The organism is Catonella sp. (genome assembly GCF_052169795.1).
GTDB lineage: Bacteria > Bacillota > Clostridia > Lachnospirales > Lachnospiraceae > Catonella.
Genome location: NZ_JBQNBU010000005.1, coordinates 1 through 57,671, shown reverse-complemented (window position 1 = coordinate 57,671; position 57,671 = coordinate 1). Strand labels below are relative to the sequence as shown.

55 protein-coding genes and 1 pseudogene (1 of these 56 running past the window's edge) are annotated in these 57,671 nt (G+C 35.7%); 42 read left to right on the top strand and 14 right to left on the bottom strand.

The features are described from left to right. Positions 1–659, top strand: the 3' portion of a protein-coding gene (locus tag ACTTKP_RS01555) for a carbohydrate ABC transporter permease (protein ID WP_442552146.1). Its footprint begins 217 nt before the window's first position; the window shows 659 of its 876 coding nt (coding positions 218–876); its start codon lies beyond the left edge, outside the window; its stop codon occupies positions 657–659. Between the two features lie 58 nt (positions 660–717). Beyond that, positions 718–2,358, top strand: a complete 1,641-nt coding sequence (locus ACTTKP_RS01550; RefSeq protein ID WP_442552145.1) for an extracellular solute-binding protein — start codon at positions 718–720, stop codon at positions 2,356–2,358. 343 nt (positions 2,359–2,701) lie between these two features. Here the strand turns inward: ACTTKP_RS01550 and ACTTKP_RS01545 are convergent, their stop codons facing one another. Then, the gene (locus tag ACTTKP_RS01545; RefSeq protein ID WP_442552152.1) at positions 2,702–3,664 is read right to left on the bottom strand and encodes an IS30 family transposase; all 963 of its coding nucleotides are present in this window, start codon (positions 3,662–3,664) and stop codon (positions 2,702–2,704) included. A 241-nt stretch (positions 3,665–3,905) separates the two neighbouring features. Between ACTTKP_RS01545 and ACTTKP_RS01540 the strand changes: the two genes are divergently transcribed. The 5 genes from ACTTKP_RS01540 to ACTTKP_RS01520 all read left to right on the top strand — a co-directional run bounded on the left by ACTTKP_RS01540 (position 3,906) and on the right by ACTTKP_RS01520 (position 7,398). Then, positions 3,906–4,316 (top strand): hypothetical protein, encoded by a 411-nt coding sequence (locus ACTTKP_RS01540; RefSeq protein ID WP_442552144.1) that lies wholly within the window; start codon positions 3,906–3,908, stop codon positions 4,314–4,316. A gap of 156 nt (positions 4,317–4,472) precedes the next feature. Beyond that, positions 4,473–4,862, top strand: coding sequence for an MATE family efflux transporter (locus tag ACTTKP_RS01535; protein WP_442552143.1), 390 nt, complete (start codon positions 4,473–4,475; stop codon positions 4,860–4,862). Continuing rightward, positions 4,792–5,145: an MATE family efflux transporter gene (locus ACTTKP_RS01530; protein ID WP_442552153.1), complete on the top strand. Its 354-nt coding sequence runs from the start codon at positions 4,792–4,794 to the stop codon at positions 5,143–5,145. The genes ACTTKP_RS01535 and ACTTKP_RS01530 overlap by 71 nt, the downstream gene beginning before the upstream one ends. A 102-nt stretch (positions 5,146–5,247) precedes the next feature. Beyond that, positions 5,248–5,466 carry a cation transporter gene (locus ACTTKP_RS01525; RefSeq protein ID WP_023355346.1) on the top strand — a complete coding sequence of 73 codons (219 nt, stop codon included), beginning with the start codon at positions 5,248–5,250 and terminating at the stop codon, positions 5,464–5,466. 45 nt (positions 5,467–5,511) lie between these two features. After that, positions 5,512–7,398: a heavy metal translocating P-type ATPase gene (locus ACTTKP_RS01520; protein ID WP_442552142.1), complete on the top strand. Its 1,887-nt coding sequence runs from the start codon at positions 5,512–5,514 to the stop codon at positions 7,396–7,398. 167 nt (positions 7,399–7,565) lie between these two features. Here the strand turns inward: ACTTKP_RS01520 and ACTTKP_RS01515 are convergent, their stop codons facing one another. Both ACTTKP_RS01515 and ACTTKP_RS01510 read right to left on the bottom strand, forming a co-directional pair. Further along, positions 7,566–7,838, bottom strand: coding sequence for a type II toxin-antitoxin system RelB/DinJ family antitoxin (locus tag ACTTKP_RS01515; protein ID WP_442552141.1), 273 nt, complete (start codon positions 7,836–7,838; stop codon positions 7,566–7,568). A gap of 100 nt (positions 7,839–7,938) precedes the next feature. After that, complete coding sequence (locus ACTTKP_RS01510; protein ID WP_442552140.1) at positions 7,939–9,015, bottom strand: CdaR family transcriptional regulator; 1,077 nt, start codon at positions 9,013–9,015, stop codon at positions 7,939–7,941. A 211-nt stretch (positions 9,016–9,226) separates the two neighbouring features. Here ACTTKP_RS01510 and ACTTKP_RS01505 point away from each other — a divergent pair, with 211 nt between their 5' ends. From ACTTKP_RS01505 to ACTTKP_RS01475, 7 genes are all read left to right on the top strand, one after another. Next, positions 9,227–10,390: a glycerate kinase family protein gene (locus ACTTKP_RS01505; RefSeq protein WP_442552139.1), complete on the top strand. Its 1,164-nt coding sequence runs from the start codon at positions 9,227–9,229 to the stop codon at positions 10,388–10,390. Positions 10,391–10,394: 4 nt separating this feature from the next. After that, positions 10,395–11,648: a GntP family permease gene (locus ACTTKP_RS01500; RefSeq protein WP_442552138.1), complete on the top strand. Its 1,254-nt coding sequence runs from the start codon at positions 10,395–10,397 to the stop codon at positions 11,646–11,648. Between the two features lie 266 nt (positions 11,649–11,914). Continuing rightward, positions 11,915–12,142: a hypothetical protein gene (locus ACTTKP_RS01495; RefSeq protein WP_442552137.1), complete on the top strand. Its 228-nt coding sequence runs from the start codon at positions 11,915–11,917 to the stop codon at positions 12,140–12,142. After that, the gene (locus ACTTKP_RS01490; protein WP_442552136.1) at positions 12,129–12,524 is read left to right on the top strand and encodes an NUDIX hydrolase; all 396 of its coding nucleotides are present in this window, start codon (positions 12,129–12,131) and stop codon (positions 12,522–12,524) included. The genes ACTTKP_RS01495 and ACTTKP_RS01490 overlap by 14 nt, the downstream gene beginning before the upstream one ends. Then, the gene (locus tag ACTTKP_RS01485) at positions 12,515–12,751 is read left to right on the top strand and encodes a hypothetical protein (RefSeq protein ID WP_442552135.1); all 237 of its coding nucleotides are present in this window, start codon (positions 12,515–12,517) and stop codon (positions 12,749–12,751) included. The genes ACTTKP_RS01490 and ACTTKP_RS01485 overlap by 10 nt, the downstream gene beginning before the upstream one ends. Before the next feature lie 146 nt (positions 12,752–12,897). Next, positions 12,898–13,965, top strand: a complete 1,068-nt coding sequence (locus tag ACTTKP_RS01480) for an AAA family ATPase (RefSeq protein WP_442552134.1) — start codon at positions 12,898–12,900, stop codon at positions 13,963–13,965. Further along, complete coding sequence (locus ACTTKP_RS01475) at positions 13,958–16,180, top strand: S8 family peptidase (RefSeq protein WP_442552133.1); 2,223 nt, start codon at positions 13,958–13,960, stop codon at positions 16,178–16,180. Before ACTTKP_RS01480 ends, ACTTKP_RS01475 begins: the two co-directional genes overlap by 8 nt. Positions 16,181–16,350: 170 nt before the next feature. On the opposite strand, the gene ACTTKP_RS01470 is transcribed toward ACTTKP_RS01475, so the two are convergent. The 3 genes from ACTTKP_RS01470 to ACTTKP_RS01460 all read right to left on the bottom strand — a co-directional run bounded on the left by ACTTKP_RS01470 (position 16,351) and on the right by ACTTKP_RS01460 (position 21,301). Then, positions 16,351–17,898, bottom strand: a complete 1,548-nt coding sequence (locus tag ACTTKP_RS01470) for a response regulator transcription factor (RefSeq protein WP_442552132.1) — start codon at positions 17,896–17,898, stop codon at positions 16,351–16,353. Next, on the bottom strand, positions 17,876–19,693 hold the full coding sequence (locus ACTTKP_RS01465) for a sensor histidine kinase (RefSeq protein WP_442552131.1): 1,818 nt from the start codon (positions 19,691–19,693) through the stop codon (positions 17,876–17,878). The genes ACTTKP_RS01470 and ACTTKP_RS01465 overlap by 23 nt, the downstream gene beginning before the upstream one ends. Before the next feature lie 171 nt (positions 19,694–19,864). Beyond that, a complete protein-coding gene (locus ACTTKP_RS01460; RefSeq protein WP_442552130.1) occupies positions 19,865–21,301 on the bottom strand; it encodes a sulfatase-like hydrolase/transferase in 1,437 nt (478 codons plus the stop codon). A 410-nt stretch (positions 21,302–21,711) separates the two neighbouring features. Between ACTTKP_RS01460 and ACTTKP_RS01455 the strand changes: the two genes are divergently transcribed. The 24 genes and pseudogenes from ACTTKP_RS01455 (at position 21,712) to ACTTKP_RS01340 (ending at position 41,867) form a co-directional block, all read left to right on the top strand. Then, complete coding sequence (locus ACTTKP_RS01455) at positions 21,712–22,782, top strand: ABC transporter substrate-binding protein (RefSeq protein WP_442552129.1); 1,071 nt, start codon at positions 21,712–21,714, stop codon at positions 22,780–22,782. Between the two features lie 122 nt (positions 22,783–22,904). After that, positions 22,905–23,693, top strand: coding sequence for an ABC transporter permease (locus ACTTKP_RS01450; protein ID WP_442552128.1), 789 nt, complete (start codon positions 22,905–22,907; stop codon positions 23,691–23,693). Then, on the top strand, positions 23,693–24,490 hold the full coding sequence (locus ACTTKP_RS01445; RefSeq protein WP_442552127.1) for an ABC transporter permease: 798 nt from the start codon (positions 23,693–23,695) through the stop codon (positions 24,488–24,490). Before ACTTKP_RS01450 ends, ACTTKP_RS01445 begins: the two co-directional genes overlap by 1 nt. Beyond that, positions 24,466–25,248, top strand: a complete 783-nt coding sequence (locus ACTTKP_RS01440; protein ID WP_442552126.1) for an ABC transporter ATP-binding protein — start codon at positions 24,466–24,468, stop codon at positions 25,246–25,248. Before ACTTKP_RS01445 ends, ACTTKP_RS01440 begins: the two co-directional genes overlap by 25 nt. Positions 25,249–25,259: 11 nt before the next feature. Beyond that, the gene (locus tag ACTTKP_RS01435) at positions 25,260–26,009 is read left to right on the top strand and encodes an ABC transporter ATP-binding protein (protein WP_442552125.1); all 750 of its coding nucleotides are present in this window, start codon (positions 25,260–25,262) and stop codon (positions 26,007–26,009) included. A 202-nt stretch (positions 26,010–26,211) separates the two neighbouring features. Next, complete coding sequence (locus tag ACTTKP_RS01430) at positions 26,212–27,861, top strand: SulP family inorganic anion transporter (protein WP_442552124.1); 1,650 nt, start codon at positions 26,212–26,214, stop codon at positions 27,859–27,861. Between the two features lie 35 nt (positions 27,862–27,896). Further along, positions 27,897–28,280, top strand: a complete 384-nt coding sequence (locus ACTTKP_RS01425) for a DNA methyltransferase (protein WP_442552123.1) — start codon at positions 27,897–27,899, stop codon at positions 28,278–28,280. Positions 28,281–28,460: 180 nt separating this feature from the next. Continuing rightward, positions 28,461–28,706: a DUF6796 family protein gene (locus ACTTKP_RS01420; protein WP_442552122.1), complete on the top strand. Its 246-nt coding sequence runs from the start codon at positions 28,461–28,463 to the stop codon at positions 28,704–28,706. 62 nt (positions 28,707–28,768) lie between these two features. Next, on the top strand, positions 28,769–29,590 hold the full coding sequence (locus tag ACTTKP_RS01415; protein WP_442552121.1) for a hypothetical protein: 822 nt from the start codon (positions 28,769–28,771) through the stop codon (positions 29,588–29,590). A 27-nt stretch (positions 29,591–29,617) separates the two neighbouring features. Next, entirely contained in the window at positions 29,618–29,791 is a 174-nt protein-coding gene (locus ACTTKP_RS01410; protein ID WP_442552120.1) for a hypothetical protein, read from the top strand. Positions 29,792–30,094: 303 nt separating this feature from the next. Further along, the gene (locus tag ACTTKP_RS01405) at positions 30,095–30,316 is read left to right on the top strand and encodes a hypothetical protein (protein WP_442552119.1); all 222 of its coding nucleotides are present in this window, start codon (positions 30,095–30,097) and stop codon (positions 30,314–30,316) included. Positions 30,317–30,447: 131 nt separating this feature from the next. Continuing rightward, a complete protein-coding gene (locus ACTTKP_RS01400; RefSeq protein ID WP_442552118.1) occupies positions 30,448–30,891 on the top strand; it encodes a very short patch repair endonuclease in 444 nt (147 codons plus the stop codon). Positions 30,892–31,225: 334 nt separating this feature from the next. Beyond that, positions 31,226–31,576 carry a hypothetical protein gene (locus tag ACTTKP_RS01395; RefSeq protein WP_442552117.1) on the top strand — a complete coding sequence of 117 codons (351 nt, stop codon included), beginning with the start codon at positions 31,226–31,228 and terminating at the stop codon, positions 31,574–31,576. A gap of 651 nt (positions 31,577–32,227) precedes the next feature. After that, positions 32,228–33,523: an ATP-binding protein gene (locus tag ACTTKP_RS01390; RefSeq protein WP_442552116.1), complete on the top strand. Its 1,296-nt coding sequence runs from the start codon at positions 32,228–32,230 to the stop codon at positions 33,521–33,523. 73 nt (positions 33,524–33,596) lie between these two features. Then, a complete protein-coding gene (locus tag ACTTKP_RS01385) occupies positions 33,597–33,869 on the top strand; it encodes a hypothetical protein (protein WP_442552115.1) in 273 nt (90 codons plus the stop codon). Then, positions 33,860–34,234, top strand: a complete 375-nt coding sequence (locus tag ACTTKP_RS01380) for an imm68 putative immunity domain-containing protein (RefSeq protein ID WP_442552114.1) — start codon at positions 33,860–33,862, stop codon at positions 34,232–34,234. The genes ACTTKP_RS01385 and ACTTKP_RS01380 overlap by 10 nt, the downstream gene beginning before the upstream one ends. Continuing rightward, complete coding sequence (locus tag ACTTKP_RS01375; protein ID WP_442552113.1) at positions 34,227–35,114, top strand: metal ABC transporter permease; 888 nt, start codon at positions 34,227–34,229, stop codon at positions 35,112–35,114. Before ACTTKP_RS01380 ends, ACTTKP_RS01375 begins: the two co-directional genes overlap by 8 nt. After that, positions 35,107–36,234, top strand: a complete 1,128-nt coding sequence (locus ACTTKP_RS01370) for a metal ABC transporter permease (RefSeq protein ID WP_442552112.1) — start codon at positions 35,107–35,109, stop codon at positions 36,232–36,234. The genes ACTTKP_RS01375 and ACTTKP_RS01370 overlap by 8 nt, the downstream gene beginning before the upstream one ends. A gap of 208 nt (positions 36,235–36,442) precedes the next feature. Next, entirely contained in the window at positions 36,443–37,321 is an 879-nt protein-coding gene (locus ACTTKP_RS01365; RefSeq protein WP_442552111.1) for an Abi family protein, read from the top strand. Between the two features lie 92 nt (positions 37,322–37,413). Further along, positions 37,414–37,689, top strand: a complete 276-nt coding sequence (locus ACTTKP_RS01360; protein ID WP_442552110.1) for a hypothetical protein — start codon at positions 37,414–37,416, stop codon at positions 37,687–37,689. Next, a complete protein-coding gene (locus ACTTKP_RS01355; protein WP_442552109.1) occupies positions 37,670–37,801 on the top strand; it encodes a type II toxin-antitoxin system RelE family toxin in 132 nt (43 codons plus the stop codon). The genes ACTTKP_RS01360 and ACTTKP_RS01355 overlap by 20 nt, the downstream gene beginning before the upstream one ends. A gap of 165 nt (positions 37,802–37,966) precedes the next feature. Further along, positions 37,967–38,368, top strand: coding sequence for a YbaN family protein (locus tag ACTTKP_RS01350; RefSeq protein WP_442552108.1), 402 nt, complete (start codon positions 37,967–37,969; stop codon positions 38,366–38,368). Next, positions 38,361–39,839: pseudogene (locus ACTTKP_RS01345) on the top strand (ABC transporter ATP-binding protein/permease); the annotation flags it as partial. The gene ACTTKP_RS01350 and the pseudogene ACTTKP_RS01345, both read left to right, overlap by 8 nt. A 360-nt stretch (positions 39,840–40,199) precedes the next feature. After that, complete coding sequence (locus tag ACTTKP_RS01340; RefSeq protein WP_442552151.1) at positions 40,200–41,867, top strand: amino acid ABC transporter ATP-binding/permease protein; 1,668 nt, start codon at positions 40,200–40,202, stop codon at positions 41,865–41,867. 120 nt (positions 41,868–41,987) lie between these two features. Here ACTTKP_RS01340 and ACTTKP_RS01335 read toward each other — a convergent pair whose 3' ends face one another. From ACTTKP_RS01335 to ACTTKP_RS01325, 3 genes are all read right to left on the bottom strand, one after another. Continuing rightward, entirely contained in the window at positions 41,988–42,422 is a 435-nt protein-coding gene (locus tag ACTTKP_RS01335) for a hypothetical protein (RefSeq protein WP_442552107.1), read from the bottom strand. A gap of 1 nt (position 42,423) precedes the next feature. Further along, the gene (locus tag ACTTKP_RS01330; RefSeq protein ID WP_442552106.1) at positions 42,424–43,083 is read right to left on the bottom strand and encodes a DUF3990 domain-containing protein; all 660 of its coding nucleotides are present in this window, start codon (positions 43,081–43,083) and stop codon (positions 42,424–42,426) included. Between the two features lie 191 nt (positions 43,084–43,274). Then, a complete protein-coding gene (locus ACTTKP_RS01325; RefSeq protein WP_442552105.1) occupies positions 43,275–44,135 on the bottom strand; it encodes a hypothetical protein in 861 nt (286 codons plus the stop codon). A 293-nt stretch (positions 44,136–44,428) separates the two neighbouring features. Between ACTTKP_RS01325 and ACTTKP_RS01320 the strand changes: the two genes are divergently transcribed. From ACTTKP_RS01320 to ACTTKP_RS01305, 4 genes are all read left to right on the top strand, one after another. Beyond that, a complete protein-coding gene (locus tag ACTTKP_RS01320) occupies positions 44,429–45,937 on the top strand; it encodes a TIGR02677 family protein (RefSeq protein ID WP_442552104.1) in 1,509 nt (502 codons plus the stop codon). After that, positions 45,912–47,036, top strand: a complete 1,125-nt coding sequence (locus ACTTKP_RS01315; protein WP_442552103.1) for a TIGR02678 family protein — start codon at positions 45,912–45,914, stop codon at positions 47,034–47,036. Before ACTTKP_RS01320 ends, ACTTKP_RS01315 begins: the two co-directional genes overlap by 26 nt. Positions 47,037–47,154: 118 nt before the next feature. Beyond that, positions 47,155–51,240: a TIGR02680 family protein gene (locus tag ACTTKP_RS01310; RefSeq protein ID WP_442552102.1), complete on the top strand. Its 4,086-nt coding sequence runs from the start codon at positions 47,155–47,157 to the stop codon at positions 51,238–51,240. 3 nt (positions 51,241–51,243) lie between these two features. Then, a complete protein-coding gene (locus ACTTKP_RS01305; RefSeq protein WP_442552101.1) occupies positions 51,244–52,542 on the top strand; it encodes a TIGR02679 domain-containing protein in 1,299 nt (432 codons plus the stop codon). Between the two features lie 92 nt (positions 52,543–52,634). Here the strand turns inward: ACTTKP_RS01305 and ACTTKP_RS01300 are convergent, their stop codons facing one another. The 5 genes from ACTTKP_RS01300 to ACTTKP_RS01280 form a co-directional block, all read right to left on the bottom strand. Next, positions 52,635–53,393, bottom strand: coding sequence for a hypothetical protein (locus tag ACTTKP_RS01300; protein ID WP_442552100.1), 759 nt, complete (start codon positions 53,391–53,393; stop codon positions 52,635–52,637). Between the two features lie 126 nt (positions 53,394–53,519). Then, the gene (locus tag ACTTKP_RS01295; RefSeq protein ID WP_442552099.1) at positions 53,520–54,935 is read right to left on the bottom strand and encodes a sensor histidine kinase; all 1,416 of its coding nucleotides are present in this window, start codon (positions 54,933–54,935) and stop codon (positions 53,520–53,522) included. After that, positions 54,932–55,624, bottom strand: coding sequence for a response regulator transcription factor (locus ACTTKP_RS01290; protein WP_442552098.1), 693 nt, complete (start codon positions 55,622–55,624; stop codon positions 54,932–54,934). Before ACTTKP_RS01290 ends, ACTTKP_RS01295 begins: the two co-directional genes overlap by 4 nt. A gap of 159 nt (positions 55,625–55,783) precedes the next feature. After that, positions 55,784–56,896, bottom strand: coding sequence for a tetratricopeptide repeat protein (locus ACTTKP_RS01285; RefSeq protein WP_442552097.1), 1,113 nt, complete (start codon positions 56,894–56,896; stop codon positions 55,784–55,786). A gap of 430 nt (positions 56,897–57,326) precedes the next feature. After that, a complete protein-coding gene (locus ACTTKP_RS01280) occupies positions 57,327–57,482 on the bottom strand; it encodes a hypothetical protein (protein WP_442552096.1) in 156 nt (51 codons plus the stop codon). Positions 57,483–57,671: the final 189 nt, after the last annotated feature.

Genomic DNA, 57,671 nt, shown 5'->3' with positions numbered 1-57,671 from the left:
TTTTGGTAACTATCTTTGTTACTGTAGTGGGTGGAACACTTAATATGGTTTTTTCCATTATTGCAGCCTATGTACTTTCAAGAAGAGGACTTATTGGAAGAAAGTTTTTGTTAAGCCTTATTCTTTTTACAATGTTCTTTTCGGGAGGGATGATACCTACCTATCTTGTAATAAGTGATTTTAAGCTGGTAGATAATGTATTCTCAATGATACTGCCGACTATGTTAAATACTTATTATGTAATTATAATGAAGAATTATTTTGCAAGTCTGCCTATAGGGCTTTCGGAGGCGGCAAGTATAGACGGTGCCAATGCACTAACAATACTTCTTAGAATATATTTACCCATATCAAAACCGTTTATGGCAACTTTTGCCCTCTTTTATGCGGTTGAAAGATGGAATGGATGGTGGTCTGCCTTCCTTTATATAAGCAATAAGAATATAAAGCCTTTACAGATTTATTTAAGAGAAGTACTGGTAAATTTCAATACTCAGCTTGCAACGCAGGCACAGTCGATGCTTACACAGGAGAAGATTTTTATACAATCTGTTCAGATGGCGGCTATAGTTGTTACAATGTTACCTATACTTTGCCTGTATCCGTTTTTGCAAAAGTATTTTGTATCCGGTATTATGATTGGCTCAATTAAGGAATAGTACACTGAAAGCAGTGTTTCTATAAAGGGAATTAGTAAAGAAAAGGAGAAGAAAAGAGATGAGAAAACACAAAAGATTGTTGGCAGCTTTCTTAGGAATGACAATGGCAGCATCAATGCTTGCCGGTTGTGGGAATGGCGGAAACAATGATAAGCCGGCAGAAAAGTCAGGTAAAGCAGTAGAGAGTACTGCAAGTAGCTCAAAGGGCAGTACAGATACTGACAGTGCAAAGCCTGTAGATGTAACGGTGGCTATTTGGGGAGTTGATGATGGACTTTCAGATCCTAATGATCCTATATTAAAGACTCTTGAGGAGAAGACAGGAGTACATCTTGTTCCGCAGAACATAACCTGGGATGATGCTCAACAGAAAGTTCAGCTTTGGGCAACCAACGGACAGCTTCCTGATATCTTTGTAGGTGATTTTGTAGGAAAAGCCTTCTTTGGAAACTGGATTGAGCAGGGTACAATCAGAGCCTTGCCTGATGATTTATCAGCTTATCCAAATCTTACAGAGTACCTTAAGATGGAAAGGGCTCAGGCAGCAATGAGAGATGGAAAGTACTATATGATACCAAGAAGTACTTACAAGGATATTTCTTACAGTGTACTTGACAGAAACATAGCTTACAGATGGGATCTTGCAAAGAAGGCAGGAGTTACCAAAGAGCCTGAGACCTATGAAGAGTTTGCTGATATGATTAAAAAGATAATAGCGGCAGATCCTGAGAAAAAGAATATATCGGGTATGACTCAGGTGAATCCAAGTGTTTTGGCGGGCTTCATCCTTCCTTACGGCGGTATACTTGAGAAAAAATGGGTAGTAAATAAAGAAGGAAAATTTATGCCAAGTTATTTGGCAGATAAGGAAGGCCTTGTATCAGCCTTAGAGCTTGCAAGAAAGTACTATACAGAAGGAGTTGTAGAAAAGGATATAGCACTTGCTAAACTTGAGACAAGTAAAGAAAAGTTCTTAAAAGGTGAAAGTGCAGCAGTAGCATTTACCTGGGCAGGACCTACAGGACTTTACAACAATATGGTAAAAGATTATGAGCAGCTTTATCCTGATCGCAAGTTCATAGATGATGTTAAGATTGCTAAGCTTTATCCGGGACGTGACGGTAAGAAACATTACTTTGTAGATACAGAAGCTTGGAGTGAGAGTTATTTCTCATCTAAGGTAGATGATGAGAAGATGGCAGCTATATGCAGACTTTATGATTATCTTTACTCAGAAGAAGGCAGGAGACTGATGTTCTGTGGTATAGAAGGTGAGGATTATGATGTAAAAGATGGAAAGGTTGTGGCTAGAGAAGGAGTTAATATTGCAACTAAGTACAAATTTACAAATCCTAATACTGATATAAACAGTCTTGGTATGTGGAGACCATCTTCATGGGATATGAGTTATCCATCAGGTATCCCTATGGAATATAGGCAGCTCAGTGAAGACAGGCATATGGATGCTGTAAATAACGGAACACTTCCAAAATATTATGACAATGTACTCTTCTTATCCACACCGCTTAAGAGTGAGTTTGTGCTTAATGTCAATGATGACTTTATGCAGATTATGATGGATACACAGCCTGTTAGTGAAATGGTTGACAAATTGTATGAAAACTATGAGAATAACGGACTTTCAGCTATGATTGAAGAGGTAAATCAGGTAGCTGCAGAGAAGGGAATTACCAAATAAATTTTAGATAATAAATCTATCCTGCCATTTCTATGATGAGATGGCGGGGTATTTTTTTATAGGATACAAGTACCAAAAGCATTTGACATCCGTATCTTATAATAAGCTAGATTTTCAAGGTAAGTGCAACACTTTATAAAAATAGTAAATGCAACACTATTGCTAGATAAAATAATAAAATTATATCAATAAAATCAGACTGAATTTAATCAAATTTGGCCTGATTTTATTGTTTTTGGCGAAAAAATGGTATAGCAAACAGACCTGAAACCATATCTTTCAGGTTAAATGCAACGGTTTTTAGTGTTGCGTTTACTTTGAAAGGTATTTACTTTATCCCTGGTTAGTGTTTTAATAGTTTTGGAGTCAGATTTACATCACTTTCACTTATTATTTTAAGCTTTAGTTTTGTAAAAAACTCCTTAGGCAGTGTGGTTATGGCTATCTCATACGGGCTTTTACCAAACAAAGACTTCCGCACATAACTGTTTATGTGATTAGTGACCAGAAGTGCATCACTTACGGTAAGATTTTTGAAAGAAACACCCTTGGGCAGGATGGTTCTTATAAGCTTATGGTTATTTTCACACTGCCCTTTTTGGTCTGAGCGGTTTGGCTCACAGAAGAAAATCTTAGTACGCTTTCCTCCGAATAATGAGTTCTCTAAACCGTCTATGTCTGAGAATTCATGCCCGTTGTCGGTGAGGATTAGAGGGAAACATATGGCAAAAAGTTCTTTTCCAAGCTTTCTTTCGAGGCTGTCAAAAAGCTCTTTAACACATTTTGCAGTATGCTCTTTAAGTTTGAATACAAGCTGCATATGAAACTGCGTGAAGTAAAGCGTGAGCAAAACCTGAGAATCTTCTTTTTTACCTTCAACGCAGTCCATCTGTACTACAGGGATATCATTTTCGGAAATATACTTTCTAAAATCGGAGTATAGGTGTCCGGTTTTTCTAATGCTTTTCAGTTTTGGTGCTGTTCTAACCTTTCTTTTTCTCCGCTTAACAGCCTGAGGAAGGTCTATTATTCCTGCATCCATTTCCCCTGCCATAACAAGCCTTCTTAAGGTAGACTCGCTAATATTAAGTCCACTTTCATTATTCTTGGCTATATGGTAAAGTGACTGTCCTTTTTTTATGCGTGGCGAGACTATGCTGTTTATCCTTGTTATGTCATAAAGAGTAAGGTCAAAACCATTTCGTGACTGTACAAGGGTATCACAGTAAGCTAAATGAGCTTTTTTAGCATCGTAGAAATGTTTTTCAAGACGGCAGTATCCTCTTTTTGCACATCCGTTGCACAGCTTTATTGTGGAACCATTCCAGTGTTTACAGCTTTTTTTGTTATAATGTCCACAGTATTTTTTGGCAAGATGGCATGAGCGGCATTTTTTATTGCAGTCTTTGAGAGGTACCTGTCAGAGTAAGTGCAACACCATGTTGCATTTAAGTTGAAAAACTACAAACGGATTTAAATCGGACTATAACTGCTATTGTATTGAAGGTAAGACCTTCCCGGAAGATAAGGACAGACTTATAAATATAATGAAACCGCTTATTTTACAGGAAGATGCTAAAAAGGAAAACACCAATGACTTTAGCAGACTATTAACTGAGATAGAGAAAGTTTCCGGACAGAAATATACTGAAATTAAAAAGAGAATCGAATATTTCAGGTATTTTCATATAGTGCGTGAGGAGAGCCAGTATCTTTGGGAAACCCTGTTTTATTATGTGAGAAAATGCCTTAAAAGAACTAATTTTCTGTTACTGGACAATGAAGATTATAGGGCAGGAATAGCCAATCTTTTTCATAAAGAACTGATGGAAACTTTAAAAAGAGGGTATTTAAGTGAAAGTGACAAAGAAAAAATAAACAGGAGAAATCAAAAATATCCGCTTGCAGTTAAGGTGTGGGCTTTGCAACCACAAAGTTTAAGGATGGAGACAGAATAAGGGTAGACGGAGATAAGGGAGAGGTAAGTAAAATTTGAGGGACAGAGAATAATTAAAAACATGAGAGATAAGTAAAACCGGCAAGATAAGCAGGATGTGAAAGACAATTAATACAAGTAAAATAAGGAATACATAATAGGTAAAAGGAGCATTATCATGGACAACGGAACAAAAGAATACTTAAAAGTTATAGCTGTAAGCATCCCTTTTATGCTGTTCTCCCTTGTCACCTATAACCAGTTCAGACTTTGTGGTAATGTAAAAGATGGTATGAAGGGGCTGCTTTCGGGTATGCTCACCAATATAATTTTAGATCCGATACTTATGTTTGGATTTAAGCTAGGCTTTATAGGTGCTGCTTATGCGACTTTGATAGGGCAGATAATTGGAGCGGCAGTATTATTTGCACTTACCGGAAAGAATGGAAATATAGTCCTAAATTTGAAAAATGTGAGGTTTACAAGGGAAAATATTTATGAGTGTATCCGCAATGCTACTCTATGTATTTGCAACTTCTCTTACAATGGTTTTGTCAAGAAATACTGAAGTGATAAATATAGGTGCAGAGATACTTAGGTTTCAATGTTTTAGCCTTCCCTTTCTGGCTTATTTTGCCACAAGCAGCATGCTTATGCAGAATATCGGGAAATATTATTCTTCGCTTGTCATTTCCGTATCAAGACAGGGGATATTTTATATTCCTCTGTTGTTTGCACTTCCGTTTATTTTTTATTTTGGGGCAGAGAGGGCTGTATATGGCACAGCCTGCGGCAGATGTACCGGCATTTTTACTGGCAGTATGGTAGTTAGGAATAATAGACTCAGATAGTAAATTTCTTGACATCCGACAGCAAAGATGCTAATATTATATCAATAATTAAATAAATGCTTAATCGTTTAATAAAACTAATACAGAAAGGGAGTGCTTATTATGAAAAAAACTTATGAAATCGAAGTTGACTGTGCAAACTGTGCAAATCTTATGGAGGATGTAACAAGGAAAACAGCAGGCGTAAAGGATGCTGCGGTAAACTTTATGGCACAGAAAATGGTTGTGGAGTTTGAAGAAGGGCAGAATGAAAAGGCTGTTATGAAAGAGGTACTAAAAGCCTGTAAGAAGGTAGAGCCTGACTGCGAGATAGAGCTTTAATTCCGATTTTGGAATGATGCCCCATTTTGAAGAAAAGAGGCTGATATGAATAAAAAACAGAAAAAAATGCTCATAAGAATACTTATTACCATAGTATTGCTTGTGGCATTGAATCTTGTGCATTTAAAAGGGTTTGTAAACTTAGGGCTTTACCTTGTGGCATATCTGGTAATAGGCTATGATATTTTGAGAAAAGCTGGAAAAGGTATCTTAAACAGGCGTGTGTTTGATGAAAATTTCCTTATGGCTATAGCCACAGTCGGAGCATTTGCCCTTGCTATTTACGAAAAAAGCGGTGATTATAATGAGGCAATTGCAGTTATGCTTTTCTATCAGATAGGAGAGCTGTTCCAAAGCTATGCAGTAAGAAAAAGCCGTAAAAATATCAGCGAGCTTATGGATATCCGACCTGATTATGCCAATATAGAACGAGATGGAAAACTTGAAAAGGTGTCACCGGATGAAGTGGTTGTAGGAAGTATTATAATAGTACAGCCGGGAGAGAAGGTTCCTCTTGATGGAATTATTACAGAAGGAAATTCAACTCTTAATACCGGTGCACTTACAGGAGAGAGCCTGCCAAGAGATGCTAAAGAGGGTGATGAGATTGTCAGTGGCTGTATTAATATAAACGGAGTGCTAAAGGTAAGGACTACTAAGGAATTTGGAGAGTCCACAGTTTCAAAGATATTGGAGCTTGTGGAAAATTCCGGTGTAAGGAAGTCAAAATCAGAGAAATTCATTTCAAAATTTGCAAAGGTATATACTCCGTTTGTATGTTACAGTGCACTTGCTCTTGCATTTTTGCCGTCTTTGATAAGAATGTTATTATTACATCTTACTCCGGACTGGGATGTTTGGGTGTATAGAGCACTTACCTTCCTTGTAATCAGTTGTCCCTGTGCTTTGGTAATCAGTGTACCGCTAAGCTTCTTTGCAGGAATTGGAGGAGCAAGTAAAGAGGGCATACTTATAAAAGGTTCAAACTATCTTGAAACCCTTTCCCAGACAAAATTTGTTGTATTTGACAAGACAGGGACACTTACTAAGGGAGTATTTGAGGTAAGTGCGGTTCATCATAGTGAAATGGCTGAGGAGAAACTGATAGAGTATGCAGCCCTTGCGGAATGTGCATCTTCCCACCCTATCAGTAAAAGCCTGCGTGCGGCTTATGGCAAAGAGATTGACAGAAATCGTGTAAATGACATAGAAGAAATCAGTGGAGAAGGCGTTATAGCAAAGGTTGATGGAAGCACTGTGGCAGCAGGAAACGGCAAGCTGATGCAGAGATTAAACATTCCATATCATGAATGCCGTTTGGCAGGAAGTATAGTTCACATGGCACTTGACGGTGAATATGCCGGACATATTGTTATTTCTGATATAGTAAAACCAAACGCTGAAAAAGCGATAAAGGAATTAAAGAAGGCTGGAATTACCAAAACTATTATGCTTACAGGTGACAGGAAGAAGGCGGCTGAACAGGTTGCGGTTTCACTTAATGTGGATGAAGTGTATTGCGAGCTGCTTCCGGCTGATAAGGTAACCAAAGTTGAGGAATTATTAAATGCCAAATCAGAGAAAGTAAAGCTTGCTTTTGTGGGTGACGGAATAAATGATGCACCTGTGCTTACAAGAGCCGATATAGGAATTGCAATGGGAGCTATGGGTTCGGATGCAGCTATAGAGGCGGCAGACATTGTGCTTATGGATGACAATCCTCTGCAGATAGCAAAGGCAATTAAAATTTCTAGAAAATGCCTCGGAATTGTGTATCAGAATATAGTTTTTGCACTTGTTATCAAGTTTGGCTGCCTCTTCCTCGGAGCAGTCGGCTTAGCCAATATGTGGCTTGCAATTTTCGCAGATGTGGGAGTAATGATAATTGCGGTTCTAAATGCTATCAGGGCATTGAGGGTGAAGGATTTGTAGAATATAGGAAATAAACATAAAGGACTTCTATCCGGGTAAGTGGAGAAGTCCTGTTTTCCTTGACGTAATTTATCAACGACTTCATCAAGCAGGGCAATATTTAGTCCGCGTTTTTTCATTAATTTATAACTTTTCTTATAAGCGTTAGTGAATTTAATTGTATACATTTAATCTTCTAGCGCCTTTCTTAATTCGTCCATATCTGTATAACCTTTTATGTCTGGATTTCGGGAAATATTGCGTGCTTCATTCATAGCGTCTAAAGTATTTTGATTGTAATTTGGCATTTCTATATTAAATGGAATACCACCACGAAGAACACACTGATGAAGAAAAAGGTTTACGGCACTGGACATATCAAGCCCAAGACTATTAAACAGTTCTGCAGCCTGCTTTTTAACATTTGTATCAATACGAATTTGAGTAGGGATTGTAGCCATATAATCACCACCTTTCATAATTATAATAATCGTTTTGATATACATTGTCAATCATTTGTAAAAAATATAGATTGCATTAAAATGTGTTCTTTATACTTCTTTATAGCAAAATCGCCAGAAAAAGCCTTACCGCCCCACTAAACACGCGTGGATTATAGCCGGTCAGTTTCTCAATTCTGTTAAGCTTATACTGCAATGTGTTCTTATGCAGAAATAATTTCTCAGAAGTGTCCTTCAATGACATATCCGTAGAGAAATATACCTTTAACAAATCAATGTCTTCCTTCTCAAGCCCTGTGAGTATTTTACTGAGATACTCCTTCTTTGCCTGCTCGTTTACGCAACCCAAAAGAATTTCCAGGTCTAAATCATCAAAAACAGCTATATTTTTGCCTGCTGTAAGGCTGTGAATGGCAAGCTTTGCAGCAGAATAAGAATCATATTGCTTTAATAAAGAAGTTTGGTTGCCGATGCCGATATAAAGTATATTTTCAGAAGTTTTCGCAAAAGAGTGAAAAACATAGCTCCACTTCCGGTATTCATTTTCAGGCAGAATAAGTACATATTCATTTGGGAATATAAAAGTGTACAGTCCGGCTGATATCTGGTCAAAAAGCTTATAGATATGGCTTTCAATGAGTGAAAGATTGGATATATTATAGCGTGAATCAAGCTTGATTACTACAGTTCTGCAAACAGTATCAAACTGTAACTTGTATTCTCCTAAAAATTCATTGAGATAATCATGGTTAATTTCCGTATTGTTTACAAGGGAACGAATAATATAATTCAACTGATTTTTTCTGCCATAGTTCAGGGAATCAATTTCCTGCTCACGCAAAATAAGTGAAGTTATTTTCTGGGCAAGGATAGCAAACTGTCGGACTTCATTTGGTTCACCACTAATTCCGATTGCGGCAATAATTTCTTTATTATAACTAAAAGGGATATTTATACCTTTTTGAGTTCCGTAAAAACTGTCATCTGAGGTTATTTCAATCGTTTCAGCACTTTCGGTTACTTTTTTTCCTATTTCATGGAAATCGCCTATTCGTGAAGGGTTGGTGCTTGCAAAAATAATTCCGTTTGTATTGATATAGTTGATATCCTGTCCACATACATCTTTGATTGTATCAACTATTTTCTGAGCTGTCTTTCTAGATAAAGTAATAGCCATATATATTCTCCTTTGTGATAGCAGTATAACAACATAAAGTATTTAGGCATGGATAATAGTAAATTCTATGTTATGTATAACATAAATTATTTAAATATACAAATATTAATGTTATTTAGAACATATATATTAATATTTAAAGCTGATATTATATGGTCATAAAGAACAATTAAATCAAGCGACAGTAATTTATAAAAAGGAGAGGTTTGCTATGAAAGCTGTTATTGCGATTGATTCATTAAAAGGAAGCCTGACTTCACTTGAAGCAGGTGAAGCCATAAAAAAAGGTATCATGAAGGTCTATAAGAAGGCGGAGGTTGTAATCCGGCCGGTGGCTGACGGTGGTGAAGGCACAGCTGTGGCATTGACTCTCGGAATGAACGGAAAGCTTGAAAAAGTAAAGGTGACAGGTCCTTTGGGAAAAGAAGTTGAGGCTGAGTATGGAATATTAGAGCCTTCGGAAACACATAAGGTAAAAACCGCAATTATTGAAATGTCAGCAGCGGCAGGAATTACTCTGGTAGATGAAAAGGAAAGAAATCCTCTTAAGACCACAACCTATGGTGTGGGCGAAATGATAAAAGATGCAATAGCAAAAGGCTGCAGGCATTTCATTGTAGGCATAGGCGGAAGTGCTACCAATGATGGCGGAATAGGTATGTTACAGGCGCTTGGGTTTGGTATCTTGGATAAGAGCGGTAAACAGGTTTCATTTGGGGCACAGGGGCTTAGCGAGATTGAGACTATATCAGATGAATTTGTGCTTCCTGAAATGAAAGACTGTACTTTTAGAATAGCCTGCGATGTGACAAACACTCTTTGTGGAGAGCAGGGGGCGAGTGCCATTTACGGACCACAAAAGGGAGCAACACCTACTATGATAATGCAGATGGATAAATGGCTTGCCTACTATGCAGCTTTATCCAGAGAAAAATATCCACACGCAAATATGAATCAGGCAGGAACAGGGGCAGCAGGGGGACTGGGTTTTGCGTTTTTAACTTATACAAATGCTGTGCTTGAATCGGGTATTAAAATTGTATTGGAAGAAACTGAGCTTGAAAAATATGTAAAAGATGCAGACATAGTAGTTACAGGGGAAGGAAGGCTTGACGGACAGACTGTTATGGGCAAAACCCCTGTCGGAGTTGCGGACATTGCCAAAAAGTATGGTAAGAAGGTAATTGCATTTTCAGGTTGTGTTACAGAAGATGCCATAGCCTGCAATGAGCATGGAATAGATGCATTTTTCCCAATTCTAAGAGGAGTTGTTTCGCTTTCAGAAGCTATGGATACGAAAAATGCTGCTAAAAATATGGCAGCTACGGTAGAGCAGGCATTTCGCCTGATTCGTCTTATGGATAAGGAGGATTAAGAAAATGACATACGATTTTACAACAATAGGGGCTTTAATTGGACTCGTGGCAGCTATTATTCTAATTATTAAAAAGGCACATCCTGCCTATAGCTTGATACTGGGAGCCTTGGTTGGCGGAATTATCGGAGGCGGAGGTCTTGCTGCAACGGTGGCTGCCATGGTTTCGGGGGCACAGGGTATGATGAGTTCCGTCCTTCGTATAATGACCTCCGGTATACTTGCCGGTGCACTTATTAAGACAGGTTCGGCTGAAAAAATAGCAGATACCATAGTCACCAAGCTTGGGCAAAAGCGTGCAATAGCAGCTATTTCCATAGCTACAATGATAATCTGTGCAGTAGGTGTATTTATAGATATTTCAGTTATCACAGTTGCTCCAATCGCGATTGCAATCGGTAAAAAAGCGTGCCTTTCAAAATCAGGAGTGCTTCTTGCTATGATAGGCGGTGGAAAGGCGGGCAATATCATTTCTCCTAACCCAAATACAATAGCGGCATCGGAAGCATTTAATGTTGACCTCACAGCCTTGATGATGAAAAATATAATTCCTGCACTTGTGGCTTTGGTAGTATCTGTTTGCCTTGCAGGTCTGCTTGCGAAGAAAAAGAACGAAGGCTTTGACGATATAGGTGAAGAAGCAGATACTAAAGAACTTCCGAATATATTTCAGGCTGTATTGGGACCTTTAGTTGTAATTATCTTATTGTCACTTCGTCCTATCTGTGGAATAAGTGTTGATCCGCTGATTGCTCTGCCTCTTGGCGGAATTGTAAGTATACTTGTCACCGGTAAAGCAAGGCATATGGTAGAATATACTGAGTTTGGCCTAAGCAAGGTAATCGGTGTTTCTGTCCTTCTTATAGGAACGGGTACGATAGCAGGTATTATCAAGGCTTCTGCCCTGCAGTTTGATATGATTAATCTGCTTGAAGTAATGAATATGCCTGCCTTTGTACTTGCACCATTGTCGGGTATTTTGATGGCAGCAGCTACAGCTTCCACAACAGCAGGAGCAACTATTGCTTCACAGACCTTTGCGGGTACACTGACAACAGCAGGTGTTCCGGCTATATCGGCAGCAGCTATGATTCATGCAGGTGCCACAGTGGTGGATTCCCTTCCACATGGTTCATTTTTCCACGCAACAGGCGGTTCTGTATTTATGAATATTAAGGAACGTATGAAGCTGATACCTTTTGAAGCAGCAGTAGGACTTACAAGCACTGTTGTGTCAGTGATTGTGTATCTTATATAGTATTTTGCAAATTATTTGAAACTGAGAACTCCGGTAAAATGCCACTAGTGGCTGTACCGGAGTCTTTTTAGATGAAGGCAGTTTCATTAGAAGAGTATTTTATAAGTGACAAAAAATATAACCTATTGTATACTTATTTTACCTATGAAAATAAGTTAAATTCGACCAAAACAGTTTATTCTACTGCATTATGCAGGATAAGAGGCTTGTGAACTATGGTGTGAATAATCGGAGGTTACTAAATTTACTAAAGGAAAATAAAAGAAATGAACACAAATGAAGAAAATAAAGCTAAAGCCAATACCACAAACGAAGTCTGTAAGGGCTGCGGCTGGCAGTGTATGATTAATGCACTGTCCTGCAATAGAGGAAGGAGATTAAACGGTGTACCTGAGGTCATAACAGAAAATGTTAAAACTAAAAGACCGTCAGGAAACCCCAGGGCTGAGAGATTTTTACGCAGATTAAACAGAGGTGATAATGAAAAACTTTGATTGTGGATTTACAAGAGAAAATAACCGTTTTAGATATCGTGCAGCAGCAATCATTGTAGAAGACAACCATGTTTTGTTTGCCAGCAATGAACTTGATGACTATTATTATTCAATTGGTGGTGCAGTTCACATTGGGGAAACTGCTGAGGATGCTGTAAAAAGAGAGGTTTACGAAGAAACTGGAGTTTCGTATGAGATTGACCATCTGGCAGTAATCCATGAGAATTTTTTTAATGAAAATAATGGTACTTCTGCAGGATTAAAATGTCATGAAATTTGTCTGTATTTCTTGATGAAACCAAGAGATACTATGGAACTGCATAGCAATAGTACAACTCAGGGAGTAAAAGAAAATGTGGTTTTTGCAAGGAAATGGACTTAGAAGAATTGGACAAAAAAGATTTTTGGTTTTCTGTCAGGCCTTCTTTATGTAATGCACGAGAGCTGGCAAAAGATTATATTGCAGACTTAAATGAATTTGAAAGAAAATGTAAGGAGAAAGGCATTTTAGAGGGAAATGTAATCTGGGGTGTATCGGTGGAAGATTTCCCTGATTTAGAATCGGAAGCTTGTGGGAGTATGGCTTATGTAGGGAAAGTGGAATGTTAAAAATAGAGAAAATCCGAGAACTTGAATAATTTTTTGGTTCTTGGATTTTTTTATAGAAATAATTTTTTAAACGCATTTTGTCCCACAAATATAGATATTTGTCCCGATTTATGATAAAATGATTTTAGATTAGGAGGTATGGTAAAATGAAAAAGCAGAATGTTTTAAATTTAATAAAATATCATGTTGAGAGGAATGAGAATTCTTTTAGAAATGAAGTGGTAGCAATAGCAAGATACTTTGATAGCATCGGTGATTACCAATTAGCTGAATATATTATGGGACTGATATCAGAATCAAACCTGTATACACCACAGGGCAGTGACTTTGAAAGTGAATTTTTAAAGCAGATAGAAACGAGAGGGTTGGAGGCTTTGAACTTACCGCTGGAGATATCAGAAGATATCAAGGGAATTATAAATGCAGTAAATCATAATGTGGGAATAAACAAATTTTTATTTGAAGGATTGCCCGGAAGTGGGAAAACTGAGGCTGCAAAAAATGTTGCAAGATTACTTAACAGGTCACTTTTTGTCGTGGATTTTGAGAACCTGATAGACAGCAAGCTGGGGCAGACGAATAAAAATATTACTAATGTTTTTAAAGAAATAAATATGATTCCAAATGCAAACAAAATAGTAGTTTTATTTGATGAAATTGATGTAATTGCCTTAGATAGAATTAACTCAAATGATGTCAGAGAGATGGGAAGGGCAACATCAACTATTTTAAGAGAACTGGACAGGCTGACAGATTTGAATAAAGAGATAGTAATTATTGCAACTACGAATTTGTATTCAAACTTTGATAAGGCATTAGTAAGACGATTTGATGCAGTTATTAATTTTAACAGATACAGTGAGGAAGACTTGATAGAAGTAGCAGAATACTATTTTTCATCATTTATAAAAAACTTCAAGGGTACATCAAAAGATGTCAGATTGTTTAGAAAGATATTAAAAACAGCAAAAAAACTACCATATCCGGGAGAATTGAAAAATATCATAAAAACATCGCTTGCATTTAGCGACATTGGCTCTGAATATGATTATCTGAGAAGGTTATATAATAACCTGATAGGTAATTTGGAGCAGAAGGATTTGAGTAAACTTTATGAAGAAGGATTTACAATAAGAGAAATTGAAAAATTAAAGGGCGAATCTAAAAGTACAGTAGCAAGAAAATTAAATAAAGAAGGAGCTGACAATGAATAATGTGTTGGAATTAAGAGGTAAGCGATTTATTCAGGCACCTAGAGAGGGAGCAGGCGGCGGGATATCCATGAACAGCAAAAAAGAAGTAACTGCAGAACACTTAATGGGATTGAGAGAGCAGTTAATTCAGATTAAAGCCTTTTGGGCTAAGGAATCAAGACCGTTTGAAGGAATCTTAGTAAGTGTTTATTACAATAAAATTGTTGCAAAAAGTAATCGTATAGGCGGTCTGTTTAAGGGGAAGGAGTCTAATGAGGCGATTGTGGGAGCAAAATTTAATGAAAATAAAAGTAAGCATATTATAATATATTTTCTTGGTTTGGAAGATTTAAATACAAGTATTGAATTGTTATTTAACACGGCAAATGTATTGTCTCAAAAATTTTCAGGTAAATTAAACCAAAAAACTATGGAGGATAAAAAACTTATTAACTTTATGTTATTTAAGAATCTTCCGTTAAGTATGTCAGTATTTAAACAGATAATTGCAGATGCTTCATATATAGATTCCTTTGGAGTGGAAGTAAAGACAACGGATTTTAAACAAAGCATAATAACACTTTATGATGTTAAAACAGATGTTAAGTCATTATTTGAAGCATTAGGAATAGACCTTTTAAGCACCAGAATTTTAGATAATCAGACAGTTTATTTAGATGAAAAACAGTCTGAAGTCCTTTTTGAAAAAGCGCCATATCTGGTTTCGATGGCAACTGCTAATCTAACCAAATTATCTCCGGATGATTTTATTGATAAATACCAAAATGATATGGTTACCATACCTGCACCAACCATAGAGCCGACAATTGGAGTAATAGATACTTTATTTGATGAAAATGTATATTTTAGTGAATGGGTTGAATACCATGATATGGTATCAGAGTATATACCGAGAAATTCAAATGACTATCGTCATGGAACTGCGGTAACATCAATTATTGTAGATGGTGAAAGGTTAAATCCGTGGTTAAAGGATGGATGTGGACGATTTAGAGTGAGGCATTTTGGAGTGGCAGTAGGGGCGGAATTTTCATCTTTTTCGATTATCAAACAAATTAAGAGTATTGTTTTAAATAATTTAGATATAAAAGTATGGAATATTTCGCTTGGAAGCAATCAGGAGATTAATGACAACTTTATTTCAGCGGAAGCCTCAATGTTAGATCAGATACAATTTGAAAACAATGTAATATTTGTTGTGGCAGGAACTAATAAACCAAATGAAGATGTAGTAAAAATAGGCTCTCCGGCAGATTCTATCAATAGCATGGTTGTAAATTCAGTCACTAAAAGTGGTCTGTCTACAAAATATTCACGTAAGGGATTAGTATTGTCTTTTTTTGCCAAACCTGATGTTAGTTATTATGGTGGAAGTGAAGAACAATATATCAAAGTTTGTGAGCCTTTGGGAGCAGCAAATGTTGCAGGAACCTCATTTGCCGCACCTTGGATTGCGCGTAAACTGTCCTATTTGATTGATATTTTAGGGATAAACAGGGAGGTTGCAAAAGCAATGATTATTGATGCTGCAAGAAACTGGAATGAAAAGCCCGATCCTGAAGAAATTGCATTATATGGACATGGAATTGTGCCGATTCATATTAATGATATCATTCAGACAAAAAATGATGAAATAAAGTTTGTGGTATCAGATGTCAGTGAAAAATGGAACACATACAATTATCATTTCCCGGTTCCGCTTAAAGATGATAAATATCCTTATATTGCAAGGGCGACCATGTGCTATTTTCCTTTATGTGATAGGACACAGGGTGTAGACTATACCAACACTGAACTTAACTTACATTTTGGAAGGTTGGGTAAGGATGGCAAGGTTGTTGACATTAAGGGGGATAAGCAAAATAAAGATGAAACATTGAATTATCTTTTTGAAGTTGAAGCAAGAAGGCAATTTAGAAAATGGGACAATGTAAAATATATTGCAGAAAGTGCCAATAAAAGAATGATACCTAAGGATTCTTATAAAAATAAGAATTGGGGAATGGAAATAAAGACCAATAACAGATTAAACCCTAAGGATGGAGAGGGTGTGAGATTTGGAGTGGTTGTAACACTTAAAGAAATGAATGGTATAAACAGAATTAATGAATTTATCAGGAACTGTACATTAAACGGATGGTTGGTAAATGTGGTTGATGTTAAAAATAGGATTGATATTCATCAAAAGGTTAATGAGGAGATTGAGTTTGAGTAGAGAGAATATCTCCCAATTCCTCTCTTTTTAAATTTCCAACAATAAAGAAGATTAAGATGGTTAGCTTATGCTGCCTATGTGAAAGTTTACTTTCGATATAGGCAAATACAGCTAATCATTAACATATTTTTATAAAAAAATAAACCGAAAAGTAAAGGAAATATTTCCAACTAATTCGTATTCTTATTCCCACCGGCATACTTCCCCACATTATTCCGTCTGAATTCGTAAGGATTTACTCCATATTTCTTCTTAAATATCGTAGAAAAATAACTGACATTGGAATAGCCGACCATTTCAGCTATATTTTGGACTTTTTCGACAGTGTTAATCAATAAATATTCAGCTTTTTTCAAGCGGATATTGGATAAAAATGTGCTGTAGTTATAGCCGGTTTCTTCCTTAAATACTCTGGAGAGGTATTCAGGATTTAAATTAGCTTCCTTAGCGATTTGCTCTAAGCTGATTGGCTCACTATAATGCTGTTGAATGAACACGACAGCCTTAAATATTCTCTGGGAAAGCTCCTTTTCGTTAATTTCATTGTCAGGCATATTTGTACCGGCATATTCTAAAGAGATACGCTTCATTTCTGAAAAGTGTACTGTTTCATCAATGCCAAGTTTTGCCCTGTTTAATGCGTTTTTTGTAAAGGTAGTATTATCATTTACATATTGTAAATATATTACATCAAGACATTCTTTGCAGAGCATTTTTATATATTTAATTTGAAGCACTTTGTTTTCTTCAATATAATCTAAAATTTTTTCAAGCTGTAAATATTTTTCTTTTCCTGATGCAGCATAAAATTCCTGATAAAAACGCTTTAATTCCATATTCGATTTTTCATTTTCTTCGTTTTGCTGTTTATTAGAATGAATCGGAAAATAAAGCTTTACCTGCTCTTTGTAAAAGCTAAGAGACAGGGCATTTACAGCTTCTTCTGCCGCTTTACTTACATTAACTAAGCTTTCTTTAATATTGCTTACACCAACCATACAATTATTGTTATCTATAATTTTATTGGCATATTTTTGCAAGCAATTTAGCTTTTCAAGTTCACTTAGATTTCTTGAAAGATTGCCCACTAAGACATAGATAAATTCATCATATTCCACACCAATTACATGAACTATATTTTCCTGCTTTGGCACAGTGAAATTATCAAAGAGTTTTCTTTTCCATACAGCTAGAGCAAACAATCCGGAATCACGCCATTTTATGTTATATTCTCTTAAAATATTGATGTCATTTTCTGTAATTGGCTTTCCACTAATCAGGATATTTCTTATAATAGAGTGCTTATGCCCGTTGTAGGACATTTCATCTTCGTTTTGACTGTTTTTTTCTTTAATTTTGGCAGCGGTAGCGGCAAGCATTTCCTGAAAGGACTGTTTGCTTATCTCTGTTTTTAAAATGTATTCATCAGCATTTTCACGCATTGCCTCGCGCACATAATCAAATTCAGAGAAAGCGGTTAAGAGTATTACAAAGGTAGAGCTATTAATTTTCTTGATTTCTTTTAATAATGTAAGACCATCCATAACCGGCATTTTTATATCAGAAAGTACTAGGTCAGGCTCTGTTTCCTTGTATATTTTTAATGCCTGTTCTCCGTTGTTTGCAACTCCGACAATCTCATATTCGGGGTTTTCTTTAATGCAAAACTGTAGCCATTCACAAATCATTCTTTCATCATCTGCAATTAAAATTTTCATAATAGCCAGTCCTTGTCTTTTTATTGATAGCTGGAAGTTTAATAGTAACTGTAGTGCCGATACCTAGTTCACTTTCTATCTGTAGTCCGTATTCATCGCCAAATTCCACTTTGATACGACCTGAAACATTGGCAATTCCAATAGATTCATTTCTTGTATATTCTTTTTTATTGCACTTACCGATAACCTGTTCCAGGACTTCACTGTTCATACCTATGCCGTCATCACTGACAGAGATAATCAGCTTTTCATTTTGTATCTTAGAAGTAATTATGATGATTCCCATTTCATTTTTAGCTTCTATGCCATGAAAAATTGCATTTTCAACTATAGGCTGGAGAATCAGGGCAGGAACCATACAATCCTTGGTTTCCTCATCAGGTTCAAATTCAAAACTGAGCATATCTCCATAGCGGATTTGCTGTAAAATTAAATATTTTTCTGTAATTGCAAATTCTTCACTTAGGTATATAAGGTCTGCATCCTGTCTTAATGTCATTTTGAGAAAGTCTATAAATGCACTTATCATCCTGCTTACTTCTTCGGGCTGTCCTGTTTCTACAAGGCATTTGATAGAAAATAAGGTATTGTATAAAAAATGAGGGTTAATCTGTGCTTTTAGCAAATCATTCTCTATACGGCGTTTATAAGCCTCTTTATTCTTTATGTCTTCCAGTAATTTTTTTATTTCCTGAGCCATGCTGTTAAAACTGTTTTTTAGCAGATTAATCTCATCATAGCCTTTTACATCACTTACAACATCAAAATTTCCTTCTTTTACCTGATTTAGAGAGTCACATAGATTAAGTAAAGGCTTTGATACCTTCCTTGCAACAATGTAAGAGATAATTAGTGCAATTAAAAAGCAAATTCCCATTATTATAAATATAATAATATAGGCTCTGTAAACATCAGAAAATACAAAGGAGGCAGGCATTTCTTCTATTATTGTCCAACCTGTCTGTGTATCATGATAGTTTGAAATAAGGTATTTACCGCTAGACTTTTTGGTAATTCGGAACTCATTTTCGCCATAAAGTTTTTTAAAATTTTCTACATTGATGAAATTCATTCCCCTCATATTTTTATCTGTATGCGATATGATATTACCGTTAATGTCAATTATATAGATGATATTAGTACCGTTCAATGCAGACTTGTAGATATCGGAGAGATAGACCTCATCAATGTTTATTAACAGGGTGGCAGCCTCCTTACCGTAAGCATCTAAAATTCGTCTGGAAGCACTGAAAACATACTGTTTCTTTTTTGAACCAAAATTATCCTTAAAGCTGCTGATAAAGGTTATGTCATCATCTTTGCCATAAATCGTCTTATACCATAATTGATTTTTAAGAGAAGCAAAATCGTAATTATCTCCTGCCTGTGAGGAGTATGAAAAACCGTTATCTCCGATTACCACAACATCAAATGCTATACCTACTTCGCTGAATACCACATCAAGGTTTTTCTTCATATCATCAAGCTTTACCTTTAGTTCTTTCTCTTTAGGAGTATCAGGCTTTCCATCTAAAGCAGATATAAGTGAGGTATTTAGCTTGTACAGATTGGAAATGGTAATGCTGCTGTTTTTAATGGCATTAGCCCTTTCTCCTATCTGCTTTAAAAGATCCAGTCTTGAAGCACCTATCTTATCTATCATAAGATTGCTTAAAAGTGCTATCAAGACTGTTGAAATAATTATTATTATCGCAGTAATTGTTAAAATATATACTGCAAATAATTGATTCCTGATTTTATTTGGAAATATCTTTTTAAGTTTTATATTTTTCATAAAAGACCTGCTTTAAGTACCAATTATTCACACCATAAGTCACAGGTCTTTGATTCTGTCTACTGTGGTAGAAAGACCTTTTAACGTTGTGACTATGGATAGTATTGCTCAAAATCCGGAAAATATTGTGCTTTTAAGCATGTGGCTTGATTATGATATTTTGTGAATAATCTAGGTTAAGTTATAGGGTTTATAATTTGGAGATTCCTTAATATAATCATCACAACTATGAGATACTTCCCCCTTTGCCCAAAGCCCGGCAAGATTAATCTGTCCGGAGCCGTAAACCGCTTCCTTTGCACCGTCAATCTCAGGATTAACATATTTATTAAACCAAGTTTCAAGCTCATATCTTAGTTCAGCTGCTTTTTCACTGTGATTATCCTGTAAAAGCAGGTTATTTCGTTCATCAGGGTCATTTACCAGGTCATACATTTCGTCAGGTCCGTAAGGGTAGCGTTTGATGTACTTAAACTCTTTACTTCGTATCATACGGTTTGGGCCATATTCGTCAAGTACCACGATTTTATCATCCTGCTCATATGGAAGACCTTTCAAGGCATTTGCAAAGCTTCTTCCCGGCAGGCTGTCATCTTTATAATCTTTAATTCCCACATAGTTTAATAATGTAGGCATAAAATCATAGGCTGAAACAAGAGAATCACATACTTTATTTTCAGGAATAACACCAGGCTGTGAGGCTATGAAAGGCACTTTAACAGAGCTGTCATACATATTAATCGGGAAGGTACCGTTGCCCTTTCCCCAGAAGCCATGATGCCCACAGCTAAAGCCGTTATCACTTGTAAATATTATCAGGGTATTTTCTCTGATACCCAAATCTTCAATCTTATCTATTATTCTTCCTATGTTTGCATCCATAGCAGTAACTGCGGCAAAATATCCTATCAGGTTGGCACGCACATCTTTTGCCACTTCTTTAGTTAAATATATGCTGTCAGGATGTTCTTTTTCCTTTGGAATGGAATTAAATGGGCAGTCTTTATACAAATCTGTATATTCTTTTGGGTGGTTGTTTAACCATGGAGAATGTGGAGCAGTATAGCCAACTGTCAGATAAAATGGCTGTTTGCCGGCATATTCTTCTATAAACTCTATAGCATCATCAGTTATTACATCAGTTACATAACGAGGCTCTCTGTATAGTTCTCCGTTTTTAATAAGCGGAGCATTATAATAAGGTCCACCGCCTGACTTGTGAGCAAACCAGTGAGAAAAGCCTTTCTGTGGTACAGCACTGTTACCCATATGCCATTTACCGGATAAACCGCATACATAGCCGTTTTCTGCCAAAACCTCCGTATATGCCTTCATACCTTTTAAGTATTCAATATCTCCCTGTTTTTTATTATCATCTCTGAGCCAGTCATGTACCCCATGTTGAGACGGGATCCTTCCTGTAAGTAAAGAAGCTCTTGCAGGTGAGCAGACTGGGGACGCACAAAAAAAGTTGTTGAACAACATTCCTTCATTTGCCAGTCTGTCCATGTTTGGAGTTATTATTTCATCATTTCCCGCACAACCCATAGACCACATTCCCTGGTCATCGGATAAAATAAAAACAATGTTTGGGCGTTCTGTATTCATATCAGTTCTCCTTCTTTGCCTGTACCAGATTCTAATTATTCATGCCATATATCACAGATTTCCCGGACAGGCGGTTTAATTATGTGATTACTTGATGTTTTGTAAATGTTTTATACGATGTCAAAGGATAATAAATTCTCTTGCAAGCAAACCCTAATCGAATTTTTATACTTTTGACACTTGTATCTTTATACTAAATTATCATATAATAGGCGGTTTTTGTTGTCAATAGTGTGTGAAAAAACACAAATAAGTGAAAGAAATGTCAAAATATTTATAGAAAAATCTAAATTAAATTTCAGAAACAAAATAATTTGAAAGAAAAGTAAAATAATCGTAAACAAAGTTTTTAGAAATTTTATTATAATAATAACATAAGTAAACATAAAAGCTTGAGGAGGAGTGTATTTATGAAAAAGATTCTAAGACGTATTGTAGCATTATCGCTGGCATTAGCTTTGGTTGGCTGTTCAAATGCAGTGGGAGCAGCAAAAAATTCTACAGCTTCCAAGGGAGCAGAAACGACAGGAACGGATTTGCCGGTTTTGCGCGTGGCTATGATGCCTTTTGTGACAAGTTTACCTGCACAGTATATTAAGGCAAACAAATTAGATGAAAAGAACGGATTTAAAATGGAAACTACCATGTATGCCACAGGTGCTCCTATGAATGAGGCTCTTGCAGCGGACTTATGGGATGTAGGTGCAATGGGAGCAGCGGCTGTAACAGGTGTAGCAAACTATGATATGACTATTATTGGCGAGGTGCTTGAATCTCAGGACGGTTTAGGAGTATTTGTAAAGCCTGAGAGCAAAATTGCTACAGTAAAAGGCTTCAACCCTTCCTACCCTAATGTGTACGGTGATCCTGATACGGTAAAGGGTGCAAAAATCCTGCTTCCAATCGGAACAGCACAGCATTTTACCACCTTAAAATGGTTAGAAAAGATAGGAGTTAAAGCAGAGGATGTAAATATAGTTAATATGGAAACCGCACAGGCTTATCAGGCTCTTAAAGCAGATCAGGCAGACGCTGTAGCGTTAAACATCCCTACTTTCTTTGATGCTAAAAACGATGGTATGGTTCAGGTAGGTAACCTTGCGGATATGGGAACAAAATATGTGGATATGGTTACCGGTAACAAAAAATCTCTTGAAACAAAGGCTGAGATTATTCAGAAATATATAAATCTGCTTGCGGAAGCCGGTGCGGCACTCAATGCTGACCAGGATATGGCTACAAAGCTTATGATGGACTACTTGAAAGAAGCCGGTGCTGAAACATCAGAGGAAAGTATCAGAGGCGATTTAGGACGTGTTAAATTCATTGAAGCTTCAGATTGGAAAAACAGAGAACTTGGAAGCTTTGCAAAAGAATTGGGAGAGTTTTATATTGGACTTGGACAGCTTGATGCAAGCTTAATGGATAAATTCAATACAAATATTGTTAAAACTTTTGTAGAAAAGCTTGGTACAAAATAAAATGATATGAACCAAATTTAAGAATCTCTGCCACTTTTGAGAGATTCTTAAATCTTTAAAAGCGGTATTTAAAAGCCCAATAATTTAGATAAAAAAGATATTAGAAAGGAATGAGTACACAAATGAATAAAAAATCTAAAGGTTTAAAATACAAACTCATTTCAATCTGTACAGTTGTAATTGTTCTTACGATATGGCAGCTTGTAACAGATGTATTTAAAATTGTTTCTCCGTTTATGCTGCCCAGCCCTCTAAAGGTATTAAATACCTTTATTTACAAGCTGACAGGCGGAACTACTCCGGACGGAGCAAATCTTATTGAGCATATTCTTTCCAGTTTGAAGATAGCACTCGGAGGATATGGTGTAGGTGTTTTTATAGGCGTGCCTTTAGGAATAGCTATGGCTTGGAGCCGCAAATTTGAGAGGTATGCGATGCCTTTATTTAACCTTATCAGACCGGTGCCGGCATTAGCATGGATTCCGCTTATGATACTTTGGCTTGGAATAGGCTATCTGTCAAAGGTAGGAATTATATTTTTTGCGGCATTTATAAGTGCTACAATTAATTCTTATACAGGCATTAAGAAAACGAATCAGGTTCACCTTTGGGTTGCAAGAACCTTTGGTGCTACAAACAGACAGATGTTATTTAAGGTGGCAATCCCTACTGCCCTGCCTATGATATTTACAGGTTTAAGACTGGCACTCGGCTCCTCCTGGGTTGCACTTGTTGCTGCAGAAATGTTAGCTGCTACAAGGGGAGTAGGCTATATGATTTATGTTGCAAGAATGCTTGGAAGACCAGATGTAATTATTGTGGGTATGATTACAATAGGCGGCATCGGTCTTATGATGAGCTATGGTCTGGAAAAATTGCAGAAAAAATATATAGGAAGGGGTAGTAAATAATGGGGAAATTGGTAAAAGGGCATAACGAAAAAATGCAGACCATTTTTGCGGCCTTAACAGCAGTAATCGGGTTTCTCGTTGTATGGGAACTGGTTGCAAGGTTTACCGGTGCAAAAATGTTCTTACCGCCTGCCTCTGTTATTATACAGGCATTTCTTACAAGCTTTGTCGTTCCTGTCGGAAAATATACTATGCAGGTACATATTGCCATAAGCCTTTATCGTGTATTGGTTGCATTTTTGATAGCTACTGTAGCAGGTGTATTCCTTGGTGTATTTATGGGATATTCTAAGACATTTGAAGCTATTTTTAAGCCGCTGTTTGAATTTGTAAGACCTATACCGCCTTTAGCGTGGATTCCGATGTCCATTTTGTGGTTTGGTATCGGAGATGAGAGTAAGTGGTTCATTATATTTCTCGGAAGCTTTACCTTTATAACAGTAAATACCTATGATGGTACAAAAAATGTTGATAAAACCTTAATGGGAGCAGCCAGAATGTTAGGTGCAAATGAAAGGCAGGTATTTACAAGAGTTGTACTTCCTTCTGCGGTTCCATATATATTTGCAGGCTTACAGATTGCTATTACTGCCGGCTGGTCTGCTGTAGTTGCGGCAGAAATGATTCGCTCTGATGAAGGTGTGGGCTGGTTAATCGTAATGGGTATGTCAACCGGTAATACGATACAGATTATGGTAGGCATTGTTGCTATAGGTGCGATTGGATTTATCCTTGCAACTTTAATGTCCGCTTTAGAAAGGAGATTGTGTAGATGGAACAGGCAGCAGGGACTTTAAACAATATTCCTTTAATATGTGACAATGTATCGAAGGAGTTTGACAGCTTTGACGGAAGCGGCAAAAATGAAGTTTTGAAGGATATTAGCTTTCAGGTAGAAAAAAATGAGTTTTTGGTATTATTCGGTCCGGGACAATGCGGTAAAACTACCTTACTTAATATATTGGCAGGGCTTGAACTTCCAACTACGGGCAAGGTAATATCAAATAATAAAGAGGTAAAAGCTCCAAGCCCTGAAAGGGGAGTAGTATATCAGAAAACAGCTTTATTTCCTTGGCTTACGGTTATGGGAAATGTTGAGTTTGGTCCCAGTGTGCGCGGTTTTGATAAAAAGAAGCGTAAAGAACTGGCTGACCATTACATTGAGCTTGTAGGTCTGAAAGGTTTTGAAAAAAGCTATCCTTCACAACTATCCGGAGGTATGAGGCAGCGTGTGGGTATTGCAAGAGCCTATTGCAATAATCCTGATATTCTTCTGTTGGATGAGCCTTTTGGACATTTGGATGCACAAACCCGTTATATGATGGAGGAAGAGTTGCAAAGAATATGGCAGAAAGAGAAGAGAACAGTCGTTTTTGTTACCAATAATATTGAAGAAGCAGTATATTTGGCAGACCGTATTATACTCTTAACCAACTGTCCTTCAAAAATCAAAAAAGAATATAAGATTGATTTACCTTTTCCAAGAAACTATGTAGATCCAAAATTCTTGGAATTAAGGAAGGAAATCACTGAAAATATGGATAAATCTTTTTAGGAGGAGAGAGGATGCAGGATAATAGAGAAGCTAAGGTTAAAGTAATAAATCTTACAAAAAAGTTTGACGACCTCCTGGTATTAGATGATATATCCTTTGAAGTAAAAAAAGGTGAATTTCTATGTATTGTAGGTCCGACAGGATGTGGAAAAACTACTTTTTTAAACAGTATTACAAAATTATACAAGCCTACTTCGGGAGAAATCCTTGTAAATAATGAGCCGGTAGACTTGGACAAACATAATGTGGCATATATTTTTCAGGAATATTCAACCATGCCTTGGCTGACGGTTGAGGAAAATGTTCGCTTTGGTCTGGATATTAAACATGTGGAAAGGGCAAAGGCGAATAAACTGGTAGATGAATATCTGGATATAGTCGGACTTACAAAATTCCGCAAATATTATCCGGAACAGCTATCCGCAAGTATGTTACAAAGGGTGGTTATAGCAAGAGCATTTGCAACGCAGCCTGAATTACTTCTTATGGATGAGCCTTATGGTCAGCTTGACATTGAACTTCGTTTCAAGCTGGAGGATGAACTTCTTAATCTATGGCAGAGAACAGGAACTACGGTTATTTTTATCACTCATAATATTGAGGAAGCCGTATATCTTGGTGAGAGAATATTGGTGCTGACTAATAAACCTACCAAGATAAAAGAAGAGATTATGAATGATTTACCCCGTCCACGTGATATTGCTTCACCGGATTTTGTTAAACTTCGTAATGAGGTGACTGATTTAATTAAGTGGTGGTAATGAAGAGATTTTATAGGGAATGAGCATAGCTTGTTCCCTGTTTTTGTTTGATATGAAGTTTTCTAAAATATATATCCCACCATATATTATTTATCCAAACGCAATAAACAAAGAATAATCTTAGAAAAGATTGCTTGCAGACAGTATTTGTGTAATAATAAAACTGTTATGTATTATGTATTAGAAGACACAAGGAGAAAAAATGAAAGCATTAAATCATATTACACCCAAGTTATTTACGGTTCTAAAAGGATATAGTGGAGAACAGTTTGCCAAAGATTTGATATCGGGTATTATTGTGGCTATTATTGCCATGCCATTATCAATCGCACTTGCAATTGCTTCAGGTGTTAATCCGGAGCAGGGGTTGTATACAGCAGTAGTTGCAGGATTTTTTATTTCCTTTTTAGGTGGCAGCAGAGTACAGATTGGCGGTCCTACAGCAGCCTTTGTAATAATTATTTACGGAATTATTGCACAATATGGTATGGCTGGCTTAACACTTGCTGCTCTTATGGCAGGACTTATAATGATTGTTATGGGGCTTTTGAGATTTGGTGATTTGATTAAGTTCATTCCTAAGACAATTACCGTTGGCTTTACAATGGGAATTGCAATAGGTATCATCGTTGGCCAGATAAAAGACTTTTTTGGGCTGGAGATGGGCTTTGTACCGGCAGAGTTTACAGGAAAGCTTGTAGCCTTTGGTGAGAATTTTCATACCCTATCCCTGTGGACACTTGCTATTGGTGGATTGGCACTTTTAATTCAAGGCTTCTGGCCTTATGTATCTCGGAAAATACCCGGCTCGCTGGTTGCAATTATTGTTACTACAATCATTGTTTCATTGGGGCATCTGCCTGTAAAAACCATAGGAGATTTATATACAATTAAAGCAGGTTTACCAACCTTTACATTACCTGATATATCGTTTGCTCTGATTCGCCAAATGATTTCACCGGCATTTACCATTGCAGTTCTAGCAGCTATAGAATCATTGCTTTCCTGTGTGGTTTCTGATGGAATGATAGGTGGCCGCCACCGTTCAAATGCAGAGCTGGTTGGTCAGGGAGTTGGTAATATAATGTCTGCTCTTTTTGGAGGCATCCCTGCGACAGGTGCTATTGCCAGAACTGCAGCTAATGTAAAAAATGGAGGACGTACACCGATAGCAGGTATGGTACATGCAGTTACCCTGCTTTTTATACTGCTGTTTCTAATGCCATATGCTTCCTTGATTCCAATGAGCTGCCTTGCGGCTATTTTGATTATGGTCGGCTATAATATGAGTGGTTGGAGGACGGTACTTCGCATATTGAAGTCGGCACCTAAAAGTGATATTGCTGTTTTGCTTATTACCTTGATTTTAACTGTATTTTTTGACCTTGTAGTTGCTATCGAATTTGGCATGATACTTGCATCCTTCCTCTTTCTTAAGAGAATGGCAGATGTTGCTGCTGTTCGTCAATGGGTTGATAAACCTGATTTAGATGAAATATCTGAAAATACAGATTTGAAGCAGATACCTAAAAATGCTATGGTATATGAAATTTTTGGTGCACTTTTCTTTGGAGCAGCTAATGATTTCTTAGAGGTTGTACACAAAGAAGGTAAAAATGTACTCATTTTCCGTATGAGGAATGTACCGGTAATGGACATCTCAGGTCTTGAAGCTTTGGAAGAAGCACTTGAAACCTGCAATAAACGTGATATGACACTGTTACTTTCCCATGTAAATGAGCAGCCGATGAAGGTTATGGAAAAGGCGGGCTTTATTGCTAAAATCGGGAAGGAAAATATTTGCGATAATATTGATAAAGCTCTTGCAAGAGCAGAAAAGCTGGCAAAATAAAAGTAAGCTACATATTTTAAGAGGAAATGTTGAAAATGAAAGCAGATAGAAATAAAACGATTGATATATCGGTAGAGGAGGGTAGAGAATACCTTAAAAGATGTATATCCCTGACAGAAAAAGCAGGACTTTCTGAGATTTTAGACAAGACAATACTTGGAAATACCCTTGAAATCTTAAGCTTATTGCCTGAAAATACCACCCACCCTACACAAAAACCTGAGAAGCTCTTAGCAAAACTTATTTTAGCAAGTTCAAATGAAGGGGATGTTGTGCCTGATCCGTTTTTAGGCTCAAGCTCTACCTCTGTAACTGCAAAGAAGCTAGGCAGGCATTACATAGGAATTGAGCAAAATGAGCAATACTGTGTAGGGGCTGAAAAACGACTTTATATGGCAGAAGCTGATAAGACTATCTAAGGCTATGCAGATGGGGTGTTCTGGGAGAGGAATACCGGAAGATTGCAAAAGAAGTTTAAAAAATAAAAGAGGAAAAATTATGGAGGATAAAAATAATTGTAAAAAAGACATTGACTGGGATAAAATAGCTTTATTATTAAAAATAGGCATCATAGGAGCTTTGTTCCTTGTTGGTTTATTATGGTCTATGCACATATAAGAGCGATGTTAGGAGGCTTTAGTCCTTATCCTCGCCGGTGCATTTTGTGTTCTATGGCTGTAGGTACACTGTTTGTTAGTATTGCAGGTGTTTTAGGCAACCATGAAATGGTAAATGCTTTAATGGTAGGAGCTTTTAGTTTAGGAAGTCTATGGACATTGGCCGGACATTTAATGATGTTGGGTAAGGCTAAAGAAAGACAAGAAAAGAATAAAAATCAAAATTAAGCAGAGCTAAGACAGGATTATTGTAATTATGAGTTTATGGCTATGATAAGGAGGTAAAGCCTATGAAGAATATCAAGAAAATTTGTCTGACTACATTGTCGCTTGTGGCAGTAATTATAGTATTTACTGCTTGTGGGAGCAGTAAGGATAAAGAAAAAGCACAAAATTCGGTGAGCAAAGATTTAGTTAGAAGCAGTGTATCCGATGAAACTGTAGGAAATTATGATAATAACTTAAGTTCTACGACAGATGCAGCTGCCGTGGATGCCGGTAGTTCAAATGCCGAAACCCCATCTGAAGATACTAAAAGTGAAGTGAAAAAGATTCGAATGGTCAGGGTAGATGACAGGCTGTATATGGATATGGGCTGTGCTCTAAGTGTATTAAAATGCGGTACCGCGGATGGGGAGATTCTTACAAGCAATGATGAGTATCCTGAAAAAAATGATGAATCTAATTTTGGTACAGGATATAAATATCAGAAAGCTGATATTAAATATTTATATGTGGAGATAGATAATAAATGGCAGGTTTTTCAGGATACAGCAATAAGCTCTTTGGTAATACCTGAAGGTGTGGCACATTTTGAGGCGGAAATAATAGAAGGAGATAAGGAAAGAATATTAGTTAAAATTACAGATTTACCAAAGGAATTTAACTATATTTTCGGAGATAAAAAGACAGAGGAAATAAAGCCTGTGCAGATAATGCTTAAAGATTTAGGTGTATCTAATGGTATTAAAAATATAAAAAAAGACAAGTTGCCGGGTAAAAGAATACAGGTATGGTTTAATGGGGAGATAAAGGGTGATAGGTCTGAGATGTCAAATCCTATAGAATTGGGAGAAATATATGCAGTATTGGCTGCAGAGGAAAGAGAGTAATAATTTAAATTTATAAGGAGAAGAAAAATGGCAAAGAAAAGAGTGACCTTACCAAAAGATTTTGATGAACTGATTACAGCAGGAGATGCAAATGGTAGTGATGAAGATGCTATAACAGAGCGTTTGTGTGAGCTTTCGGTTCTCTGGGTGCTATTAAATCAGAATCCTATTCTTTTAGGCAAAACAAATTATAACAGATGATGATACTTTCCATAGGAGACTTAAAATGATTAAATTAAAAGGTATAGGAAAATTTAATTCTGTAAAATGGCTGATAGATACTGTTCCGATTAAAAAAGGGCAGACAGAAAATTCTCCGTATATCTAAGCGGACCGGAGATTATGACCATATCTATATTGTATGGAATCCTAAAACGAAGAAGGTAGCTTTCTATGATATAGAGCATGAAGAAATGAATGACATTTGCGGTTTTGAGGAATTTGTAAATGATATGCCGGCATATATGCAAAAAATAATTGAAGGCGAATACGAATAAATAGGATATGGGTGAAGATATAGGAAGTGAAGGTGAAGTCGGAAGAGTAGCGGAAAACCTGAATGAGCTGCTGACATTTTATAATGCAGCTGCCAGAGAGCCGGTTTTTTCATGTAAATATCTGGATGGTGATGAGGAATATACCTGTGACTCTATACTTTCTGATGTTGTGGGGGTGTGGATAACGGAGCTTACAGGTATGAGCAGGGAGGATATTGAAGGGGTATAATATTGTTTATTAAAGGTTTTCACAAAGAAAAGCTGAATTTTGTATTTTGGGAGTTCTTTGGTAAGTATAAAATTGTTGGATTAATTTAAATGTTGTGGCTTAGAGTATAAAGTAAAGGATTGGTATGTATTATGGATAACCTGACTAAAGAACAAAGAAAAAGAAATATGCAACATATTAAATCTAAGAATACAAGCATAGAGCTAAAGTTATGTAAAGCATTGTATAAGAGTGGTTTTCATTATTATAAGAATTATGGAAAACTGCCGGGAAAACCTGATATAGTGCTTCCAAAAGATAAAATAGCTATTTTTTGTGATAGTGAGTTTTTTCATGGTAAAGACTGGGAAATACTCAAGAATAGACTTGAAAGTGGAGTTCGTAGTGAATACTGGATTAAAAAAATTGATAGAAATAGAAAAAGGGATATAGAAGTAAATAAACAGCTGTCATTTATGGGCTGGTTGGTAATTAGGTTTTGGGGAAAAGAAATTAATAAAAATGTTGATGAATGTGTTAGAGCGGTTAAAGAAGCCATTTGGGATAGAAAAACTTATTATTTAGACAATTTGTAGGTGTATATAACAACACTATTTAAAACATTTTTGAAATAAATAGAGAGGTGATAATTTATGTGGGATGACTTACCAGTAAATCAGAAAAAAATGTATAAACGATTAATATTAGCCTTCGCAAGCCTAACGGAGATGTTTGCTCAAAAATCAAATGAAAGTAATAATTCAGAGATAGTCCCCATAATAAATTCAAAATTTCAAGAAACTGTGACCAGAAAGTTGTGCAGTTTAAGGCAAAGCATGACGAGTGGTCTGAAATAATTAATGAAATAAAGACTAATGCAATGGAGTTGATGATAAAAAGATAATAAATTTCTTGAACGAACATTTATATATGAAGTTAGCTAAAGGCATAGCTGAAATTCGTAATGCAAGAATTGATTCGTCTTGTGCGAATGCTAAGGGATTTAAAGTTGAAGCTGGTAATGCTAATGTTCATTCGGTTTATCATGTTTTAATGCCATCAAGTAAAACTGAGAAAGCTAAAATATTTGTAGTAGAAACATCTTATGATAGGATTGATGTTGAGAAATTATCCATCATTGGATGTACTAGTTCCAATAACCCTACAAACTTTTTCTTTTCAGATGGACATCATACATATAAATACACGTCAGCAGATAGCCAGTTGCATATGAATTTTAATAATCAAAATATTGTTTGCGATGAATGCAAGGTTATATAAACAAGCTGGAAATTCAGTTTGTGTTTCTGTAATAAAGAGAATAGCAGCTGAAATGGCAAAAATGTAATTATTATAGAGTAATATAGGATATAACTTTAATATCCCTACAATATACATAAGTCATAGGAGACAGCTATGAGAAAAATCAAAACCAAAATTTTTTTGGAACCACAAAAATAGCAGTTTCTGAACATGAGAAGTTTGTAAGATGTGTACTGCAGTCTAATGAGTATGAAGAAAAATAGAAATAAACTTAACCCGGTGCTTACCAATTTTGGGTGAATATCGGGTTTCTATCAATTATTTTGAAATCTTTATTATCTTAATGGTTAGCTGTATTTGCCTATATTGAAAGTGAACTTTCATATAGCCAAGATATAAGCTAACCATCTTAGTAATAATCCATATAAATTGCCTTTTCCAACAAGAATTATTTCAAGTTTTCCATTTATCTTTTTGAAGGATACCTCATAATCTTTACCTTGCTTTATTCCTCTAATGTTGATGAGGAGTTGTTATATATTCGTGTTATATAGTGTAAAATTGTGTAAATTATTCATGTAAATAAATGTAATATTTATCAAAAAAACTCTTTATTTTCACATCAATACTTGTTATACTAAAATCAGTTAATAAAATGGAGGGATTGTTATGGATAGAAAAATAATGGATTATTTAAAAAACTGGAAAGAAAGCCCTCATCGCAAACCATTGATTTTACAGGGAGCAAGGCAGGTAGGAAAAACTTATTCTGTCTTGGAATTTGGACGAAATTATTATGAAAATGTTGTATATTTCAATTTTGAAACTAACCCAAAGTTAAATGAAACATTTGAAGAGAACATAGCACCGGATTATCTTATTCAGGTTTTATCACATATTTCAAATCAAACTATTGTGAAGGGCAAAACTCTGATTGTGTTTGATGAGGTACAGCTTTGTGAGAGGGCATTAACTTCGCTTAAATATTTTTGTGAAGATGCACCTGAATACCATATAATTGTAGCAGGAAGTTTGCTTGGAGTTGCGGTAAATAGAGAAAAATTTTCATTTCCGGTTGAAAAAGTTGATATGAAAACACTTTATCCAATGGATATAGAAGAGTTTATGCTTGCACTGGGGGAGGCTAAACTTGTTGAACAAATAAAAAAATGTTTTGCTAATGATACAGCAATGCCATCAGCTTTACATGATAGTGCAATGGAACTTTACAGGCAGTATCTGGTTGTGGGTGGTATGCCTGAATGCGTACTACAATATGCTGAAACAAAAGATTATATTCTTGTAAGGCATACTCAAGAAACATTGCTTGTAAGTTATTTAAATGATATGAGTAAATATAATAATCTAAATGAAATTAAGAAAACAAGGCTTACATATGACAACATAACAGTTCAGTTATCGAAGAAAAATACAAGATTTCAATATAAGCTTGTAAAAAAAGGGGGGAGAGCTTCTGAATTTGAAAATGCAATAGAGTGGCTTTGCTTATCAGGAATAGCCTCTCAAGTGTATAAGGTTCTGCAGATTAAAAAGCCCCTTGAAAACTATCGTGATATTGATTCGTTTAAGATTTATGTTTCAGATACAGGTTTACTATGTGCCAAAAAAGATTTACGGGCAAGTGATATCTTATATATGTCTGATGAGTTAAATGATTTTAAGGGTGGCATGGCTGAAAATTATGTGAATATACAACTGTTAATCAATGAATATAAAACTTATTATTGGGAGTCTGAGCGGGGAGCAGAAGTAGATTTCATCATACAGAGGGATGGCAAAATCATACCGATTGAAGTCAAATCTGCGGATAATACTAAAGCAAAAAGCCTGAAAGTATATATGGATACATATAAACCTGAGTATGCTATCAAGCTTTCTGCTAAAAATTTTTCTTTTGAAGATAACAAAAAAATTGTTCCACTTTATGCTGCATTTTGTATTTAACTCAAATTATTCACGAAACATCTTTGGAAACATATGTTGAATATTCGAGGACTCTTGATTGAGGTGTACAAGTATGAATAATATAATACAGAATATAACTATAGAAAATAAAAGAATCGACAGAGATAAATTCTTTATGTTGGGATATTGTCCGGAGATTGAAAAACATCTGCTCTGTGTGCATATTTCATGGGTAGCAGGCTATGACAGATATTATGTATTGGATGAGGAAGATACGGAAATGTATGAAAAAGAGCCGGAAGAATTTTATAAGAAATATGAAAAAGAAATCAAAGCTGTCAGGACAAAGAAACTGATTGGAAAGGGGAAACACAAATGTACATAGCAGATAAATATTGGAACAATTATATAGGCGACACCGATGATAGTCTGACACTGGCTTCATATCTTATGTATAAGAGGCAGGAAAAAATATCTCTTGCGGAAATATTTGCGGATTTAGGTTTAGATAAGTTAAACGGTAATTTCAGACAGAATGATGAACCGATTACAGTAAAATTAAGAGATAATGAAAATGATGGGTATGATGTTGAATTTTATTATCCGATTGATATAATTACAGACCTTGCGGCAATAAGGGAATATTTTGACCATGTTGTCATTATCAATAAAAGGGTAGTGGCAGCAGGCAAGGTAGATGAGGTATTTACAAACGAGAACTTAGAAAAGGCGATGATGAAACATGTTTAATATGGATGTACTTACCAGCTATTCTTTTTTAATAGTTGGAAGCGGAACATTTTTACTGGCGGCAATAGCCGGTGCAGTTGGCTGTATTACAGTACTTAAGGGGCAGTCTCTTATAGGAGATGCCATAGGGCATGCGGCATTTCCGGGCATTGTCCTGTCTTTTATGCTCTTTTTGCAAAGAGAGCCTGTACTTTTAACTCTGGGGGCGGTAGTATCGGGTACTACTGCCTTTATGCTTATTCAGGTGATAAAAGAAAATTCAAAGCTTGAACTGGATGCAATACTGGCTGTCACCTTGTCTTCATTTTTTGGAGTGGGTATGGTCTTAAAGAGCCACATTCAGGGAAACAGTGCATACAAAGATGCAGCTCAGTCAGGGCTTTCAAGTTATATCTTCGGACAGGCTGCCTATATTATGAAAGATGATGTAAAGCTCATCCTTTATATAGGTATACCGACATTAATCTTGCTTATATTGTTTTACAAGGAAATCAAGCTGTTTTTGTTTGATGAAATTTATGCAAGAACCATAGGCATAAAAACGGTTTTGCTATATGGGATAATTCTTGTAATGACAATGGGAATAATTGCGGCAGGGCTTAAACTGGTTGGAGCAATTCTCATATCATCCCTTCTTATAATGCCTGCAATTACAGCCCTGCAGTGGAGTGAAAAGTTCAGCAAAGTTTTAATTATAGCCGGTGTAACAGGGGGGATTTCCGCCCTTATCGGAACTTATATTTCTACTGTATATGACGGAATGAGTACCGGAGCTGCCATTATTCTTGTGATGGGAAGTCTTGCCGTAATTTCACTTGTAATAGGACCTCATGGCATGATTTCCAATATAAAGATGAGGAGGCGTGAAGGAAATGATTGAATCATTAATATCTTATTTTAGCATATCCTATGAGTCTCTATTTGTACTTATAGCAACTGCTACAGCCTGTGCGCTTTTAAGTCCTTTTTTGGTACTTAGAAAATTGTCAATGGTTTCAGATGCAATTTCGCATTCAGTTTTACTTGGTATAGTTCTTGCTTTTTTTATAGTAAAAGATGTAGGCTCTCCGCTTTTGATAGCAGGAGCGGCTTTATTCGGTGTTATTACAGTTTTTGCAGTAGAATTTCTGTCAGGAACAGGTCTTGTTAAAAATGATGATGCGGTAGGTATAGTTTTTCCTATGTTTTTTGCCCTTGCAGTAGTCCTTATTACAAAATTTGCCAGAAATGTACACTTGGATACGGATATAGTGCTTATGGGAGAGGTCATAATAGCACCGTTAAACCGAACAGAGTTTTTGGGCATGGACTTGCCTAAGGCATTTGTACAAATGGGGGTACTGTTTATAGTAAATTTACTATTTATAATCATATTTTTCAAGGAACTTAAAATAACAACTTTTGATAAAGGCTTTGCAAAGCTTGCAGGCTTTTCTTCAGCTGCCTTATTTTACGCTTTGATGACACTTTCATCACTTACAGCAGTTACAGCCTTTGATGCGGTGGGGGCTATTTTGGTAGTTTCATTTCTCATTACTCCCGGGGCGGCTGCCTATCTTATAAGCAAAGATTTGAAGGTGATGATAGCTATATCGGCAGGCTATGCAGTTATTAATTCGATTATAGGCTATGTGCTTTCACTTCTTATGAATGTATCTATGTCGGGAATGACAGCCGCCGCAGCTGGTGTTACATTTTTAATTACTTTCTTATTTAACAGGGAAGGACTGGTAACTGCTCTGATTTTAAGGTTTAAGAGAAAGAGTGAGTTAAAGCCCGAACTTTTTCTTATCCATATAGGAAACCACAGTGGCAAAAAGGAAGAACTTGAGGAACTTGGCTTAGGCTCAATCAGAGACCATCTTAAATGGAAACAGTCTGAGGTTGATAAGATAGCAGGGAGACTTATTAGGAGAGGGTTAATAATGATAGATATAAATAAGGATATTTATGATTTGACTGAGAAAGGCAGGGAAAGGTTTTTAGAGATTGAGGCATGAAGTTGAGGTTGCAAATAGTGATTTCAATTTTAAAATATCAATAATCAACACTATATATAGAGAAACATGTGACGTTTTATTCAATATATAGTACTTGTATTTTTTTGTTTCTAATCTATAATTAATGCAACAGAGTTGCCCAGTCATTGCATTGGGGACCAGGTCGGGAATTATCTCGACCTTTTTACTTTTATTGGGGGATAGTATAATGGAATTAAAGTGTCCACTTACAATTGAAGAACAATTGGAAAAACTACAATCGCATGGCATAATAATAGAGAATATTGATGAAGCTAAATGTTTTTTACAAACGGTTAGCTACTATAGACTTACAGGATATATACTACATTTTAGGAAAAATCCATCCAATAGTGATCTTATAGCAGAACACTTATTTTCAGAGATAATTAAAATCTATGATTTTGATTTAAAGTTAAGGTCTTTAATAAGGCAATATATTGAGATTAATGAAGTGTATTATAAAACACATATTTCAAATGTTTTTGCATTAGAAAAATGTACAGAACCGCCATATAACCAACATTATAATCCTGATAATTATTTCAACAAAGATGGATTTAATAAAACTATAGAGTGTTTTGAAAAGGAAGAGCAATATTATACTGATAGTCTTATTGTAAAACATCATAAGCAAAACTATGAAGGTAAAATGCCGTTATGGGCAATGTTTGAACTTATGTCCTTTTCTAATGTCTCTATGCTCTACAAAGCAATGTATAAAACATCTCAGGAGAATATAGCAAGTCTAATTGGAGTAGGAAGTAAAACCTTGATAAATCACCTTCATTGTATGTCAGTACTCAGAAATAAATGTGAACATACAGCAAGGCTTATTAATACGAGATATAATCCACCGGCAAGGTTGTCTGCAAAATTTCTAAGAGATAATCCTAGTGTTAACAATGATTCCTTGTTCGCATATATTAAAGTTTTAATATATAGACTTCCTGCTGATAGTTTGAGAGAAGAGTTTAAGAATCAAATAATTAAATTAATTGAAGAATATAAAGATGTTGTAGACTTATCCCTTATTGGTTTTCCAGTGAATTATAAAAGTGTTATGTAGATTAATTAACTAATAAAAAATAGCAAGCTTACTTTAATATAGAAAGATAAGTTGACATAGTGTGTATAATAGATATATAAGGAGATGATGCTATGAACATGGTTAGAAAAAATATCACTTTGTCTGTTACAGCTTATGAAACTATAAATGATTACGCTAAAAAATGTGGTATGTCTTTTTCTGAATTTTTAAGAGATGCCGCCTTAAAAGCGATTGCTAAAAGTGAAAATCTGAGCCTGTTAGAGTATATAAATGCAAATTGCACTTATATGGACAAACACGAACAGGAAGAAATTGAAGCTTTGAATATTGACTTTGATAATTTAAGCGGAAAGGAACTTAGCTTAGATGAATTTTTACAAGATTAAGTATTCAAAAGCCGCTGAAAAATTCATAAAGAAAAACAAGGCGATAGGTATAAGGTTTTTCAAAGCATTTGAAGAATTGGCAGAGGACAAGGAGAATATTACATTATTTTAATCTTTTCCAATTGATTAAAATCCCATCTTAGGTTACAATAACATTTGAAATTAAAAATTACTGATTGTTAAACTGCTACAGGGATGTAGATGGTCGTTAAAGTAAAAATAGAAATAGTATAAAGCGAATGAGTTTTACAGAATTGTTATAATTAAAGAGGTCATTATGGAAAAACATAAAATTATAAAAATAATTTGGATAATACTTGGTTTCATAGGCTTTGGTCTAGGTACAGTAGGAGTTATAATACCACTTCTGCCTTCATTTCCATTTTATATGCTTACACTTTTTGCTTTTGCGAAAAGCTCTGACAGGCTTCATAAGTGGTTTATGTCAACAGAGCTTTACAAGAAAAACCTTGAAAGCTTTGTAAATAAAAAGGGTATGACGGTTAAAACTAAGATTAGAATAGCAGCCTGTGTAACTTTGGTAATGGCAGTTGGATTTATTATGATGAAGCATGTTCCAATTGGCAGGATTGTACTTGCGATAGTTTGGGTTTGCCATGTGCTTTACTTTATATTTGGCATAAAAACTTTAGAAGTTGAGGGTGGGGAAAATGATTAAAAAGAGATTAATAGGACTTTTGTCACAGGCAGGAAAGCATATTATCTACCATATTTTATTGCAGATATTGTCTTTAACAGCTCAGATTGTACTTGTATTTACCCTTGCAAATGTCCTTGAAAATGCAGTAGGCGGCAAACTTGACAGGGATGCGCTTCTTATTGCAATTATAATTTTTGTAATAGTTTATATAATCAGGGTGACCTGTGAAGAACTTGAGGCAAAAGAAGCTTATCTTGCAAGTGTAGATGTAAAAAGAGTGATAAGGGAGAAAATTTATGACAAACTCCTAAGACTTGGTGCAGGTTACAGGGAAAAGGTCTCTACCTCACAGGTAGTTCAGTTAAGCTCTGAAGGAGTTGAACAGCTTGAGACCTATTTTGGCAGATATCTTCCACAGTTTGCCTACAGTATGTCTGCTCCGGTTATACTCTTTATTGTACTTGCCATAAAGGTGAACTTTGTTGTCAGCCTTATACTTCTGCTTTTAGTTCCACTCATTCCGGTTTCTATAGTGGCAGTTATGAAAATAGCAGGAAGACTGTTTAAGAAATACTGGGGAGTTTATTCAGACCTCGGTGATACCTTTTTAGAGAATTTACAGGGACTTACAACTTCAAAAATTTATAGGGCAGATGAGAGAAAGGCTGAGGAAATGGATGTAGAAGCTTCTCATTTTAGGAAAATTACAATGAGAGTGCTTACCATGCAGCTTATTTCAACAACAGTAATGGACGTACTGGCTTATGGTGGTGCAGCAGTCGGTATGCTGGTAGGAATAAGCTATTTTCTAAAGGGAGAAATAAGCCTTGCAGGAATGCTTACAGTAATTTTACTTGCATCTGAATTTTTTCTTCCGCTTAGGCTTTTAGGTTCATATTTCCACATAGCTATGAATGGAATGTCTGCTTCGGACAAGATATTTGAGCTTATTGATATGGAAGAAGGCGAAAAGGGGGAGGAAGAAGCAGAGGAAGGTATACCTGTAATCAGCCTTGAAAATGTGAATTTTAATTATGATGCTGAGCGGGAGATATTAAAAAATGTAAATATGCTTTTTCCTAAAGGAAGTTTTACTTCTATAGTAGGTGAATCAGGCTGTGGAAAAAGTACTGTTGTCGGAATAATTTCAGGCAGGAATAAAGGCTACAGCGGTAGTATAAAACTTGGGACTAAAGAACTAAGAGATATAAATGAAGCTTCACTTCTTAAAAAGGTAACTTTGGTTAAATCAAACGGTTATATTTTTAAGGGGACAGTAAAAGAAAACCTTAAAATGGCAGATACACAGGCGACTCCTGAAATGATGTGGGATGTACTTAAGAAGGTACGTCTTGATAAACTTTTTAAGGAAAGAGACGGGCTTGATACCCTTATTGCTGAAAAAGCAGGCAACCTCTCGGGTGGACAGGCACAGAGGCTTACCCTTGCAAGAGCCTTACTTTCTAAGTCAGAGATAATGATATTTGATGAGGTTACTTCCAATATAGATGCTGAAAGCGAAGAAATGATAATGGAAGTAATAAAAAGTCTTGCCGGTAAGCGTACAGTAATTATGATTTCTCACAGACTTTACAATGTAATAGAGTCTGACAATATTTATATGATGAACAAGGGGAAAATAACTGAAAGCGGTACTCATACTGAGCTTTTAGTTAAGCAGGGAGAATATGCAAGGTTATTTAACTCACAGACTGCGCTTGAAGCCTACGCTAAGAAAAAAGAGTTAAAACCTAATATAAGAAAGGCTGTAGTGACTGATAGCGTTGAAGCCGGTGAAGGAGTAGAATACGAGGAAGATAAGGAAGACCGCAGAAGTGGTATAGCTATTATGGGCAAGCTTATAGTTCTTATAAAACCGTTGTTACACATTATGGCTATAGCTGTTTTACTGGGAGTAACAGGTTATCTTTGTGCAATTTCACTGACTATTCTTGGAGCTAAGACCTTGGGAATAGCTACAGGAGGCTTCTTATCAGATACAGTAAAATATCTTTCTGAAAATGCAAGAGTTTCAGGCAAAATAACAGGTATTATGACAGCTATGATATTGGTGGCTGTATTTAGAGGAGTTTTCCACTATATAGAGCAGTATTGTAATCATTTCATAGCATTTAAGCTGCTCGCAGTTATCAGACATAAAGTATTTGCGGCTCTTAGAAAGCTCTGTCCTGCGAAACTGGAAGGCAGGGATAAGGGTAATCTTATTTCTATAATAACAACTGATATTGAACTTTTGGAAGTATTTTATGCACATACGATTTCTCCTATAGCCATAGCAATTGTAGTGTCACTTATAATGATTATTTTCATAGGTAGTTACTCGGTGGCAGCAGGAGTATTTGCACTTATTGCTTACCTTGTAATCGGAGTAGTCATACCGATTATCAATGGTAAAAGGGGCGGTACCCTCGGAATGAAGTTTAGAAATGCTGTAGGCGAGCTTTCAAGCTTTGTACTTGGTGAGCTTCGAGGTATAGATGAGACTATACAGTATGGAGCAGGTGAGAAAAAGAAAAAGGCTATTTATGATAAGTCGGTCAATTTATCTAAAATTCAGAATGAACTTGCAGAGGCAGAAGGCAGGCAGAGAGGATTTACAGTTGGAGCAATTCAGTTATTCTCGTACGGAATGTTGTTGCTTACTCTTATTCTCTACAGTAATAGTATTATTGAGTTTGAAGCTGTTGTAATCTGTACTGTAGCAATGATGAGTTCCTTTGGACCCGTGGTAGCACTTTCAGCCCTTTCAAATAACTTAAATCAGACTCTTGCAAGCGGAGAAAGGGTACTTGCCTTACTTGAAGAAGAGCCTGAAGTTGCAGAAGTAGAAGCAGGGAAGGACAGCATTTCTCTGTCTGAGTTTACAGGAGTTAAGGCTAAGGCTGTAGATTTCTCCTACGGAGATAAGAAGATACTCGAAGATTTTACTCTGGAGATAAAGAAGGGCAGGATTTTAGGTATACATGGGGCAAGCGGCTCAGGTAAGTCTACCTTCCTTAAACTTCTTATGAGATTTTGGGAAACTGACAGTGGTGAGATTCTTATTTCAAACAATGATATTAAGAAGATTGTCACAGAGGATTTAAGAAAATTAGAGGGCTATGTGACACAGGAAACCCACCTTTTCACAGGCACAATAGCTGAAAATATTGCACTTGGCAATCCGGATGCCGTGCTTAGTGAAATAAAGGAGGCAGCAAAAGCAGCTTCAATAGATGAATTTATCACAAGTCTTCCTAATGGATATGACACTAAGGTGGGAGAGCTGGGAGATACGCTTTCAAGTGGAGAAAAGCAGAGACTTGGCATAGCAAGGGCATTTCTTTACAATGCACCATTTATCCTGCTTGATGAGCCAACCAGTAATCTGGATTCGCTAAATGAAGGAATTATTTTGAAGGCACTTAAGGAAAAGAGCAAGGGCAGAACCATACTCCTTGTTTCACACAGGGATTCTACTATGAATATTGTAGATGAGATGGTGGAGATGGGATAGAAGAGTAATATAATAATGAATTTATTTAAATGATACATATGAAATGGGTTACATCTGTTAAAGGCGTAACCCGTTGGTTTAAATAAACCCCAATAATTTGTGGATTTAGCAAGTAATCTATTAAAGATTCTTGGTCTGCTTCTGCCTATAAATTTCTTTCAATTTGTCAATAGCCATTTCTACATCAAGGGTATGAAATCCAAACCAACACTCATTCATAGTCTTAGCATCAGCAATTTTGTAAATCTCACTGCTTAATTCACCTGTATAATAATGCCAATACCGGTAGGTATATCCTGTCCAGTACATTGATTCATTGCCAAAAACAGAACCGGCTTTTTTTAGACCATTTACCTCATCATCAAGTTCTTCAAGGATATATTCCTCTCCTGCCCATTGTAATCTGTCATAGACATCATCAAGACAGGAGGCGGCCTGACTGTTCATAAAGGCTTCTATGAAAGCAGGGCAGTCATAACCAGTTTTTAGAGCAAGTTCAAACAATCTGCCCTGTATGTCACAGAGCTGCATTTTATCAACTGTGAAATTTTCCATACTAATTCTCCGTATTCAGTATTTCATCAAAAAATCTACCCTCACGCCTGTGTTTTCTACAGATTTCTTCAGCTAAACTGATGCCTTTGGAACGGTTTGTTTCACTTTTTTGTTTTAATTCTTTTCGTTCATTTTCCGTTAAGACTTGTTCATTAAGAATTTTAATTTTACTGCAGGCTTTGTCTGTTAAAGCAACATATTGTTTGCCAAGCTTTAATGCTGAAAGACAGTGAATAAGCGAAACATCAGTGATTATTCCATTAAAAAAACGGTCTAGCACAACAAACATTCTATCATTTGCAATATAGCCTGCGATTATATCATAGTTTTTACTTAAGTTTTCATACTTATTATAGAGTGCTAAGCCTTTAATCATGTCCATTTTTCCATGGTTATATGCTACAAACAACGCCCAGTCTAAATCTAGATTTAAATTTAGAACTGTAAGTTCTGACAAGTCAAGATATAAGGTATAAAGACTGGGATTAGGATAGTTACAAATTAGTGTGAGAGGCTGTGATTTTTCAGTTCCCATATAAAACCCTTTTCCAAAATCACAATGTTCTCTGCTTTTAGGTGTAATATTACCTTGAATACCTGATTTTGAGCCATGATAAAGAGTTATGGTCTCATTAGTGTATATATATTTTGAAGTTTCCATAAACAGCCTCCAATCCATTAAACCTGAATGATAAGGGTTTAATTTTATATACATATTATGACATGCAGAATAATTAAAAACAATAGTATAAACATTGAAATGGATTTAAAATAACCCCCAAAATATGGAAATTTTCCTGCTTTGGGGGATTGAGGTTACCTAATGAATTTTTATATGTAAATAATCTGAATTTAGTAAGGCATAATCTCTACAAATCCGAAATTCTCCTTAAACTCTTCGCCAAGCTTATTAGCTAAAGGCTGCATCTTATCCATAAGATTTTCTACATCTTTGTAAAGAGAATCAAGTTTAGAAGTAAGCTCTTTGGTAGCTTCGTTAACCTTGTTATACTGTCTGCTATGCTCTTCGTTAAGTGCCCTAAGTTCTTCCTCTGCCTTTATGAGAGTTTCCTTTTCCTCATCGGTAAGAGCCTTTGAAGACTTGATAAACTCTATATTATCCTCGATTGCAAGATCTTCATCAGTTGCATTCTCATAAACCTTGTCCCAAAGGGCTTGGTGCTTATTTGCTGCTTCATCAATCTTATCTGCTATAGCCCATTTATCTGTAATCTTATTTGTAATCTTTTCTATCTCTTCTGAGGTCTTATCAATATCCTTGCGTGTTTTTTCAAGCTTATCATAATTCTCTGTCAGGGACTTTTTCTCTGCCTTTGTAAGCTTGGTATCCTTTTTAAGGAATTCTTCAAGAGAAGGGAAAGCATCCATATCACTTGGATAAGCAAAGAAGTTTTTGTCTAATTCCCTGAAATCCATGTCATCCGGATAACCAAAGAAGTTTTTGTCTGTTTCCTTAAAATCAGTATCTCCTGGATAAGCAAAGAAGTTTTTATTTGTTTCCTTAAAATCAGTATCTCCCGGATAAGCAAAATAGTTTTTGTTTGTTTCCTTGAAATCAATATTCTTCTTGTTGCCCTTCTTACTTGTTTCTACAGCATTTTTTGTATCTGCAGCCTTAGCTGTACCTAAACTTGTTGTAGCTCCTGAAACTACTAAACTTCCTACCATAAATAAAACTGCTAATTTCTTCATAATAAATACCTTCCTTTCATTGTTAGGTTTGTGTTTTGTTATTAGTTTTGATAACCGATGTCTTATCGCTTTATCTGTGTATAGTATAACCCCAAAATTTAGGTAAAATCCCCTTAAAAATGTAAGGAGTTTTAGGAAAAAGTGTGGGAAATTTGTGGCAAGGTGGAGATGGAGAAAATATGTGTAGGGAAAAGAATGTTGTAAAATAGGGGGATTTAACATATAATAAGTATGTGCGTAACAGAATTTTATTAAATATAGAATTTGGGTAATAAAAGAAGAGGAAAATACTTATGAAAGTCAGCGAAATTATCAAAAAGCCTGTGGTAGAGGCAAAGTATCTGAATGTAGACAATACTGACAGATACCGCCCCATTATCAGGCTTTTTTATTTAAAATATGAAAAATTAAAATACTGGCTGTATCAGGAAGAGGTATTTGAGGAATTAAAAGAGGATACATATTTTACAGGTTATACTATTGAGCAGTGTAAGCAGGACTTAAAAACACTTACTGAATGGGGCAATCTTCTTGCTATGCAGGATACGAGAAGGGCAGCTACTTTAGAAGAATTTGCCAATAAAAAATTCCGTTACCAGCTCTCAGAAACGGCAGTAGAAATAGAGCGTATGGTAATCAGGATAGAAAATCTTTTTATAGAGAGTTCTTCCCTAGAGCCAAGCCTGCTTGAGAGAATTAGAATGAGCCTTCTTAACCTTCCTTCTATGTTAGCTGAAAATGATGAGAAACTGTATTCATACTGGAATGATTTAAATAATGATTTTAAAAGGCTTAACCAGAATTATCAGGATTATATGAGGGAACTTAACAGCGTAAAAGCTGAAAATCTTATGCGCACTAAGGAATTTCTTATATTTAAGGATAGATTAATTGAATATTTGAGAAGTTTTGTTAAGGGACTGCAAACCAATGTAGGTATAATTGAGGCTATTATTAAGGGCTTTGATGAAACAATGCTGCAATCCCTTATAAATAGGATATTTCAGTATGAACTTTCTATTCCAAGATTAGAGATTGTTGTAGATAAAGAGAGAATTTTAGATAATATAAAGGGCAGACTTGAAAGCCTTAAAGATTGGTTTGTAAGTGGTGGCAATAAAGAGTCTGAGGTAGTGAAAGTATTTGATACAACTAATGAAATAATCCGTAAAATTACAGGTTATGCTGCAAGAATAAGTGAGAGTGGTGGCAGCAGTGCGAATAGAAAAGAAGAATATAAAAAGCTGGCAGAGATATTTTATAATTGTGAAGATATATCTGAGGCACATCGTTTTGCAGGGCTTGTCTTTGGCAGTGCAACCACATTTCATTTAAGAGGAATAGGGGAAAGGCAGACAGAAAGTATAAATAGTGGAGTATATGAGGAAAAAACCTGCATAAAAACAGTTACCCCAAGGGTAAGGACTTATAGAGAAAAAGCAAAAAGAAGTGGAATTAAGGATAATTTTAAAGCAAAAGAAGAACTTAGGCTTGCTACTATAGAAAAAATAGCAACCGAAAGAGAACTTTTAAGAGGATATATTAAAGATGGTAAGCTGGTATTTAAGGATTTGCCTGAGATAACACCATTTGTAAGGGATGTATTTTTAACTTGGATATCGAGGGCTTTGGAGAATAAAGAGGGCAGGGGAAAGACTGAAGAAGGAAAAAGGTTCAGGCTTATCTCACCTCCGGCAGAAGAGATTTGTGAACTTAAAAGTGAAGATGGGGTGTTGTATATGCCATCTTATGAGATTATATTTGAGGATGAAATAAATGAAAGCATTGGAAGTATTGCTTAGTAAAAGGTGGATATTAAAATCAAAAGACAGGGAGCTGTATTATTCTATAAGAGATGAACTTCCCAAGTTTAAGTCATTTTTAATAGAAAAATTAGGCTTTCAGGTGGTTGTAAATTCTTATCTTATAAAGCTTGAGAAAATTCCCACTGTGGCTGAAAACTGGATGGGAATAAAAGAGTTTAGTGATAAGATGGAATATGTAATTTTTATGACTGTACTTATGTTTTTGGAAGAAAAAGATATGGGAGAGCAATTTGTGCTTTCAGAACTGACCGAATACATTCAGACTACAGTAGAGGTGGAAACTATAGATTGGACAGTCTACAGAAGTAGAAAATATCTTGTAAAGGTTATGAAATATCTAGTTTCAGAAGGGATTTTAGAGCTTAATGATGGAAGCGAGGAAGATTTTGCAAAAGACGGTATAAGTGAGGTTCTCTATGAAAATACAGGAGTTTCAAGACATTTTGTAAGGAATTTCACCAGGGATATATCAAATTTTAAGGAAGTGGCTGATTTTGAAGATGGAGATTTTATAGATACGGATGAAGACAGGGGAATAGTCCGCAGGCAGAGGGTATATAGGAAGCTTTTGCTCTCGGCAGGATTATATAGAAATGAAAATACTGAAGAAGATTTTAACTATATAAGAAATTTCAGGGGAATAATAGCAAATGATTTTGAAGGTTTATTTGACTGCAATCTTCATATACATAAATCAAGTGCTTATTTGGTGATAAATGAAGGTTCAAGACTTGGAAGGGCATTTCCGGAAGAAAGTACCTTATCGGATATAGTACTCCTTGTAAATGATTTGATTCTTAATAGAATTGATGAAAATAAACTGACCCCTGCTGTAGATGAAAGTATAGTTTTATCTTTAGAGAGTTTTAATGAGCTGATTGAGGAAGCTAAAAGATTGTATGGAAACGGCTTTGCAAAGACTTACAGGGATATGACAACTAAGGAGATTTGCAGTGTGGTAACTGAGTATATGCTGGAACTTGGGTTTATAGAATATATTGGAAATGATGTGAAAATAAATCCGATTGTAGGCAAGGTGGCAGGAAGATATCCAAAGGATTTTTCTGATACATAAACATATCGGTTGTCTTCCTGAGATATACAAAAGCTCAGTAAGGAATATTTGTTTTGATATTATTTGTAACGAGAACTGATTATAGTAGTGTAAAATACATAATATTAAGGAGAGGCAGATGAACAGCAACTGGAAGATAAACAGAGTAGGGCTGGTAGATTTTTGGTATTATGATGATGAGGAATTTGTCTTTGATGATGGCAGAATGCTTCTAAGGGGTGCAAACGGTTCAGGAAAATCTGTAACAATGCAGAGCCTTATTCCTCTGCTTTTAGATGGCAACATACGTCCAGAGAGGCTTGATGCCTTTGGTACAAGAGCCAGAAAAATGGAAAACTACCTGCTTGAAGAAGATGACGACAGAGAAGAACGTACAGGCTATCTTTACATGGAGCTTAAAAGGGAAGAAAATGAGGAATATGCTTCCTTTGGCATAGGTATAAGGGCAAGGAGAAATAAACCTTTGGAAGTCTGGTATTTTCAAATTACAGACAGCAGAAGGATAGGAAAAGACATATTTTTATACAAGGAAATGGATGGCAGGATTACTCTCTCAAAAACTGAGCTTAAGAACAAAATAGCAGAGGGTGGAAGGGTAATAGAGAGTCAGGGGGATTATTCGTCAGCAGTAAATAAAACACTTTTTGGTTTTGAAAATGAAGATGAATACAAGGAACTCATAGATATACTTATAAGACTTAGAGCACCTAAGCTTTCAAAAGACCTAAAACCTACACTTATAAGTGAGATTTTAAGCTCTTCTTTGCAGGCACTTTCAGATGATGATTTAAAGCCGATGTCAGATGCAATAGAGAAAATGGACGAGACCAAGTTAAACCTTGAAAATCTTAAGGAAAGTCTTGCTTCAGCCAGACAGATAGAAAAAGTTTATAAGCTTTACAATGAAGTCTTGCTTTTTAACAAGGCAGGTTTTCTTGTGGAAGCAGATGGTGATTATAAGAGACTTAAAAAAGAAGAAACAGGTAGTTTAAAAAGACTTGAAAATGTGAAGGAAGAAATTGAGTTAAAAAGTACAGATATAAATAAACTGGATAGTGAAGAAAATATATTAAAAGAAGAGAAAAATTCATTAGACAGTGATGAGATAGTAAAACTTAAGGAAAATGAGGAAAGGCTTGAGAATGAAATTGGGATTTTTGAAAATACAATAAAAGATAAAGAAGAGAAGGAAGAGGATAAAAAAGAAAGAGAAAGAAGTTTACAAAAAGAAATTAAAGAAGATAAAGAAGAAGCAGATTCATTATGGAAATCTTGTGAAGCTGCTCTTAATGATATGGAAGCAGAACTTGAAGCTGTACCTTTTGATGAGTTTGCTTTTATGAGAGATGAGCTTGTAAAAAATAAAAATGAGGACTATTCTTTTGAAGCACATACTAAGACTTTTGAAGCCTATGTATCAAGAGCAAAGGAAGGAAAAAGGCTTTTAGAGGAAGAAAAAAGTCAGAATGAAAAATATGACCGCATTCTTAAAACTTTTGATGAATATAAAAGTAAACAGGATGATTTAGAAAAGACTGAGAAGCAGTGTGATACTCTTTTCTTTGATGAGAAAGAAAGATTGGCGGAAGAAATATATGTTTGGGAAAAGAAAAATGTTGAATTACACCCTGAAACAGAGATTTTGCAAAATATAGAAAGAGAAATAGAAAACTATGATGAGAATAAAAACTATTTTGACATAAAAAATATTGCAAAGCCTGCTTATGAAAAGGTGTATAGAGAAATTTTTGAAAATAACCTTAGAATTAAAAATGATATTGAAGCTGTTAGAGGAGAAATAAAAGAAAAAGAGTCAGAACTTTTAGAATGGCAAAATAAAAAAGATCCTGAGCCTGAAAGAACTGAGAGTGTTAGAAAAAACAGGGAGAAGCTAAAGGCAGAAGGTATTGAGTACTTAAATTTTTATAAGACGGTGGACTTTGCAGTCAATATCTCAGGAGCTGAAAGAAACAGCCTTGAAGAAGCTTTGTTTGAAATGGGAATACTTGATGCAATTATAGTTTCGGGTAAGGACAGAGAAAGAATACTTGCCTTTGATAAAGGGCTTAGCGACAGGTATATATTTGATGATGTACAGGCGGTAAATGATAATATATTAAATAAATTTGAAATCGAAGAAGAATACAACAATATTTTTTCAAATTTTAAAATAACGGCTGCCCTTTCAAGCATTTCTCTAAAGAAATCTGAAAAGGGTGGAACTTGGATAGGTGAAAATGGAAGCTTCGGACTGGGCATAATAGAAGGAAAAACCACAGGAGAATATAAGGCAGGTTTTATAGGTAGTCTTTCGAGGGAAAACTATAGGCTTGCAAAAATAAATGAACTTGAAAATGATATAAAAGGCTTGCAGGAAGAAGTAAGGCTTAAGGAAGAAAAGATGAGGATGATACAGGCAAGGGAAGAAGAACTTGCTAAGGAATGGGAAAGTTTTCCAAAGCCTGACAGTATGAATACAGCCCTTATTGAATTAAATAAAGTAAGAAGCAGCCTAAAGGGGCTTTTAGAGGATATAGCAAAGTTAAAGACAGAGCTTGACAGGGAGAAAAAGGCTTTGGATGAAATAAGGCTAGCCGCAAATGAAGCCTGTGGAAAATGCTATGTAAAGGCAAGGCTTGATTTATTTATACAACTTAACAAAGCACTTGAGAATTACAGAACTTTGCTTACGGAACTAAAAGCTTCGCATAGGGAATACCTTAGTAAGCTGGAATTGATATGTTCTAAGGAAACTAACCTTGAGGAAGTAGAGGAATATCTTGAGAATATCCGTTATGAGCTATCACTGGAGAGAGCAAAACTAAGAGAAGCAAAAGCAAAGCTTGCTTCCATAAAGGAGCAGTTAAAACTTACAGACTATGACAAGATAAAAGACAGGATTGATTATATAGTAAGAAGGCTTAATGAAATACCTAAGGAAAGGCAGAAAGTCTCAATAGAACTTGGCAGTAGAAAGCAGGAAGAAACTGATCTTAGAGAAAAGCTTGAGGGATTTAAACCACTGCTTGAATTAAGCATGAAACATAGGGAAGATATGGAAAGAGCCTTTGCTGACGAGTTAAGGCTTGGCTTGGTAGAAGTTTTAGAATTTGATGAAGATGTATTAAGTACGGCAGAAAGGCTTAGGTCTAGTTTAAAACAGGGAATAGGTGAAACAAAGCAGGAAGATGTATTTAGTAAATTACAGGAGAATTTCCACAGATACAGAGGAGGACTTGCAAGGTATAATATAACTATGAATTCTCTTTTTACTGAGGAAGAAGTGGACTATGGCAGCAGTAAAAATGTAAAAAGACTGGAGATTTCTGCAAAATATAAGGGAAGCACAGTTAAGTTTGGAGGGCTTGTAAGTGCTCTTGATAGTGAAGTCTTAGAGCTTGAAAACATTCTTAAAGAAAGTGACAGACAAATCTATGAAGACATCCTTATAGGTACTGTAGGAAGAAAGATAAGGGCAAAAATCCGTCTTGCTGAAAAATGGGTGGCAAAGATTAAACGTCTTATGGAATCTATGGAAACATCAAGTGGCTTAACTTTAAGTCTTACTTGGAAACCTAAAAAGGCTGAAAAGGAAGAGGAACTTGGCACAAAAGTTTTAGTAGACATTCTTATGAGAGATGAGGAGATACTTAGACCTGAAGACTCTGCGAATCTGTCAGAACATTTTCGCTCTAAGATAAATGCTGCAAAGAAGACCGCAGAGGAGTCCGGAGGAATGAAAAGCTTTTATGCAGTAATAAGGGATATTCTTGACTATAGAAAATGGTATGAGTTTACCCTGATGTACCAAAGAGCCGGTGAAAATAAGAAAGAGCTTACAGACAGAGTATTTTTTACCTTTAGTGGGGGAGAGAAGGCTATGGCTATGTATGTGCCTTTATTCTCAGCAGTTGTTGCCAAATATCAGGGAGCCAGGGCAGATGCACCGAGACTGGTAGCTCTTGATGAAGCTTTTGCAGGAGTTGACGAAACCAATATTAGGGATATGTTCAGACTGATGTCGGAGTTTAAGTTCAACTTTGTGATTAATTCTCAGAGCCTTTGGGGAGATTATGACACTGTTCCGGCTCTTGCCATTTATCAGCTTGTACGCCCTGAAAATGCAAAATATGTTACGGTAATCAGGTACAGGTGGAATGGAATAAGAAGAGAACTGGCAGATAATGTACGTGAAAGGGGTTAATCTTTGTCTGAGATAAATGAAGCATTAGGGTATTTTAAGAAAAGACCTGTATATGAAAAGCTTTTTAAGGCATATAAGAAGAAGTATGAAAGTCTTGGAAAAATTGCCGGAACAGCGGTACTTACCGGACTTGACAGTGTAGAAAAACTTGATTTGTCAGATTTTTTGATGAAGGATTTTACAGAGGAGAAAGAAGTAAGGGTTTCTGTAAAATTATTTGAAAAGGCTCTTTTAAAAAGTAAATTCAGCAATCTCACCACAGAGAATATACTTGCCCGGTATTTTGGAGAAGAACTTCGTACTAAAAAAGAAAGGAACGAAGATGATGAAATTAAAAAGGCAGAATACCTTGCAGAAATAAGAGAATACACAGATAAAACTTATATAAATGACTGGCTGCAGGGGGTATTCTATGGAAAAGCAGAGGGAGCAGGGCTTATTATAAGAAATTATAATGCCGATAAAGAAGAACTTAAAAATACGCTAATAAAACTTGTAAGGGCAATTCCGTTAATGCCTGATTTTACAAAAGGTGAAAAGAAAGAACTGTTAGCAGTATTTGCAGCAAAAACTACAGCCAATCCGCATTTCTTTGATGATGATACTATAGCACAGAGCCTGCTCATAGCATTTTTAAAAGATTATTATAAGTATGAATATGAAGACGGATTATCTGAGTCCGAGAATAAAAGCAATATTTTATTTAAGGCAGGAATTATAAAAGACAGCCTGTCCAATGATGTGATAGCTTACGGAATAAGAGGAAGATATGCAGATGGAAGCTTGCACCAGGGAATGGAAGGTTTTTTCGCTCAGAAAGAACCGCTTAAACTAAGTCTGTTTACCCTGGGCAACCTGGAAGAAACATTTACAACTAAGGAAATTAAAAGGGTTTATATAGTTGAAAATCCTGCTGTATTTTCGATACTGATAAGCCATTTTCCAGATGGAGCCTTTATATGCAGTTATGGACAGATAAGAAGGGCAGTTTTTATGCTCTTGGATTTATTTGATAAAAATATAACATTCTCATACGCAGGGGATTTTGACCCGGAAGGACTTCTTATAGCTGAAAAGCTTAAGAAAAGATACGGAGAAAGATTGACTTTTTGGAAGTATGAACCTGAAATTTATTTGAAATATATTTCAGAGAAGAAGCTTACGGAACAAAGAATTAAGAAGTTAGACGGAGTATCGGATACTATTCTTTTAAGGATTGCAAAACTTATTAGAAAAGAAGGGCGGGCAGCTTATCAGGAGAGTATGATTGGGGAATATTTAAATGAAATGAACTTCAAATGATAACAAGCCACCCAAGCAGGAAAGTTTCCCAGCTTGGGTGGCTTTAGGTTATTATTTATGAATTTTTATATAACAAATAATCTAGTTTGAATTTAGTAAGGCATCATATCACCAAAACCAAAATTATCCTTAAACTTTTTGCCAAGTTTATCAGCTAAAGGCTGCATTTTATCCATAAGTTTTTCGATATCCTTATAGAGGGTGTTAAGCTTTGAATTAAGTTTTTTGGTAGACTTTTCAACCTTATTATACAGCTCTTCATACTCCTCGTTAAGTACATCAAGTTCTTTCTGTGCTTTTATGAGGGTTTCTTTTTCCTCGTCAGTAAGAGCCTTTGATGACTTGATAAACTCTATGTTATCTTCGATTTCAAGCTCCTTATCATCTGCCTTCTCATAAAGCTTGTCCCAAAGTGACTGATGCTTACCTGCAAGCTTATCAAGCTTATCTTCTATAGCCCAGTTACTTGTAATTTTTTTTGTGATTTTGTCCATTTTATTGTATGTAGCTTCAAGCTCCTTACGTGCCTTTAGGAACTTCTCATAATTCTTTGTAAGTGACTTCTTCTCTGCCTTTGTAAGCTTAGTGTCTTTTTTTAGAAAATCAGAAAGAGCTTTGAGGCTTTCACCTTTGCCCGGATAAGCAAAGAAGTCTTTGTCTAACTCTCTGAAATCAGTATTTCCCGGATAAGCAAAGAAATCCTTGTTTGTTTCTTTTAAATCCATATTCTTCTCAATGATTTTTGCTTCTGCAGGTTTTTTTGCATCTGCTGCCTTAACTGTACTTAAGCTTGCTGTAGCTCCTGAAATTACTAAACTTCCTACCATAAATAAAACTGCTAATTTCTTCATAATAAATACCTTTCCTTTCATTGTTAAGTTTTGTTATTAGTTTTTATGACTGATGTCTTATCGCTTTATCTGTGTATAGTATAACTCCGAAAATTAGGTAAAATCCCCTTAAAAGTGTAAGGAGTTTTAGGAAAAAGTGTGGGAAATTTGTGGCAAACTAAGTGTAAATACAGTTCCATTTTCACCGGAAGCCACTTCCAGCCTGCCTTTATGAAGCTTTGCGATATCGCTTGCCATAGAAAGCCCTATACCGAATTTTCCACCCTTTCCCTTGTAAAATCTTTCAAAAATATGTGGAAGGTCTTCTTTTGCTATGCCATTTCCATCATCAGAAACTTTAATAATTACATTATTGTTAGAAATTTCACAAGAAAGTTTTATTTCTGACCTTGCATATCTTATTCCATTTGACACAAGGTTTCCAAGAAGCCTGTCGAGCAGCTTAACATCAGCAGAAACCACAGCTTCTGCTCTAGTTTCACATAAAATATTAATATTATTTTCCTTAGCCATAAGCCTGAAATTATCGGAAACTTCCGCTATTATCTCTGCTATATTTACATTTTCAAATTCAGGCTCAGTAGTTTCCATTTTTGAAAGAAACAGGATTTCATTGATAAGTGAAGCCATTTTTTTACTTTCTTTTAGGATAACGTCTGTGGCTTCATTTTCAGGGATTACATGGTATTTTATTCCCTCTGCATAGCCCTGAATAGACATAAGTGGAGTTCTAAGCTCGTGTGAGGCATTTTGGAAAAACCTTTTCTGCACATTTTCACTTTCTAAAAGCATTTCAGACATTTCATCCACAGCGGTTATAACAGCCTCTATTTCTGAATAGTTTGAAACAGGGCTTGCAGTTTTTTCCTTCTTATGTTTGCCGATGGAAAGCAGGTAGGCTTTTAGTTTTTCAAAGTCCTTATTTACCTGCCTTGTAGTAAGAAAAAGAAAGAAAACGGAGCCTATACCGGAAAGTGCAAGTGCTGCCATAAGTACAAGGTTTACCTTATCTATAAAATTCTGAATAGGAGTAATATTGATATAAAACAGCACATAGTAGTTTTTGCTGTTTTTATCGGACTCATCAGGGATGAAAGCACCATCTTCCATAATTCCTGTATAATTCTTTGCCTGAACAAGATAGAAATTGTCGTTTACATTAAGTTTATGCGGAGAGGCTTTATAAGAGTCAGGTTCACTTGCAATCATATCCGCTATTGTTTGTGCTATTTTAACTTCATACTCATAATACCAAGGCGAAGCAGGGAAGACGAGTTTGCCTTTAGCATCTATTACCAGGTGCATAACCGGTACTATAAGGGAGGTGTCTGTTAGCTCATCATCTATATTTTCCATATTGTCCTCTGTATCAAAGGTAATATTTCCCAGATTATTCATTTCATTTTTGAGAGCATCACTGGTAAGTGCATTTATATACTGGTCGGAAATAACCTGAAACAGTACAAATACTGCGAGCAGGGAAAGCAGTACAATTAGTGAGGGTATTACAAAAATTCTGTGCAGGAGTTTTTTCTTTTTCATACTGCCTCCGACAAAGTAAGCTTAAATCCAAAGCCCCAGATAGTTTCTATGTGGGCAGTACTTCCGGCATCCTTTAGCTTCTTTCTAAGCCTTTTCATAGTGTCATCTGTAACCCTTGTTTCAACTTCACTATAGCCCCAGATATCTAAAAGTAGTTTATCCCTTGAAATGGCTTGTTCAGGGGTAGTAAGTAAGAGTGAAAGCACCTGAAATTCGGTCTTGGTAAGTTTAATTTCATCACCACGAACTTTACATGAAAATGAAGCATCTTCAAGAGAAATATCTCCAAAAGACTTTATGCCGGTTTGCTTTTCATTTTCGGTTTTACCAAGTTTATTAAGAATGGCATTTACCTTCAAAGTAAGTTTAAGAGGTGAAAATGGCTTAGTGAGATAGTCATCACAGCCGGCAGTAAAGCCTGTCATAAAGTCTGCATCGGTATCTCTTGCAGTAAGCAAAAGGATGGTTATATCAGGATAAGACTTTCTTATTTTGCTGCAGGCAGTAAAGCCATCAATACCCGGCATCATTACATCTAAAACGACTATATCAGGTATATCTTTTTCAAGTTTATCAAGCAGGGCATTTCCATTTTCAAAAAGTTCTACCTCATGTCCTGCATCCGCAAGGAACTTGCCAAGCAAATCCCTTATATTTTTTTCATCATCAGCTATAAATATTTTTCCCATGGTAACTCCTTAGTTGCAAATTGTTAGTACTATAGTGGCAAATTTTTTAAGAAAATACAAGAACGATAAGTTGTCTTCTTTATAAAGAAAATATAAACAAACTATAAGCATTTAAAAAGGGAGCTTTGTTGAGTGGCATACAATATATACAACCTTATCTTAAAATTTATGTCTAACGCAATCTATAAGAAAACATTTATACTCAGGATATAAGTTAAGCTTTAATTCAGGCTTTTTACAGCCATCTTCTATCCTCTTAATCATAGCCTTATATTTTGTTAAATCTTCTTTATAACTTGCAATATATTCCTCTTTTTCTTTCTGACTATTATAATCCTCATCAATCTTAGCTTCTTCTATGTTCTCTTCCAACTTCGGAATAGTAGATTGAACTAAGTCATAAAATTTATCCTTCTGGTTTTTTATCCATAGAGTATAATAATAATAATGCTCCCAATCATCGGTATAATACTTACATATTACATCATTAAGCCCGTTAAGGAACTTATCATATTCATCCAAAACATAATAGGCATCATACACCTGATAATCAGATATATCATCTGTACTTAATGAATAGTTTTCATCCTGACCGTCTTTCACCTGTGCAAGATAAAAAAGAGCTTTCTCCTTATTTCCCATAAATAGCTCACAATATCCTACTGCTAATAACAGTCTCATTCTATTAGGATATTCTAAGAGTAAATTTTCAAAAATTATTTTTGCCTCTTTGTACTCTTTATTTTCGTAAAGTGCTGCCCCATAATTGAAAAGGCCCACATAGTCATTAGACATCTTAGTTGTTTTTTCAAAATATTTTAGAGCTTTTTCAAGGTTATTTTCATCATTATTACTTTCATACTCGCTAAAATAGAATAGTCCCAAGCCTTCGTATGTCTCCGGATATGGAGAGTTTAATTCTTCCGCTTTTAGCAAATACTTAGGTGTCAAGGTCTCAAAATCTGAATAATATCCGATATTTGTATATAATCTTGCCTTTTCATTATCAGATAAGTATTCCTCATTTTTACCCAGAAAATCAAACAGTAACTCTGCACAATCCTCATAACTGTCTCGAAGTTCCATACGAACAGAAGCAAGCAAACAAACAATTTCTACATTCTTCTCGTCTTCTTTTTGCATATCAAGTAGCAGTTTTTCCATTTTCTCAAAATATGGCACCGACTTATCATAATCTGCTAAAAACGGAATTTTATACTTGCTCTCATAATCTGTTTTCAGCTCTGTCCAAAATTCTTTTAATTTATCCATATTAGTCTCCTAGTATATTCAATAAATTTGAAGTTGTCGGGCTAATGTACTTGTTTGGCAGACTAAGTCACGCCTTCGCTGATAAATGTCCAGACTTGCTCCGGTTTTTCTGAAAGGAACTATTGTAGGTATCTGAATGTTTACGAAAAACCTAATGCGCTCGCTTAGGCATTATCAGCTCCGGCTGTTTAATTGATGAATGATTGCAAACAAACACATTAGCCACATTGGGGAGGGCGATAGGGGCTGTCTTTAATTTGGTATTCAAGTTATTATTTGCATAAATCTATGGTGACAGCTCCGAATGATAAATTCTAAGCGAGCGCATTAGGCGCAGCGAAGCGGATGCCGGAGCGAGTCTGAAATATTCTCATTCACAGCGTCAATTTACTTGGTTTTATATTAGCCTGACAACTTCAAATTTACTGTATTAAACATACTCAATAGGGAGTGCAATAAGATTTTCTCTCAGGTATGTTTTTTTGTCAATGAGGCAGAGGATAATTCCATTTCCTCTTTTCTTGTCAGGAATTTTATCAAGTATAGGATTGGCGGCATCCATATTCGCTTTTGGATTGCCTGACATTTTAATCCTATGACTTAGCGAACATCCGACTAATCTAAAGTTAAACTTTAGATTAGTCGTTAATCTGGGGAAGTCAATTGTTTCACAAATTTGTAAACAACACATTATCCTTTCCAGGCTATTTTGATTTACAATTTTTCTGATGAGCTTTTAACTTTTTCATAGCCCAGTCATAATGGCTTGAAGTGG

Coding starts and splice junctions, on each gene's coding strand:
- ACTTKP_RS01540 (WP_442552144.1), top strand. CDS start 3,906: ATGAAACCGCTTATTTTACAGGAAGATGCTAAAAAGGAAAACACCAAT.
- ACTTKP_RS01410 (WP_442552120.1), top strand. CDS start 29,618: ATGGCAAAGAAAAGAGTGACCTTACCAAAAGATTTTGATGAACTGATT.
- ACTTKP_RS01335 (WP_442552107.1), bottom strand. CDS start 42,422: ATGGAAAATTTCACAGTTGATAAAATGCAGCTCTGTGACATACAGGGC.
- ACTTKP_RS01360 (WP_442552110.1), top strand. CDS start 37,414: ATGAACATGGTTAGAAAAAATATCACTTTGTCTGTTACAGCTTATGAA.
- ACTTKP_RS01300 (WP_442552100.1), bottom strand. CDS start 53,393: ATGAAGAAATTAGCAGTTTTATTTATGGTAGGAAGTTTAGTAATTTCA.
- ACTTKP_RS01395 (WP_442552117.1), top strand. CDS start 31,226: ATGAAGTTAGCTAAAGGCATAGCTGAAATTCGTAATGCAAGAATTGAT.
- ACTTKP_RS01330 (WP_442552106.1), bottom strand. CDS start 43,083: ATGGAAACTTCAAAATATATATACACTAATGAGACCATAACTCTTTAT.
- ACTTKP_RS01280 (WP_442552096.1), bottom strand. CDS start 57,482: ATGTCAGGCAATCCAAAAGCGAATATGGATGCCGCCAATCCTATACTT.
- ACTTKP_RS01505 (WP_442552139.1), top strand. CDS start 9,227: ATGAAAGCTGTTATTGCGATTGATTCATTAAAAGGAAGCCTGACTTCA.
- ACTTKP_RS01525 (WP_023355346.1), top strand. CDS start 5,248: ATGAAAAAAACTTATGAAATCGAAGTTGACTGTGCAAACTGTGCAAAT.
- ACTTKP_RS01380 (WP_442552114.1), top strand. CDS start 33,860: ATGTACATAGCAGATAAATATTGGAACAATTATATAGGCGACACCGAT.
- ACTTKP_RS01445 (WP_442552127.1), top strand. CDS start 23,693: ATGGGGAAATTGGTAAAAGGGCATAACGAAAAAATGCAGACCATTTTT.
- ACTTKP_RS01530 (WP_442552153.1), top strand. CDS start 4,792: ATGAGTGTATCCGCAATGCTACTCTATGTATTTGCAACTTCTCTTACA.
- ACTTKP_RS01520 (WP_442552142.1), top strand. CDS start 5,512: ATGAATAAAAAACAGAAAAAAATGCTCATAAGAATACTTATTACCATA.
- ACTTKP_RS01465 (WP_442552131.1), bottom strand. CDS start 19,693: ATGAAAAATATAAAACTTAAAAAGATATTTCCAAATAAAATCAGGAAT.
- ACTTKP_RS01535 (WP_442552143.1), top strand. CDS start 4,473: ATGGACAACGGAACAAAAGAATACTTAAAAGTTATAGCTGTAAGCATC.
- ACTTKP_RS01435 (WP_442552125.1), top strand. CDS start 25,260: ATGCAGGATAATAGAGAAGCTAAGGTTAAAGTAATAAATCTTACAAAA.
- ACTTKP_RS01325 (WP_442552105.1), bottom strand. CDS start 44,135: ATGAAGAAATTAGCAGTTTTATTTATGGTAGGAAGTTTAGTAGTTTCA.
- ACTTKP_RS01425 (WP_442552123.1), top strand. CDS start 27,897: ATGAAAGCAGATAGAAATAAAACGATTGATATATCGGTAGAGGAGGGT.
- ACTTKP_RS01450 (WP_442552128.1), top strand. CDS start 22,905: ATGAATAAAAAATCTAAAGGTTTAAAATACAAACTCATTTCAATCTGT.
- ACTTKP_RS01370 (WP_442552112.1), top strand. CDS start 35,107: ATGATTGAATCATTAATATCTTATTTTAGCATATCCTATGAGTCTCTA.
- ACTTKP_RS01515 (WP_442552141.1), bottom strand. CDS start 7,838: ATGGCTACAATCCCTACTCAAATTCGTATTGATACAAATGTTAAAAAG.
- ACTTKP_RS01285 (WP_442552097.1), bottom strand. CDS start 56,896: ATGGATAAATTAAAAGAATTTTGGACAGAGCTGAAAACAGATTATGAG.
- ACTTKP_RS01315 (WP_442552103.1), top strand. CDS start 45,912: ATGAAAGCATTGGAAGTATTGCTTAGTAAAAGGTGGATATTAAAATCA.
- ACTTKP_RS01470 (WP_442552132.1), bottom strand. CDS start 17,898: ATGAAAATTTTAATTGCAGATGATGAAAGAATGATTTGTGAATGGCTA.
- ACTTKP_RS01475 (WP_442552133.1), top strand. CDS start 13,958: ATGAATAATGTGTTGGAATTAAGAGGTAAGCGATTTATTCAGGCACCT.
- ACTTKP_RS01405 (WP_442552119.1), top strand. CDS start 30,095: ATGGGTGAAGATATAGGAAGTGAAGGTGAAGTCGGAAGAGTAGCGGAA.
- ACTTKP_RS01385 (WP_442552115.1), top strand. CDS start 33,597: ATGAATAATATAATACAGAATATAACTATAGAAAATAAAAGAATCGAC.
- ACTTKP_RS01500 (WP_442552138.1), top strand. CDS start 10,395: ATGACATACGATTTTACAACAATAGGGGCTTTAATTGGACTCGTGGCA.
- ACTTKP_RS01495 (WP_442552137.1), top strand. CDS start 11,915: ATGAACACAAATGAAGAAAATAAAGCTAAAGCCAATACCACAAACGAA.
- ACTTKP_RS01510 (WP_442552140.1), bottom strand. CDS start 9,015: ATGGCTATTACTTTATCTAGAAAGACAGCTCAGAAAATAGTTGATACA.
- ACTTKP_RS01400 (WP_442552118.1), top strand. CDS start 30,448: ATGGATAACCTGACTAAAGAACAAAGAAAAAGAAATATGCAACATATT.
- ACTTKP_RS01290 (WP_442552098.1), bottom strand. CDS start 55,624: ATGGGAAAAATATTTATAGCTGATGATGAAAAAAATATAAGGGATTTG.
- ACTTKP_RS01310 (WP_442552102.1), top strand. CDS start 47,155: ATGAACAGCAACTGGAAGATAAACAGAGTAGGGCTGGTAGATTTTTGG.
- ACTTKP_RS01550 (WP_442552145.1), top strand. CDS start 718: ATGAGAAAACACAAAAGATTGTTGGCAGCTTTCTTAGGAATGACAATG.
- ACTTKP_RS01355 (WP_442552109.1), top strand. CDS start 37,670: ATGAATTTTTACAAGATTAAGTATTCAAAAGCCGCTGAAAAATTCATA.
- ACTTKP_RS01460 (WP_442552130.1), bottom strand. CDS start 21,301: ATGAATACAGAACGCCCAAACATTGTTTTTATTTTATCCGATGACCAG.
- ACTTKP_RS01440 (WP_442552126.1), top strand. CDS start 24,466: ATGGAACAGGCAGCAGGGACTTTAAACAATATTCCTTTAATATGTGAC.
- ACTTKP_RS01340 (WP_442552151.1), top strand. CDS start 40,200: ATGGGCAAGCTTATAGTTCTTATAAAACCGTTGTTACACATTATGGCT.
- ACTTKP_RS01420 (WP_442552122.1), top strand. CDS start 28,461: ATGGTCTATGCACATATAAGAGCGATGTTAGGAGGCTTTAGTCCTTAT.
- ACTTKP_RS01485 (WP_442552135.1), top strand. CDS start 12,515: ATGGACTTAGAAGAATTGGACAAAAAAGATTTTTGGTTTTCTGTCAGG.
- ACTTKP_RS01295 (WP_442552099.1), bottom strand. CDS start 54,935: ATGAAAAAGAAAAAACTCCTGCACAGAATTTTTGTAATACCCTCACTA.
- ACTTKP_RS01480 (WP_442552134.1), top strand. CDS start 12,898: ATGAAAAAGCAGAATGTTTTAAATTTAATAAAATATCATGTTGAGAGG.
- ACTTKP_RS01430 (WP_442552124.1), top strand. CDS start 26,212: ATGAAAGCATTAAATCATATTACACCCAAGTTATTTACGGTTCTAAAA.
- ACTTKP_RS01490 (WP_442552136.1), top strand. CDS start 12,129: ATGAAAAACTTTGATTGTGGATTTACAAGAGAAAATAACCGTTTTAGA.
- ACTTKP_RS01365 (WP_442552111.1), top strand. CDS start 36,443: ATGGAATTAAAGTGTCCACTTACAATTGAAGAACAATTGGAAAAACTA.
- ACTTKP_RS01375 (WP_442552113.1), top strand. CDS start 34,227: ATGTTTAATATGGATGTACTTACCAGCTATTCTTTTTTAATAGTTGGA.
- ACTTKP_RS01455 (WP_442552129.1), top strand. CDS start 21,712: ATGAAAAAGATTCTAAGACGTATTGTAGCATTATCGCTGGCATTAGCT.
- ACTTKP_RS01390 (WP_442552116.1), top strand. CDS start 32,228: ATGGATAGAAAAATAATGGATTATTTAAAAAACTGGAAAGAAAGCCCT.
- ACTTKP_RS01320 (WP_442552104.1), top strand. CDS start 44,429: ATGAAAGTCAGCGAAATTATCAAAAAGCCTGTGGTAGAGGCAAAGTAT.
- ACTTKP_RS01415 (WP_442552121.1), top strand. CDS start 28,769: ATGAAGAATATCAAGAAAATTTGTCTGACTACATTGTCGCTTGTGGCA.
- ACTTKP_RS01350 (WP_442552108.1), top strand. CDS start 37,967: ATGGAAAAACATAAAATTATAAAAATAATTTGGATAATACTTGGTTTC.